This is a genomic window from Burkholderia singularis (assembly GCF_900176645.1).
Classification (GTDB): Bacteria; Pseudomonadota; Gammaproteobacteria; order Burkholderiales; family Burkholderiaceae; genus Burkholderia; species Burkholderia singularis.
In genome coordinates, this window is record NZ_FXAN01000054.1 from 1 (window position 1) to 56,622 (window position 56,622).

Annotated in this window: 50 protein-coding genes and 1 pseudogene; 26 read left to right on the forward strand and 25 right to left on the reverse strand. The window is 66.6% G+C overall.

Annotated elements, in window-relative coordinates; all coding sequences use genetic code 11:
* Window positions 1-257 precede the first annotated feature (257 nt).
* The 6 genes from BSIN_RS11575 (at window position 258) to BSIN_RS11600 (ending at window position 5,645) form a co-directional block, all read left to right on the forward strand.
* Window positions 258-923, forward strand: a complete 666-nt coding sequence (locus BSIN_RS11575; RefSeq protein ID WP_059520548.1) for a response regulator — start codon at window positions 258-260, stop codon at window positions 921-923.
* Between the two features lie 3 nt (window positions 924-926).
* Window positions 927-2,243: an ATP-binding protein gene (locus tag BSIN_RS11580; RefSeq protein WP_089340622.1), complete on the forward strand. Its 1,317-nt coding sequence runs from the start codon at window positions 927-929 to the stop codon at window positions 2,241-2,243.
* Between the two features lie 170 nt (window positions 2,244-2,413).
* Window positions 2,414-3,898, forward strand: a complete 1,485-nt coding sequence (locus BSIN_RS11585; RefSeq protein ID WP_059520546.1) for a DegQ family serine endoprotease — start codon at window positions 2,414-2,416, stop codon at window positions 3,896-3,898.
* Between the two features lie 82 nt (window positions 3,899-3,980).
* Window positions 3,981-4,403: a carboxypeptidase regulatory-like domain-containing protein gene (locus tag BSIN_RS11590; protein WP_059520545.1), complete on the forward strand. Its 423-nt coding sequence runs from the start codon at window positions 3,981-3,983 to the stop codon at window positions 4,401-4,403.
* A 117-nt stretch (window positions 4,404-4,520) separates the two neighbouring features.
* Entirely contained in the window at window positions 4,521-4,868 is a 348-nt protein-coding gene (locus tag BSIN_RS11595) for a hypothetical protein (protein ID WP_089340623.1), read from the forward strand.
* Window positions 4,869-4,892: 24 nt separating this feature from the next.
* A complete protein-coding gene (locus BSIN_RS11600) occupies window positions 4,893-5,645 on the forward strand; it encodes an SRPBCC family protein (protein WP_089340624.1) in 753 nt (250 codons plus the stop codon).
* Window positions 5,646-5,793: 148 nt separating this feature from the next.
* Here the strand turns inward: BSIN_RS11600 and BSIN_RS11605 are convergent, their stop codons facing one another.
* Entirely contained in the window at window positions 5,794-6,765 is a 972-nt protein-coding gene (locus BSIN_RS11605; RefSeq protein WP_089340625.1) for a helix-turn-helix domain-containing protein, read from the reverse strand.
* Window positions 6,766-6,943: 178 nt separating this feature from the next.
* Between BSIN_RS11605 and BSIN_RS11610 the strand changes: the two genes are divergently transcribed.
* Window positions 6,944-7,585 (forward strand): isochorismatase family protein, encoded by a 642-nt coding sequence (locus BSIN_RS11610; RefSeq protein WP_089340626.1) that lies wholly within the window; start codon window positions 6,944-6,946, stop codon window positions 7,583-7,585.
* Window positions 7,586-7,667: 82 nt separating this feature from the next.
* Here the strand turns inward: BSIN_RS11610 and BSIN_RS11615 are convergent, their stop codons facing one another.
* Complete coding sequence (locus BSIN_RS11615) at window positions 7,668-8,306, reverse strand: TetR family transcriptional regulator (RefSeq protein WP_059520540.1); 639 nt, start codon at window positions 8,304-8,306, stop codon at window positions 7,668-7,670.
* A gap of 416 nt (window positions 8,307-8,722) precedes the next feature.
* Between BSIN_RS11615 and BSIN_RS11620 the strand changes: the two genes are divergently transcribed.
* From BSIN_RS11620 to BSIN_RS11630, 3 genes are read left to right on the forward strand one after another with little or no spacing between them, the layout of a single operon-like run.
* On the forward strand, window positions 8,723-10,000 hold the full coding sequence (locus tag BSIN_RS11620; RefSeq protein WP_089340627.1) for an efflux RND transporter periplasmic adaptor subunit: 1,278 nt from the start codon (window positions 8,723-8,725) through the stop codon (window positions 9,998-10,000).
* 18 nt (window positions 10,001-10,018) lie between these two features.
* Entirely contained in the window at window positions 10,019-13,222 is a 3,204-nt protein-coding gene (bpeB, locus tag BSIN_RS11625) for an efflux RND transporter permease BpeB (protein WP_059520538.1), read from the forward strand.
* A gap of 3 nt (window positions 13,223-13,225) precedes the next feature.
* The gene (locus tag BSIN_RS11630; protein WP_089340628.1) at window positions 13,226-14,773 is read left to right on the forward strand and encodes an efflux transporter outer membrane subunit; all 1,548 of its coding nucleotides are present in this window, start codon (window positions 13,226-13,228) and stop codon (window positions 14,771-14,773) included.
* A gap of 348 nt (window positions 14,774-15,121) precedes the next feature.
* Here the strand turns inward: BSIN_RS11630 and BSIN_RS11635 are convergent, their stop codons facing one another.
* The gene (locus tag BSIN_RS11635; RefSeq protein WP_173678670.1) at window positions 15,122-16,495 is read right to left on the reverse strand and encodes a nucleobase:cation symporter-2 family protein; all 1,374 of its coding nucleotides are present in this window, start codon (window positions 16,493-16,495) and stop codon (window positions 15,122-15,124) included.
* 133 nt (window positions 16,496-16,628) lie between these two features.
* The gene (locus BSIN_RS26215) at window positions 16,629-16,862 is read right to left on the reverse strand and encodes a hypothetical protein (RefSeq protein WP_218192419.1); all 234 of its coding nucleotides are present in this window, start codon (window positions 16,860-16,862) and stop codon (window positions 16,629-16,631) included.
* Window positions 16,863-16,874: 12 nt separating this feature from the next.
* On the opposite strand from BSIN_RS26215, the gene BSIN_RS11640 reads away from it, so the two are divergent.
* The 3 genes from BSIN_RS11640 to fghA all read left to right on the forward strand — a co-directional run bounded on the left by BSIN_RS11640 (window position 16,875) and on the right by fghA (window position 20,538).
* On the forward strand, window positions 16,875-18,407 hold the full coding sequence (locus tag BSIN_RS11640; protein ID WP_089340654.1) for a xylulokinase: 1,533 nt from the start codon (window positions 16,875-16,877) through the stop codon (window positions 18,405-18,407).
* A 161-nt stretch (window positions 18,408-18,568) separates the two neighbouring features.
* Window positions 18,569-19,675: an S-(hydroxymethyl)glutathione dehydrogenase/class III alcohol dehydrogenase gene (locus BSIN_RS11645; protein WP_059520535.1), complete on the forward strand. Its 1,107-nt coding sequence runs from the start codon at window positions 18,569-18,571 to the stop codon at window positions 19,673-19,675.
* A 14-nt stretch (window positions 19,676-19,689) separates the two neighbouring features.
* Window positions 19,690-20,538, forward strand: a complete 849-nt coding sequence (gene fghA / locus BSIN_RS11650; RefSeq protein WP_089340630.1) for an S-formylglutathione hydrolase — start codon at window positions 19,690-19,692, stop codon at window positions 20,536-20,538.
* A gap of 22 nt (window positions 20,539-20,560) precedes the next feature.
* Here the strand turns inward: fghA and BSIN_RS11655 are convergent, their stop codons facing one another.
* The 4 genes from BSIN_RS11655 to BSIN_RS11670 are packed head-to-tail and all read right to left on the reverse strand — an operon-like array spanning window position 20,561 to window position 23,770.
* Window positions 20,561-21,352: a metal ABC transporter permease gene (locus BSIN_RS11655; protein WP_059520533.1), complete on the reverse strand. Its 792-nt coding sequence runs from the start codon at window positions 21,350-21,352 to the stop codon at window positions 20,561-20,563.
* Entirely contained in the window at window positions 21,345-22,211 is an 867-nt protein-coding gene (locus tag BSIN_RS11660) for an ABC transporter ATP-binding protein (RefSeq protein WP_089340631.1), read from the reverse strand. The genes BSIN_RS11655 and BSIN_RS11660 overlap by 8 nt, the downstream gene beginning before the upstream one ends.
* Before the next feature lie 16 nt (window positions 22,212-22,227).
* On the reverse strand, window positions 22,228-23,256 hold the full coding sequence (locus BSIN_RS11665; RefSeq protein WP_089340632.1) for a metal ABC transporter solute-binding protein: 1,029 nt from the start codon (window positions 23,254-23,256) through the stop codon (window positions 22,228-22,230).
* A 49-nt stretch (window positions 23,257-23,305) separates the two neighbouring features.
* Window positions 23,306-23,770, reverse strand: coding sequence for a Fur family transcriptional regulator (locus tag BSIN_RS11670; RefSeq protein WP_059520612.1), 465 nt, complete (start codon window positions 23,768-23,770; stop codon window positions 23,306-23,308).
* Between the two features lie 521 nt (window positions 23,771-24,291).
* Between BSIN_RS11670 and BSIN_RS11680 the strand changes: the two genes are divergently transcribed.
* From BSIN_RS11680 to BSIN_RS11715, 8 genes are all read left to right on the forward strand, one after another.
* A complete protein-coding gene (locus BSIN_RS11680) occupies window positions 24,292-25,068 on the forward strand; it encodes an L-iditol 2-dehydrogenase (RefSeq protein ID WP_069234924.1) in 777 nt (258 codons plus the stop codon).
* A gap of 149 nt (window positions 25,069-25,217) precedes the next feature.
* A complete protein-coding gene (locus tag BSIN_RS11685) occupies window positions 25,218-26,174 on the forward strand; it encodes a sugar kinase (protein ID WP_089340634.1) in 957 nt (318 codons plus the stop codon).
* Complete coding sequence (locus BSIN_RS11690; protein ID WP_089340635.1) at window positions 26,162-27,514, forward strand: D-tagatose-bisphosphate aldolase, class II, non-catalytic subunit; 1,353 nt, start codon at window positions 26,162-26,164, stop codon at window positions 27,512-27,514. Before BSIN_RS11685 ends, BSIN_RS11690 begins: the two co-directional genes overlap by 13 nt.
* A gap of 95 nt (window positions 27,515-27,609) precedes the next feature.
* Window positions 27,610-28,935, forward strand: coding sequence for an ABC transporter substrate-binding protein (locus BSIN_RS11695; protein WP_089340636.1), 1,326 nt, complete (start codon window positions 27,610-27,612; stop codon window positions 28,933-28,935).
* Between the two features lie 90 nt (window positions 28,936-29,025).
* The gene (locus BSIN_RS11700) at window positions 29,026-29,970 is read left to right on the forward strand and encodes a carbohydrate ABC transporter permease (protein WP_089340655.1); all 945 of its coding nucleotides are present in this window, start codon (window positions 29,026-29,028) and stop codon (window positions 29,968-29,970) included.
* On the forward strand, window positions 29,967-30,833 hold the full coding sequence (locus tag BSIN_RS11705) for a carbohydrate ABC transporter permease (RefSeq protein WP_089340637.1): 867 nt from the start codon (window positions 29,967-29,969) through the stop codon (window positions 30,831-30,833). Before BSIN_RS11700 ends, BSIN_RS11705 begins: the two co-directional genes overlap by 4 nt.
* An 11-nt stretch (window positions 30,834-30,844) precedes the next feature.
* A complete protein-coding gene (locus BSIN_RS11710; protein WP_369828172.1) occupies window positions 30,845-31,537 on the forward strand; it encodes an HAD family hydrolase in 693 nt (230 codons plus the stop codon).
* 78 nt (window positions 31,538-31,615) lie between these two features.
* Entirely contained in the window at window positions 31,616-32,725 is a 1,110-nt protein-coding gene (locus BSIN_RS11715) for an ABC transporter ATP-binding protein (RefSeq protein ID WP_089340639.1), read from the forward strand.
* A gap of 108 nt (window positions 32,726-32,833) precedes the next feature.
* Here BSIN_RS11715 and BSIN_RS11720 read toward each other — a convergent pair whose 3' ends face one another.
* From BSIN_RS11720 to kynB, 9 genes are all read right to left on the reverse strand, one after another.
* A complete protein-coding gene (locus BSIN_RS11720; RefSeq protein WP_369828173.1) occupies window positions 32,834-34,120 on the reverse strand; it encodes a lipase family protein in 1,287 nt (428 codons plus the stop codon).
* Between the two features lie 569 nt (window positions 34,121-34,689).
* Window positions 34,690-35,985 carry a haloacid dehalogenase-like hydrolase gene (locus BSIN_RS11725; protein WP_089340641.1) on the reverse strand — a complete coding sequence of 432 codons (1,296 nt, stop codon included), beginning with the start codon at window positions 35,983-35,985 and terminating at the stop codon, window positions 34,690-34,692.
* A gap of 330 nt (window positions 35,986-36,315) precedes the next feature.
* Entirely contained in the window at window positions 36,316-37,263 is a 948-nt protein-coding gene (locus BSIN_RS11730) for a sugar-binding transcriptional regulator (protein ID WP_089340642.1), read from the reverse strand.
* Window positions 37,264-37,334: 71 nt separating this feature from the next.
* Window positions 37,335-38,816: a xylulokinase gene (xylB, locus tag BSIN_RS11735; protein WP_089340643.1), complete on the reverse strand. Its 1,482-nt coding sequence runs from the start codon at window positions 38,814-38,816 to the stop codon at window positions 37,335-37,337.
* A 105-nt stretch (window positions 38,817-38,921) separates the two neighbouring features.
* Complete coding sequence (locus tag BSIN_RS11740; RefSeq protein WP_089340644.1) at window positions 38,922-40,397, reverse strand: mannitol dehydrogenase family protein; 1,476 nt, start codon at window positions 40,395-40,397, stop codon at window positions 38,922-38,924.
* A 220-nt stretch (window positions 40,398-40,617) separates the two neighbouring features.
* Window positions 40,618-40,866, reverse strand: a complete 249-nt coding sequence (locus tag BSIN_RS25335) for a hypothetical protein (protein WP_143757421.1) — start codon at window positions 40,864-40,866, stop codon at window positions 40,618-40,620.
* Window positions 40,867-41,116: 250 nt separating this feature from the next.
* The gene (kynA, locus tag BSIN_RS11750; RefSeq protein ID WP_089340646.1) at window positions 41,117-42,076 is read right to left on the reverse strand and encodes a tryptophan 2,3-dioxygenase; all 960 of its coding nucleotides are present in this window, start codon (window positions 42,074-42,076) and stop codon (window positions 41,117-41,119) included.
* 216 nt (window positions 42,077-42,292) lie between these two features.
* Window positions 42,293-43,543 carry a kynureninase gene (gene kynU / locus BSIN_RS11760; RefSeq protein WP_059520517.1) on the reverse strand — a complete coding sequence of 417 codons (1,251 nt, stop codon included), beginning with the start codon at window positions 43,541-43,543 and terminating at the stop codon, window positions 42,293-42,295.
* 41 nt (window positions 43,544-43,584) lie between these two features.
* Window positions 43,585-44,226 carry an arylformamidase gene (gene kynB / locus BSIN_RS11765; RefSeq protein WP_059520516.1) on the reverse strand — a complete coding sequence of 214 codons (642 nt, stop codon included), beginning with the start codon at window positions 44,224-44,226 and terminating at the stop codon, window positions 43,585-43,587.
* Between the two features lie 246 nt (window positions 44,227-44,472).
* On the opposite strand from kynB, the gene BSIN_RS11770 reads away from it, so the two are divergent.
* Window positions 44,473-44,973 (forward strand): Lrp/AsnC family transcriptional regulator, encoded by a 501-nt coding sequence (locus BSIN_RS11770; protein ID WP_089340647.1) that lies wholly within the window; start codon window positions 44,473-44,475, stop codon window positions 44,971-44,973.
* Here BSIN_RS11770 and BSIN_RS11775 read toward each other — a convergent pair.
* Window positions 44,960-45,460: a flavin reductase family protein gene (locus tag BSIN_RS11775; RefSeq protein ID WP_059520609.1), complete on the reverse strand. Its 501-nt coding sequence runs from the start codon at window positions 45,458-45,460 to the stop codon at window positions 44,960-44,962. The genes BSIN_RS11770 and BSIN_RS11775 overlap by 14 nt on opposite strands.
* A gap of 224 nt (window positions 45,461-45,684) precedes the next feature.
* Between BSIN_RS11775 and msrA the strand changes: the two genes are divergently transcribed.
* Entirely contained in the window at window positions 45,685-46,242 is a 558-nt protein-coding gene (gene msrA / locus BSIN_RS11780; RefSeq protein ID WP_089340648.1) for a peptide-methionine (S)-S-oxide reductase MsrA, read from the forward strand.
* A gap of 268 nt (window positions 46,243-46,510) precedes the next feature.
* On the opposite strand, the gene BSIN_RS11790 is transcribed toward msrA, so the two are convergent.
* From BSIN_RS11790 to pdxH, 3 genes are all read right to left on the reverse strand, one after another.
* Window positions 46,511-47,800, reverse strand: a complete 1,290-nt coding sequence (locus tag BSIN_RS11790) for a DUF72 domain-containing protein (protein ID WP_089340650.1) — start codon at window positions 47,798-47,800, stop codon at window positions 46,511-46,513.
* Window positions 47,801-47,823: 23 nt separating this feature from the next.
* Window positions 47,824-49,044: a class I SAM-dependent methyltransferase gene (locus BSIN_RS11795; protein ID WP_059520512.1), complete on the reverse strand. Its 1,221-nt coding sequence runs from the start codon at window positions 49,042-49,044 to the stop codon at window positions 47,824-47,826.
* 129 nt (window positions 49,045-49,173) lie between these two features.
* Window positions 49,174-49,818 (reverse strand): pyridoxamine 5'-phosphate oxidase, encoded by a 645-nt coding sequence (gene pdxH, locus BSIN_RS11800; protein WP_059520511.1) that lies wholly within the window; start codon window positions 49,816-49,818, stop codon window positions 49,174-49,176.
* Window positions 49,819-49,950: 132 nt separating this feature from the next.
* Here pdxH and tcdA point away from each other — a divergent pair, with 132 nt between their 5' ends.
* Entirely contained in the window at window positions 49,951-50,805 is an 855-nt protein-coding gene (gene tcdA / locus BSIN_RS11805; protein ID WP_059520510.1) for a tRNA cyclic N6-threonylcarbamoyladenosine(37) synthase TcdA, read from the forward strand.
* A gap of 99 nt (window positions 50,806-50,904) precedes the next feature.
* Here the strand turns inward: tcdA and trxA are convergent, their stop codons facing one another.
* A complete protein-coding gene (gene trxA / locus BSIN_RS11810; RefSeq protein WP_059520509.1) occupies window positions 50,905-51,753 on the reverse strand; it encodes a thioredoxin in 849 nt (282 codons plus the stop codon).
* A 51-nt stretch (window positions 51,754-51,804) separates the two neighbouring features.
* Complete coding sequence (locus BSIN_RS11815) at window positions 51,805-52,689, reverse strand: pirin family protein (protein ID WP_089340651.1); 885 nt, start codon at window positions 52,687-52,689, stop codon at window positions 51,805-51,807.
* A gap of 191 nt (window positions 52,690-52,880) precedes the next feature.
* Here BSIN_RS11815 and BSIN_RS11820 point away from each other — a divergent pair, with 191 nt between their 5' ends.
* Window positions 52,881-53,762, forward strand: coding sequence for an EamA family transporter (locus tag BSIN_RS11820; RefSeq protein WP_069235319.1), 882 nt, complete (start codon window positions 52,881-52,883; stop codon window positions 53,760-53,762).
* Window positions 53,763-53,934: 172 nt separating this feature from the next.
* Here the strand turns inward: BSIN_RS11820 and BSIN_RS11825 are convergent, their stop codons facing one another.
* Together BSIN_RS11825 and tsaE are read right to left on the reverse strand one after the other, a co-directional pair.
* Window positions 53,935-55,512: an N-acetylmuramoyl-L-alanine amidase gene (locus BSIN_RS11825; protein WP_173678671.1), complete on the reverse strand. Its 1,578-nt coding sequence runs from the start codon at window positions 55,510-55,512 to the stop codon at window positions 53,935-53,937.
* Complete coding sequence (tsaE, locus tag BSIN_RS11830) at window positions 55,494-56,048, reverse strand: tRNA (adenosine(37)-N6)-threonylcarbamoyltransferase complex ATPase subunit type 1 TsaE (RefSeq protein WP_089340653.1); 555 nt, start codon at window positions 56,046-56,048, stop codon at window positions 55,494-55,496. Before tsaE ends, BSIN_RS11825 begins: the two co-directional genes overlap by 19 nt.
* Window positions 56,049-56,064: 16 nt before the next feature.
* Between tsaE and BSIN_RS11835 the strand changes: the two are divergent.
* Window positions 56,065-56,622, forward strand: a pseudogene (locus BSIN_RS11835) (hypothetical protein); the annotation flags it as partial.

Consider the following 56,622-nt stretch of genomic DNA (forward strand, 5'->3'; position numbering starts at 1 on the left):
GGATGAGCGGGAAGGGGGGGGGAGGTGGCACACGCTGGCCGGAGCTGCGAGGTGACGGGCAGGTGGATTCATCGACGAATATCGGGATATCGGAACAGGAAAGGCGCAGCGAACAGCCGTGCGCTTGCGCGGCGGCGAAGGCGCCCATTGTAGAGAAAACGGCGCGTACCGCGCTGCATCGCGCCGTTGTCCGCGCGTGCACGGCGCGGCGCTACAATGTCCGCCATCGTGAACGCAGGCGACGGACGTTTTTCAGAATGCGGATATTGCTAGTCGAAGATGATCGGATGATCGCCGAAGGCGTGAGAAAGGCGCTGAAAGCGGATGGTTGCGCGGTCGACTGGGTGCAGGACGGCGAAGCCGCGCTGACCGCGCTCGCCACCGGCGAGGCGCACGACCTGCTGCTGCTCGATCTCGGCCTGCCCAAGCGCGACGGTATCGACGTGCTGCGCACGCTGCGCGCGCGCGGGCTCGCGCTCCCCGTGCTGATTCTTACCGCGCGCGACGCGGTGGCCGATCGGGTGAAGGGCCTCGACGCGGGCGCCGACGATTATCTCGTCAAGCCGTTCGACCTCGACGAGCTTGCCGCGCGGATGCGCGCGCTGATCCGCCGCCAGGCGGGGCGCAGCGAATCGCTGGTCCGCTACGGCGCGCTGACGCTCGATCCGGCGTCGCATCAGGTCACGCTCGACGGCGCGCCCGTGGCGCTGTCCGCGCGCGAATTCGCGCTGCTCGAGGCGCTGCTCGCGCGTCCCGGCGCGGTGTTGTCGAAGAGCCAGCTCGAGGAGAAGATGTATGGCTGGGGCGAGGAGATCGGCAGCAACACCGTCGAAGTGTATATCCACGCGCTGCGCAAGAAGCTCGGCTCGGACCTAATCCGTAATGTCCGCGGCCTGGGTTATATGGTCGTGAAGGAATCGTAGCGCGTGAAGTCGATTCGTCATCAACTGCTGATCTGGCTGCTCGCGATTGTCGTGGCCGGCGTCGGAATCGCCGGCTGGCTGATCTACCGGCAGGCGCTCGACGCGGCAAACGAAGTGATGGACAACCAGCTGCAACTGATCGCGGCCGCGTTGCCGTCCGAACCGTTCTCTCAGGTGCTGGGCTCGCACACGAACGGCGACGAGGGGATCGTGATCCAGATCTGGAACCGCAACGGCGTGCTGATGTATTTTTCGCATCCGCGCGCGCCGATCGCGCCGCGCGCGGAGCTGGGCTTCTCGACCGAGCGCACCGAGCGCGGCGCGTGGCGGGTGTATGGCGCGATCGTCGGCGACAACGTCGTGCAGCTCGCGCAGCCGCTGTCGGTGCGCAACCGGCTTGCCGCGAGCGTCGCGCTGCGCACGCTTTGGCCGCTCATCGTGCTGCTGCCGTTTCTCGGTGCGGCGGTGTGGATGATCATCGGGCGCGGTCTTGCGCCGTTGCAGCGCGTCACGCGTGCGGTGGAGGCGCGCCGGCCCGACGCGCTCGACGCGCTGCCCGACACGCCGTTGCCGCTCGAGGTGCGGCCGCTCGTGCGCGCGCTGAACGGACTGCTCGCGCGTCTGGCCGCCGCGCTCGACACGCAAAAGGCGTTCGTCGCGGACGCCGCGCACGAACTGCGCACGCCGCTTGCCGCCGTGCAGATCCAGGCGCAGCTCGTCGCGCGCGCGCAGGACGACGCATCGCGCCGCGAGGCGATCGCCGATCTGCAAAACGGCGTGACGCGCGCGACGCGTCTTGCCGAGCAATTGCTCGCGCTCGCCCGCGCGGAGCCGGGCGACGCAACCGTGCGCGAGCGCGTCGACTTGCGCGCGCTCGTCGAGGAATGCGTCGCCGCGCATGCGCCGCTCGCGCAGCGGCGCGATATCGATCTCGGCTTCGAGGCGCTCGAGGATGCGGCGGTGCTCGCCGATCCCGCCGCGCTGCGCGTGATGTTCAACAACCTGCTCGACAATGCGGTGAAGTACACGCCGCAAGGCGGGCGCATCGACGTGTCGCTCACGCGCGGCGACGGCGCGAGCGCGCTGGTGCAGATCGGCGATAGCGGCCCCGGCATTCCGGCCGCCGAACGCGAGCGCGTGTTCGACCGCTTCTATCGCGATTCGTCCGCGCGGGCGCGTACCGATGTGTCGGGCAGCGGCCTTGGTCTTGCGATCGTCAAGCGGATCGCCGCCCAGCAGCGTGCGAGCATCGCGATGGGCGAAGCGCCGGCGGGCGGCTTGCTCGTCAGCGTCAGGTTGCCGTGCGCGGCCGATGCGTGACGCTGCATGAACGATGGGCGGCCGGTATCTGACCGGCGCATAGGCCGTGCGCATGCTTGCCCCACCGGCTGCGCTCCTTGCATACGCGTTGCCCGTTCGCCTGCGAAGCCGGTTAAGACTGCTTTAAGACAGGCTCGTTACGCTTCGAACCATTAAACAAGGAGAACGATATGACTACCCGATTCCTTGCGCGTGGCGCAGTTGCCGTGGCCGTTGCCGCAGCGTTGTCGGCGGGGTACGTGGCGGGTACGCGTCATGCGGAGCCGCAGATCATCACGCCGGCGGTCGCCGCGCTGATGCCGGCCGAAGCCGCCGCCAAGACCGGCGTTCCCGATTTTTCCGGGCTGGTCGAGACCTACGGGCCCGCCGTCGTCAATATCAGCGCGAAGCATGTCGTGCAGCGTGCCGCGCAGCGTCGCGGGATGCCGCAGATTCCGCTCGATCCGAACGATCCGTTCTACCAGTTCTTCAGACATTTCTACGGACAGATTCCGGGCATGGGCGTGGGGCCACAGCCGCCCGATGATCAGCCGAGCACGAGCCTGGGCTCGGGCTTCATCGTCAGTTCCGACGGTTATATCCTGACCAACGCGCATGTGATCGACGGCGCGAACGTCGTGACGGTCAGACTGACCGACAAGCGCGAATACAAGGCGAAGGTGGTCGGCGCCGACAAGCAGTCGGACGTCGCGGTGCTGAAGATCGACGCGTCCGGCTTGCCGACCGTCAAGGTCGGCGATCCGGCGCAGAGCAAGGTTGGCCAGTGGGTCGTCGCAATCGGCTCGCCATACGGTTTCGACAATACGGTGACCTCGGGCATCATCAGCGCGAAATCGCGCGCGCTGCCTGACGAGAACTACACGCCGTTCATTCAGACCGACGTGCCGGTGAACCCCGGCAATTCAGGCGGCCCGCTGTTCAATCTGCAAGGCGAAGTGATCGGCATCAACTCGATGATCTACTCGCAGACGGGTGGCTTCCAGGGGCTGTCGTTCGCGATTCCGATCAACGAGGCGATCAAGGTGAAGGACGAACTCGTGAAGACGGGCCACGTGAGCCGCGGCCGGCTCGGCGTCGCGGTGCAGGGGCTCGATCAGACGCTCGCCAGCTCGTTCGGTCTGCCCAAGCCGGACGGCGCGCTCGTCAGCGCGGTCGATCCGAAGGGGCCCGCTGCGAAGGCGGGGTTGCAGCCCGGCGACGTGATCCTTGCGGTCAACGGCGTACCGGTACAGGATTCCACTACGCTGCCTTCGCAGATCGCGAGCATGAAGCCCGGCACGCAGGCCCAGTTGCAAATCTGGCGGGACAAGTCGAAAAAGACGGTATCGGTGACGCTCGCGTCGCTGGGCGAGAACCAGACGACGGTGAGCAGCGACGCGAGCGTCGAGCAGGGGCGTCTGGGCGTGTCGGTGCGGCCGCTCACGCCGCGCGAGCGCAATGGCACGTCGCTTACGCACGGCCTCGTCGTCCAGCAATCGACAGGGCCGGCCGCGGGCGCGGGCATTCAGCCGGGCGACGTGATTCTCGCGGTGAACGGCACGCCGGTGACGAGCGCCGAGCAATTGCGCGACGTGGTCAAGCGCGCGGGCAACAATCTTGCGTTGCTGATCCAGCGTGACGACGCCCAGATCTTCGTGCCGGTCGATCTGGGTTGAGCCGGTCGGGCAAGTTCATCCGGCTCGAGCGGGCCGCTGCGCCGGCCCGCCGTTTCCGGCTGACGAACTCAAGGAGCGAACCATGCGACAGCAAGCCATTTCGAGGTATCTGGCCGCGGCGGCGCTGACTTTCGGCATCGCGGGCGCGGCGTTTGCGCAGTCCGGCTTGCCGGATGTGCAGCGGCAAGGCAATGTCAGCTTCGTCTCGGGGGGCGTGGGGCAGGACGAATCGAGCGCATTCCAGCGCAACGAACGGCGCTGGCCGCTCGCACTGCGCTTTACCGGCGCGGGCGGCGAATTTCTTGCTGACGTTCGCGTGTCGGTGCGCGATGCGCGTGGCCGCGAGGTGCTGGCGGCGGACGCGCGCGGACCTTACATGCTTGTCAGACTCGCGCCGGGGCGTTATACGATCCGCGCCGCGTACAACGGCAACGAGCAGACGCGAACGGTCGCCGTGCCGGCGAAAGGGGGCGCGAAGGTCGCGTTCTCGTGGCGCATGCAGTAAATTTTGCACATTCGTCAGGCGGTTTGGCTGATAATGGGGCGTGAGCGGCATCTGTTGCCGTGGACCATTCCAATTTCCGGCCGGTGCGTATAGGCGTGGCGGCCTCGGAGGAAACCGATGTCCGACGCCGCAAGTCACTGCATTGAAACCGGGCCGAACCGCTTTCGCGCGCGCGCGATCCGCAGCCGGATCGCCGATGCCGAATCGAGCGCCGCCTCGACGCTGTACGAAGCACAGCCGTTCGGCCTTTTCCCCCAGCCGCGCCGTGATGCCGATGCATCGCGGCGCGCGCTTTGCCATCGCATCGCGCTTGGCGGGCAGCGCGCTCGGGCTTTCTGTTTTCATCCGTATGCCGCCGGCGGCATTGCCGAGGATGGCGAGCGAACGTCGCGGGCCATGCGTGCGCGTCGGCGCGATGCCGTCTTCGATATGGCACGTGCCGATCGTCTGCGCATGGCGCACTGATCGAACTCACCGGCGGAGGCGATCATGGAATTGCACGACGCATTGTGGATACCGCTCGCGCCGCTCGTCGTGCGCGATGCGCTGCACGATCCCGCGCTTGTGCGCGCGAGTCTCGAGTACTGCGAAGCATTTTCGCGCCTGTCGCGCGACGAGTTTTCGGTTGCGCTGTCGGTGCCTTTTGGGCTGCTGCGCGCCCGTTACGAGGTGCGCGCGCATGTCGTCGCGGGCGAGCACGGCGACGCACCCGGATCGGCCCGGCATACGCTGCACTTCAGGGCGCGCTCGGACGAGCTTGGCGCGCTGCGCGGCCAGATCGACGTGTCGTTGCCGCCTGCCGAGTGCGCGCCGCGCGAGGCTGGCAGCGCAGGCCGCGGGGGCGAGTGCGACGATTTGCCGGCCAAACCGGCAACGCGGGTCGAATATGCGATATGGGCGACGGCGTTCGGCCCGCTTGCCGAACTGCCGGTGAGGCAACTGCGCGATGCGCTTGCCGACTTGGCCGACGATTTCTTCACGGAGTTCGGCCAGATCGTGCTGGCCAAGCACGGGCTTGCGCCGAATCGCGCGCGTGCCGGTGCGCGCGCGCGTCAGCACGTGTTTTTGCGGCCCGCGAGCATGACGCTCGGCGCGAAGCGCTCGCCTGCGATGTCGGCCGACGGCGCGCTGACCGCGCGCGCCGCCGGCGCGCTCGGGCATCGCGAATCGAGTCCGCTGCCGCCGTGGGCGTGGGCGGCGATGATCGTCTTCGTCGCATTGTTGTTGTATGCGGTGCGCTGACGCGTTCGATCCGCTGCCGAGCGGCTGTTTGCGTCGCCTGCATTTTCTTTCCTGAATCGCTCAGGTGATGCGGCGGCCGCGCGTGCCGCGCCCCTTGCGCCCGTTTCATCGCGAGCAGCCTCTGCATGCGCCGCGACGATTTTTTTCCTCAAGCGCCGCGGAATTCGCGCCGGTAAGCCGATGGCGACGTGTCGAACGCCTCGGCGAAATGCTGCCGCAGCGATGCGCTTGAGCTGAATCCCGCCGTCTGCGCAATCGCGTCGATCGGCCGGTCGGTTGCCTCGAGCAACTGTTGCGCGCATGCGAGCCGCTGCGCGAGCAGCCAGGCGCTCACCGTCGTGCCCGTCGCGCGCCGGAAATGGCGCGTGAACGTGCGCCGGCTCATCAGTGCGCGCGCCGCGAGCGAATCGAGCGTATGCGGCAGCGCAAGATTCTCGCGGACCCAGTCGAACAGTTCGGAGAGCCTGCCGTCGCGCGGATTCGCGGCCACCGGCTGGTCGACGAACTGCGCCTGGCCGCCTTGCCGGTGCGGCGGAATGACGAGACGCCGCGCGATCCGGTTCGCGGCGCTCGCGCCATACCGCTTGCGCACCACGTGCAGGCAGCAGTCGAGGCCCGCTGCGGTGCCGGCCGACGTCATCACGTCGCCGTCGTCGATGTAGAGCACGTGGGCGTCGAGCGTCACGCGCGGATAGCGCCGCGCGAAATCGTCGGCCCAGGCCCAGTGCGTCGTCGCGGTTCGGCCGTCGAGCAAGCCCGTTGCCGCGAGCACGAACGCGCCGAGACACAGGCCGACGAGCTGCGCGCCATTCGCGTGCGCGGCGCGCAGCGCATCGACGAGCGCGGCGGGCGGCGTTTCCGTGCCGTCGTGCCAGCACGGCACGATGACGGTGTCGGCGCCTTCGAGCGCATCGAGTCCGTGCGGCGCGGTGATCGTGAAGCCGCTGGTGGTCGCCAGTTCGCCCGCGTCGGTCGCGCACACGCGCAATTCGAAACGCGGCTCGCCGGGGCGGGACTCGCCGAACACGATGCACGGCACTGAAAGATGAAACGGGCTGATGCCGTCGTAGGCGACGACAGCGACGACATGCGGCGGTTCGGAAGCGGCGGCGATGCGCATCGATCGGACTCCGGGAGGCGGACGATTGGCCCGATTCTAGCGAATATTGGCAATCGGGCCGCTATCGGGCAATGGCCTGTGCGCGAACAATCCGCGGTAGCGAGTCGCGCCGCAGCCGGGCCGCGCGATTCGGCCGTCAACTTGTCCGGCGTTCCCGTTCATTTGCCAGGAGCCTCCCATGTCCGCTTCTTTTCCCCGCCGCGCGCTGCTCGTCATCGATGTGCAGAATGAATACGTGACGGGCAATCTGCCGATTGAATATCCGGATGTCGATACGTCGCTCGCGAACATCGGGCGTGCGATCGACGCGGCGCACGACGCGGGGGTGCCGGTCGTGGTCGTCGAGCACGTCGCGCCGGCCGGCTCGCCGATTTTCGCGCGCGGCAGCGACGGCGTCGCGCTGCACCCGGTGGTCGCATCGCGTGCGTTCGCGTACCGGATCGAGAAGCAGAAGGCGAGCGCGTTCGTCGGCACCGATCTGGCCGCGTGGCTCGACGCCCATCGGATCGACACGCTTGCGATTGCCGGCTACATGACGCACAACTGCAATGCATCGACCGTTTATCAGGCGGCGCAGGCAGGGTATGCGCTCGAGTATCTGGCCGACGCGACAGGCGCGCTGTCATACGAGAACGCGGCGGGCGCGGCGAGTGCGCAAGAGATTCACCGCGCGTTCACGGTCGTGATGCAGTCGAATTTCGCGGCGGTGACATCGACGCGTGACTGGATCGATGCGCTTGCCAAGGGCGAGACGCTCGCGCGCGACAACATCTATGCGTCGAACCAGCGCGCGAGGGCGCGGCGCGCTGAACGCGGTTGAGCAACGCCGGGCAACGCCCGGCGCGCGCGGGGCGGTCGCGGACGGCTGCGCGCGGCCGAGCGGCGCACGGCGCACGCGCGCGTCAGGCCGGATCGCGCCGCATCGACGCGCTGGTGCGCAGCATGTCGAGGCACGCGTCGACGAGCTTCTCCGCATGACAGTTCGCATCGATCTCGTTGGGCAGCATCAGCATATCGCGCACGAAGCCGCTGACGAGCGTATGCAGCATCAGCGACGCGCGCCACGTATCGAGATCGGCCGGCATCTGGCCGTTCGCGACCGCCTGCGCGAGATCGGCTTCGAGGTTGTTCAGCGCGTCGAGCATGCCCGCGCGGTGGCGCTCGAGGAGCGGCCCCATGTCCGCCACGTACTCGCACTTCATGAACAGGATGCTGAACACGCGCTGCAGCTGCGGGTCGCGCGCGGCACCCAGCAGGCACCAGGTCAGGATCTCGCGGACCCTCCCAAGCGGATCGGCGAGCGTTTTGCCCGTGTCGGCCTTCAGTTCGTCCAGTGGCATCAGCACGCGGTCGAACATCGCGTCGAACAGTTCGCTCTTGCTCGCGAAATGCCAATAGATCGCGCCGCGCGTCACGCCCGCATGCCGGGCGATATCGGCAAGCGACGTATGCGACACGCCTTTTTCGAAGAAGACGTGCTCGGCGGCGTCGAGAATCCGGTCGCGGGTGGCGAGCGCCTCCTCTTTCGTGCGTCTGACCATTAGGGGCTCGTCGTGGGCAGGGGCGGGATCATGTGTAAGAAAAATGAAGGATATCGTGAACGCCGCGCCCGGAAGCAGGCCTCGCCGGCCGATGCGTCGTAAACGATGGTAATTTGTAAGAAATTGTGCGGTGCATAAAGTTATTTTACATACATTCGTGAATGTATATACAATGCTAGGCTACGACTGAATCGCTTATGAGGCAATCAGTTATTATCCGTTTCTGCTGATTTCCCTCCTCAGTGTCGCGCGCGGTTTGCGCGACGGCATCCCGGCACGGTGGTCGCGTGCCGCTGGCAAGTTTTGCATCCGCAGTCAAGCAATTCAGTTGTCCGATCCGCGGCGCACGGAGCAGGAAGCGTTTCGTGTTCCAGCGGGTTGGCGCTTATTTCTTTTGCTACAAACGAGGTCGCTCCATGCGCGTCGAACGGGTTCCATACCGCTTAATCACTGTTGCGACGGCCGCCGTTTTCCTGGCCGCGTGCGGAAAAAAAGAATCGGCTCCTGCGCCGCAAACGCCGGAAGTCGGAGTTGTGACGGTTCAGCCGCAGTCGGTGCCGGTCGTCACCGAGTTGCCGGGGCGCACGAATGCGTTCCTGGTCGCGCAGGTCCGCGCGCGCGTGGACGGGATCGTGTTGCGCCGGGAATTCGTGGAAGGCAGCGACGTGAAGGCGGGGCAGCGGCTGTACAAGATCGATCCCGCGCCGTATATCGCGACGCTGAACAGCGCGAAGGCGACGCTCGCGAAGGCGCAGGCGAATCTCGCGACGCAGAACGCATTGGTCGCGCGCTACAAGGTGCTGGTGGCGGCGAACGCGGTCAGCAAGCAAGACTACGACAACGCGGTGGCCGCGCAGGGTCAGGCGGCCGCGGACGTGGCCGCGGGCAAGGCCGCCGTGGATACGGCGCAGATCAACCTCGGGTACACGGACGTGGTGTCGCCGATTTCGGGGCGCGTCGGGATTTCGCAAGTGACGCCGGGCGCATACGTGCAGGCGAGCCAGGCGACGCTGATGTCGACGGTGCAGCAGCTGGACCCGGTATACGTCGATCTGACGCAATCGAGCCTGGACGGGCTGAAGCTGCGTCAGGACATCCAGAGCGGACGGCTGAAGAAGGACGGCCCGGGGGCGGCGAAGGTGACGTTGATACTGGAGGACGGCAAGCCGTATCCGGAGCAGGGCAAGCTGCAATTCACCGACGCGACGGTGGATCAGACAACGGGTTCGGTGACGATCCGGGCGATCTTCCCGAACAAGCAGCGCGTGCTGCTGCCTGGCATGTTCGTGCGGGCTCGGATCGAGGAAGGGGTCAACGAGAACGCGTTCCTTGTGCCGCAGATAGGCGTCACGCATGACGCGAAGGGGCAGGCGGTGGCGCTGGTGGTCGGCGGCGACGGAAAGGTTGCGCCGCGGGTGCTGACGACGTCGGGGATGCAAGGGCAGAACTGGGTAGTCGAGGGCGGCTTGTCGGCGGGCGACCGGGTGATCGTGCAGGGCACCGGGAAGGTGCAGCCCGGGATGACGGTGAAGGCGGTGCCGACACAGTTGCCGGCGGCCGGAGATGCGCCGGGTGCGGCGTCGCAGGCGCAGGCAGGGGCATCGCCGGGCGCGGCGCCGTCCGCTTCCGCTGCGCCGGGCGCGGCCTCGGGCGCTTCATCCGCAAGCGCCGCCGCGGCTTCGAGCGCGCGTTAACAGCAGGGGGCCTGTTTCATGGCAAAGTTTTTTATCGATCGCCCGATCTTTGCATGGGTGATCGCCATCATTCTGATGCTGGCCGGCGTCGCGGCGATCTTCACGCTGCCGATCGCGCAGTATCCGACCATCGCGCCGCCGTCGATTCAGATCAGCGCGAACTACCCCGGCGCTTCCGCGAAGACGGTGGAAGACACGGTGACGCAGGTGATCGAGCAGCAGATGAGCGGTCTCGACAACTTCCTGTATATGTCGTCGACGAGTGACGACTCGGGCACCGCGACGATCACGCTGACGTTCGCGCCGGGCACGAATCCGGATATCGCGCAGGTGCAGGTGCAGAACAAGCTGTCGCTTGCGACGCCGATTCTGCCGCAGGTGGTTCAGCAGCTCGGCTTGTCGGTGACGAAGTCGAGCAGCAGCTTCCTGCTCGTGCTCGCGTTCAACTCCGAAGACGGCAGCATGAACCGGTACGACCTGGCGAACTTCGTCGCGTCGCACGTGAAAGACCCGATCAGCCGGATCAACGGCGTCGGCACCGTCACGCTGTTCGGCTCGCAGTACGCGATGCGGATCTGGCTCGACCCGACCAAACTGACCAACTATGGGCTCACGCCGGTCGACGTGACGAGCGCGATCAGCTCGCAGAACGTGCAGGTCGCGGGCGGCCAACTCGGCGGCACGCCGGCCGAGCCGGGCACCGTGTTGCAGGCGACGATCACCGAGGCGACGCTGCTGCGCACGCCCGAGCAGTTCGGCAACGTGCTGCTGAAGGTCAATCAGGACGGTTCGCGCGTGTTGCTCAAGGACGTCGCGAAGATCAACCTTGGCGCGGAAAACTACAACTTCGACACGAAGTACAACGGGCAGCCGTCCGCCGCGATGGGTATCCAGCTCGCGACGAACGCGAACGCGCTCGCGACCGCGAAGGCGGTGCGCGCGAAGATCGACGAATTGGCGCCGTTCTTCCCGCATGGTCTCGTCGTCAAGTATCCGTATGACACGACGCCGTTCGTGCGGCTGTCGATCGAGGAAGTGGTGAAGACGCTGCTCGAGGGTATCGTCCTCGTGTTCCTCGTGATGTATCTGTTCCTGCAGAACCTGCGCGCGACGATCATTCCGACGATCGCGGTGCCGGTTGTGCTGCTCGGTACGTTCGCGATCATGTCGGCGGTCGGCTTCTCGATCAACACGCTGTCGATGTTCGGTCTCGTGCTCGCGATCGGCCTGCTCGTTGACGATGCGATCGTCGTCGTCGAGAACGTCGAGCGGGTGATGGCCGAGGAGGGCTTGCCGCCGAAGGAGGCGACGAAGAAGGCGATGGGGCAGATCACCGGCGCGCTCGTCGGCGTGGCGCTCGTGCTGTCGGCGGTGTTCGTGCCGGTTGCGTTCTCGGGCGGCTCGGTCGGCGCGATCTACCGGCAGTTCTCGCTGACGATCGTCTCGGCGATGGTGCTGTCGGTGCTCGTCGCGCTGATTCTGACGCCCGCGCTGTGCGCGACGATCCTCAAGCCGATTCCGCAGGGGCATCACGACGAGAAGAAGGGTTTCTTCGGCTGGTTCAACCGTACCTTCAACAAGAGCCGCGACAAATACCACGTCGGCGTGCACCACGTGATCAAGCGCTCGGGACGCTGGCTCATCATCTATCTGGCGGTGATCGTCGCGGTGGGCCTGCTGTTCGTGCGGCTGCCGAAGTCGTTCCTGCCGGACGAAGACCAGGGCCTGATGTTCGTGATCGTGCAGACGCCGTCGGGCTCGACGCAGGAGACGACCGCGAAGACGCTCGCGAACATCACCGACTATCTGCTCAACGACGAGAAGGACATCGTCGAATCGGCGTTCACGGTGAACGGCTTCAGCTTCGCGGGCCGCGGCCAGAACTCGGGTCTCGTGTTCGTCAGGCTGAAGGACTTCTCGAAGCGGCAGAGCGCGAACCAGAAGGTACAGGCGTTGATCGGCCGGATGTTCGGGCGCTACGCGGGCTATAAGGACGCGATGGTGATTCCGTTCAACCCGCCGTCGATTCCGGAGCTGGGCACGGCGGCCGGCTTCGACTTCGAGCTGACCGACAACGCGGGCCTCGGTCACGACGCGTTGATGGCCGCGCGCAACCAGTTGCTCGGGATGGCCGCGAAGGACCCGACGCTGATGGGTGTGCGTCCGAACGGCCTGAACGATACGCCGCAGTACAAGGTCGACATCGATCGCGAGAAGGCGAACGCGCTCGGCGTCACACCGGCGGCGATCGACCAGACGTTCTCGATCGCCTGGGCGTCGAGCTACGTGAACAACTTCCTCGATACCGACGGCCGGATCAAGAAGGTCTACGTGCAGGCGGATGCGCCGTTCCGGATGCAGCCGGAAGATCTGAACATCTGGTACGTGCGCAACGGTGCGGGCGGAATGGTGCCGTTCAGCTCGTTCGCGACCGGACACTGGACGTATGGCTCGCCGAAGCTCGAGCGTTACAACGGCGTCTCGGCGATGGAAATCCAGGGTCAGGCCGCGCCGGGCAAGTCGACCGGCCAGGCGATGGCGGCGATGGAAGCGCTCTCGAAGAAGCTGCCGACGGGCATCGGCTATTCGTGGACGGGACTGTCGTTCCAGGAAATCCAGTCGGGTTCGCAAGCGCCGATCCTGTACGCGATCTCGATTCTCGTCGTGTTCCTGTGTCTCGCGGCGCTGTATGAAAGCTGGTCGATTCCGTTCTCGGTGATCATGGTCGTGCCGCTCGGCGTGATCGGCGCGCTGCTTGCGGCGACGCTGCGCGGGCTGGAGAACGACGTGTTCTTCCAGGTGGGCTTGTTGACCACGGTGGGCTTGTCGGCGAAAAACGCGATTCTGATCGTCGAGTTCGCGCGCGAGCTGCAGATTACCGAGAAGATGGGGCCGATCGAGGCGGCGCTGGAATCGGCGCGGTTGCGGTTGCGTCCGATTCTGATGACGTCGCTTGCGTTCATTCTCGGCGTGCTGCCGCTTGCGATCAGTAATGGCGCGGGCTCGGCGAGCCAGCACGCGATCGGTACCGGCGTGATCGGCGGGATGATCACCGCGACGTTCCTCGCGATCTTCATGATCCCGATGTTCTTCGTGAAGGTGCGCGCGGTGTTCAGCGGCGAGAAGGAAGATGCCGACGACGCGCTGCGTCTCGCGCAGGAGCACGCGCATCGCACCGAAGCGCCGAAGCACGGCGATGACGACGCTGGCAGGAAGGAATAACTGATGAAGCCAATCTATGCTTTGACCGCGCTCGCGGTCGCGCTGGTCGCGGCGGGTTGCACGCTGGCGCCGCGCTATGAGCGCCCGGCCGCGCCGGTATCCGGCGCGTTCCCGACCGACGGCGTGTATGCGGCGCAGCCGGGTGCCGCGCCGGGCGCGCGCAGCGCGAACGGTCAATCAGCCGCCGAGATCGGCTGGCGCGAGTTCTTTGCCGATCCGCGGCTGCAGCGGCTGATCGAGATCGCGCTGAAAAACAATCGCGACCTCCGGGTGTCGGTGCTGAACGTCGAGGCGGCGCGCGCGCAGTATCAGATCACGCGCGCAGCGCTGTTCCCGGCGCTCGACGCGAGCGGCACGGGCGATCGCCAGCGGTTGCCGAACGCGCTGACGGCGGTGCCGGGCCGTAATATCACGACAACCTACAACGTCGGGCTGTCGGCGTCGTGGGAGCTGGATCTGTTCGGCCGGTTGCAGAGCCTGAAGGACCAGGCGCTCGCGCAGTATCTGGCGACCGCGCAGGCGCGCAAGGCGGCGGAGATTTCGCTCGTCTCGCAGGTGGCCGACCAGTATCTGACGCTGCTGTCGACCGATGATCTGCTGAGGGTGACGGAGAACACGCTGAAGACCGCGCAGTCGTCATATAACCTGACGAAGCTGCAATTCGATAACGGCACGGGCACGGAGCTGGCGCTGCGGCAGGCGCAGACGGTGGTCGAGACGGCTTTGGCGAACCAGCAGGCGCAGGCGCGCGCTCGCGCGCAGGCGTTGAACGCGCTGGTGCTGCTGATCGGCGAGCCGCTGCCGGAGGACCTGCCGGCAGGGCTGCCGTTGGACGCGCAGAACCTGCTGACGGACATTCCGGCGGGGCTGCCGTCCGATCTGCTGACGCGCCGTCCGGACATCATGGAAGCGGAGCAGCAGTTGCTGGCGGCGAATGCGAACATCGGCGCGGCGCGCGCCGCATTCTTCCCGCGGATTTCGCTGACGGGCGCCTTCGGGACGGCGAGCCCGACGCTCGGGGGGCTGTTCAAGGCGGGCACGGCGGCGTGGTCGTTCGCGCCGCAGATCACGATGCCGATCTTCGAAGGCGGGAAGAACATCGCGAATCTGAATTACGCGAACGTGCAAAAACGCATCGAGATCGCGAACTACGAGAAAGCGATTCAGTCGGCGTTCCGGGAGGTGTCGGACGGGTTGGCGGCGCGCGGCACGTATGACCAGCAGATTGCGGCGCTGGAGCGCAATGAGCACGCGCAGCAGCGGCGGTTCGATCTGTCGGATCTGCGTTATAAGAACGGCGTCGACAGCTATCTGTCGGTGCTGACGGCGCAGACGGATCTGTACTCGGCGCAGCAATCGCTGATCACCGCGCGCCTTGCGCGGTGGACGAGCCTGGTGGATCTGTACCGCGCGCTGGGCGGCGGATGGATCGAGCGGGCGGGCGAGACGCCGCGTCCGGCCGATGCGCCGGTCGATTACGGCAACGCGGCTGCGCCTGCGGCGGCGTCCGCCGCGCAGGCCGCATCGGCTGCCGCCGTGACGCCAAGCTGAGCATTCGCGACGGCCGCGTGGCAGGCGAACGGAAATTCATTCGCCGTCCCATGGCCCGGACGGCCGCCGCGCCGCGCCGAGGCGAGCGCAACGGCGGTTGACCGCTGCATCGCAGGTTGGCCGTGCGGATGAAATATCTCGCATGACGCTGTACCGCACCCCGAAAGCCGGAGGTTTCTTTCCGGCCTTCGGGGTGTTTTCGTTGACGGGCGCGCCGCGTGCCGTCAAACGCTGCATGCATCGGATGGGCGGGCCGGCATGCGGCGCGCATGGAAGGGCGGCGCGCGCCCCGGCCGGCTCGTGCGTTCATCGCGAGCGCCGAGCCCCGGCGCGCGCGGCACGCCGCCGTCAATGAAGATCGGCCGGCCGCCGGTCGAAATCGCGGCCTGCCTGCCGGATCGCTTGATGCGCGTCGCGTTCGCCGCTCATGCCGTTGAACACGATGTTGAGCACGACGGCCGATACCGACGCGAGCAGAATCCCGCTATGCAGAATCGGGGCGAGCGCGGCCGGCAGCTTCGAAAAGAAATGCGGCGACACGACGGGAACGAGCCCCAGCCCGACGCTTACCGCAACGATGAACAGATTGTGCTGGCGGTGTACGAAATCGACCTTCGACAGCACCTTCATGCCGTTCGCCGCGACCATTCCGAACATCACGATTCCCGCGCCGCCGAGCACGAAAGGCGGCACGGACGCGACTACCTGCGCCATCTTCGGAAACAGTCCGAGCAGCACGAGGATCACGCCGCCCGTCGCGCAGACGAAGCGGCTCTTCACGCCCGTCACGCCGATCAGGCCGACATTCTGCGAGAACGACGTATGCGGGAACGAATTGAAGATGCCGCCGATCAGCGTGCCGAGGCCGTCCACGCGTAAGCCGCGCACGAGCGTGTCGCGATCGACCGGCCGCTCGACCATGTCCCCCACCGCGAGAAACATTCCCGTCGATTCGATGAACGTGACGAACATCACGATGACCATCGTGGCGATCGACAGCGGATCGAAATGCGGCCACCCGAAATGGAACGGCGCGACGAAGCCGACCCACGGCGCGGTGGCGATGCCGTCGGTGTTCACGCGGCCGGTCGCGAACGCGATCGCGAAGCCCGCGACGATGCCGAGCAGCACCGAAATATTCGCGACGAAGCCGCGGCCGAACCGGTTGATCGCGAGAATCAGCGCGAGCACGACGAACGACAGCCCGAGATAGAGCGGATCGCCGTAGTTCGGATTGCCGACGCCGCCCGCCGCCCAGTTGATGCCGACTTCCATCAGTGACAGCCCGATCACCGCGATCACGGTGCCGACGACGACGGGCGGAAAGAATCGCAGCAGCCGGCCGATGGCCGGCGCGAGCACGATGCCGATCGCACCGGCCGCGATCGTCGCGCCGAATACGTCCAGAATGCCGAGGCCGGGATTCGTGCCGATCGCGATCATCGGGCCGACGGCCGCGAACGTGCAGCCCATGATGACCGGCAGCCGGATGCCGAAGATCGCGACGCCCAACGTCTGAATCAGCGTGGCGATGCCGCACGCGAACAGATCCGCGCTGATCAGGAACGCAAGCTGATCCTTCGGCAGTTTGAGCGCGCCGCCGACGATCAACGGCACTGCGACGGCGCCTGCATACATCACGAGAACGTGTTGCAGGCCGAGCGTCAGCAGCCTGCCGGCAGGCAACACTTCATCGCACGGATGGACCGTGTTCGATTGCATCTGTCTCACTCCATGATTTTGTCGGGGTAGTGGCTCAACGTTATGCGCGTCGGCGAATCGCAACAAGATCGCCCGGTTTTATTCCGGGCTTTGCTGCGCCGATATGTGCTCGGAGACGGAAAAGACGATGCGTTCATGCTCGGGGCCGGATAATGAAGCGGTGTGGGCGGTGCGCCATGCTTTTATCGCAGTTCAAAAATGACGGGTCGATGCCGTCAAATATCGCCAGATTTATTTTCGGTATCGAAGAGTCGACATGGTGTTCGCGCGAACGGCCGCCGTGCGTGTTCAGCCGGCCGTTCGCGCGGGCGCTGGGACCGGGCGGCGGCGGGCCGGTTATCATCGGCACCGGCTTATGCATATCCATTGCGATTACGTCATGCGATTTCTCGGCATTGATCTGGGGACAGGCTCGTTGAAGCTCGCGATCGTCGACGGCGGCGGCCAGGTGCGCGCGACGGCGTGCGCCGCGTACCCGGTCGCGACGCCGCAGCCGGGCTGCGCGGAAATCGACGTGCGCGTTTGGTGGCGCGCGCTCGTCGACGCCGCGCAGCGCTTGCCCGACGGTGAACGCGCGCGCATCGGCGCGATCGGCTTGTCAGGACAGATGCACGGTGTGGTGCTGGCCGATGCGGCTGGAGACGCGCTGCGCCCGGCGATGCTGTGGCCGGATACGCGTGCATCGGCGCTCGTTGCGGGTTGGCCGGGCGTCGGCGGGCCGGCGGCGGTCGACACGATCGGGCAGTGCAGCGGCGCGGCTGGGCAGGCCGCGTCCGGATCGAATGCGGGCGAGCCGCAGCCCGCGCACCGGCCGCGCGCGCCCAATCCCGTCTCGCCGGGCATGGCAGGGCCGCTGCTCGCATGGCTGGCGTTGCACGAGCCGGATCTGCTGCATGCCGCGCGCTGGGCGTGGCAGCCGAAGGACTGGCTGCGCGCCGCGCTGGGCGGCGAGAGCGCGAGCGATCCGTCCGATGCGTGCGCGACCGCGCTCGCAAGCCCGGACGGCGATTGGGACGACGCGCTGATCGACGCGCTCGGCCTGCCGCGTGCGCTGTTCGCGCCGCTGCGTGCATCGCATGCGGTCTGCGGCGCGTTGTCGGCCGATGCCGCGGGCGCGCTCGGGATGCCGGCCGGCATCCCGCTTGCCACGGGCGCGGGCGATACGCCGTGCGCGGCGCTCGGCAGCGGCCTCGTGCACGACGGCGACGCGCTGCTTACCACCGGCACGGGCGGCCAGATCGTCGTGCTGAGCGAGCGGGCGGGCGCTCCGCGCGCCGGGCTGCACCGTTACCGGACGGCGCTCGGCGTGCGCTATTACACGATGGCTGCGATGCAGAACGTCGGCATCGCGCTCGATGCGGCGCGCGGCTGGCTCGTCTATCCTGACTGGCGCTCGGCCTACGACGACGCGTTTTCCATGCCGGCGTCGCCGCAGCTCAGTTTCCTGCCGTATTTGACGGGGGAGCGTTCACCGTGGATGAACCCCGCGGCGCGCGGCGGCTGGCTCGGCCTCACGCTGGGCGACGCACGGAGCGCGCTGATGCGCGCCGCGTTCGAGGGCGTTGCGTTCGCGTTGCGCGCGGGGCTTGATGCGATCCGTGCGCACGGCTTGCCGGTGCGTGCGTTGCGGCTCGCGGGCGGCGGCTCGATCGAGCAGCGCTGGCGTCAATTGCTGGCCGACGCGCTCGACGTCGAATTGCTCGCCGTCGATTGCCCGCATGCCGCCGCGCGTGGCGCGGCGCTGCTCGCGGGCGTCGCGGCGGGGCATTGGCGGGCGGCCGAGCTTGCCGCGCTCGCGCCGGCGGCGTCGTGCGTGGCCACGCCGAGCGGGGATGCGGCGCTTGCCGCGCGCCACGCGCGCTTCGTCGAGCTGTACAGGCGCACCGAAGCGTGGTTCGGTACAAACGATTAAAATTTTACGTTTTGCTTGCCGGCGCCAGCGATGTCGTATTTGAGCAAGCGGGCGGCTCGTGCGTACACGCGCGCTGCCCGCCGCTTTGCGATCATCTTGTTTGCCTATGTTCCCATTGCCGCGCCGCATGCGGCGCGGCCCGCTACCGACAGGAGTCCCCGATGAAAACGAAGGCCGCAGTTGCATGGAAGGCGGGCGAGCCGCTGACGATCGAGGAAGTCGATCTCGAAGGCCCGCGTGCGGGCGAAGTGCTGATCGAGGTGAAGGCCACGGGTATCTGCCATACGGACTATTACACGCTGTCCGGCGCGGACCCGGAAGGCATCTTTCCGGCGATTCTCGGCCATGAGGGCGCGGGCGTCGTGGTCGATGTCGGGCCTGGCGTCGGCACGCTGAAGCGGGGCGATCACGTGATTCCGCTTTATACGCCCGAGTGCCGCGAATGCAAATTCTGCCTGTCGCGCAAGACGAACCTGTGCCAGAAGATCCGCGCGACGCAGGGCAAGGGGCTGATGCCCGATGCAACGTCGCGCTTCTCGATCGGCGGCAAGCCGATCTTCCATTACATGGGCACGTCGACGTTCTCCAACTATATCGTCGTGCCGGAGATCGCCGTCGCGAAGATCCGCGAGGACGCGCCGTTCGACAAGGTTTGCTATATCGGCTGCGGCGTGACGACGGGCGTGGGCGCGGTGGTCTACTCGGCGAAGGTCGAGGCGGGCGCGAACGTCGCGGTGTTCGGTTTGGGCGGCATCGGGCTGAACGTGATCCAGGGCGCGAAGATGGTGGGCGCCGACAAGATCATTGGCGTCGACATCAATCCGGCGCGCGTCGAGCTTGCGAAGAAGTTCGGGATGACGCACTTCGTCAATCCGAAGGACGTGCCGAACGTCGTCGACCATATCGTGCAGCTGACCGACGGCGGCGCGGATTATTCGTTCGAATGCATCGGCAACGTGACGACGATGCGCCAGGCACTCGAATGCACGCACAAGGGCTGGGGGCAGTCGTTCATCATCGGCGTCGCGGCGGCGGGCGAGGAGATCGGCACGCGGCCGTTCCAGCTCGTGACGGGGCGCGAATGGAAGGGTTCGGCGTTCGGCGGCGCGCGCGGGCGCACCGACGTGCCGAAGATCGTCGACTGGTACATGGAAGGCAAGATCAACATCGACGACTTGATCACGCATACGCTGCCGCTCGAGCAGATCAACGACGGCTTCGCGCTGATGAAGCGCGGCGAGTCGATCCGCTCGGTCGTATTGTATTGAGCGCAGGTGACGCGATGCTCGAACTGGTTTCGTCGCATGCTTGCCACGGCGGCGAGCAGCGCTTTTACCGGCACGCTTCGAACGCGATCGGGCTGCCGATGAAATTTTCGGTGTATCTGCCGCCGCAGGCGGCGCATGGCCGCGTGCCGGCGCTGTTCTATCTCGCGGGGCTGACCTGCACCGACGAGACGTTCGCGATCAAGGCCGGCGCGCAGCGCTTTGCCGCGCGCGCGGGGCTCGCGCTCGTCGCGCCCGATACCAGCCCGCGCGGCGCGGGCGTGCCGGGCGAGACCGACGCGTGGGATTTCGGCGTCGGCGCGGGCTTTTACGTCGACGCGACCGAAGCGCCGTGGTCGACGCATTACCGGATGGAGTCATATGTCGCCGACGAGCTGCGCGCGACCGTGACGGCCGAGTTGCCGATCGACGGCGCGCGGCTCGGCATCTTCGGGCATTCGATGGGCGGCCACGGCGCGCTCGCGCTCGCGTTGCGCCATCCGGACGTGTACCGGTCGGTATCGGCGTTCGCGCCGATCGCCGCGCCGACGCGCTGCCCGTGGGGCGAAAAGGCGTTTTCCGGTTATTTGGGCGCCGATCGCGAAGCGTGGAAACGGTATGACGCGAGCGAACTGGTCGCACGCGCCGATGCGCGCAAGTTTGCCGATGCCATCCTGATCGACCAGGGGCTCGCCGATCAATTCCTCGCGACGCAGCTCAATCCGGATGTGTTCGAGGCCGCGTGCCGCGCGGCAGGTCAGCCGCTCACGCTGCGCCGGCATGCGGGCTACGATCACGGCTATTACTTTATCTCGACGTTCATCGCCGATCACATCGCGCATCATGCGCGCGCGCTGACGCGCTGACGCGCTGACGCGCCATGCCCCGTTACGCGGCGCGCCGCTGTCCAACGAGGCTCAGCCCATAGGTTGCCGCCGATAGTGCGGTGATCCAGAAGCTCGTTGGCCAATCGGTGTAATACGCGAGCGCGATGCCGAGCCATGCCTGGCCGAGCGCAAGCCCGGCCGCGAGCCAGAGCCCCGTCGACAGGCGCGTGGCGAGATGCTGCGCGGCCGCCGCGGGACCGACGAGCAGCGTGAACACGAGCAGCACGCCGACGATCTGCGTGCACGCGGCGACGGCGAGTGCGCAAATCGACAGGAACAGCACCGACACGAGCCGCAGCGATACGCCCTTCGCTTCCGCGAGTTCCGGCTGAAGCGACGCAAACAGCAGCGGCCGCGCGATCGCGGCGAGCGCCGCAAGGCTCACCGCGCCGATGCCCGCGAGCACGGCGAGCGTCTCGCGGCTCACGCCGAGCACGTTGCCGAACAGCAGCGCAGTCACTTGCGTCGCGTAGCTCGTATAGAAATGCAGAAACAGCAGACCGCAGCCGAGCGCGACCGACAGCGTCACGCCGATCGCGACGTCACGCCCGGCCAGCCGCTCGCCGAGCGCGCCCATCCCGATGCCCGCCGCCAGCGTGAAGCCCACCATTCCCCAGATCGGCGACACGCCGATCAGCGCCGCGCCCGTCGCGCCGGTGAACCCGACGTGCGACAGCGCATGTCCCGCGAACGTCTGGCCGCGCAGCACCAGAAAATAGCCGACGATTCCCGCGAGCACCGCGACGATGCCCGCTGCCGCGAACGCGTTGACCATGAAGTCGTATTCAAGCATCGTGGGTATGTCCGCTGCCGTGTGAGTGCGCATGGCCATGTCGATGACCGTGGCCGTGGTGATGATCGTCTTCGTGCCCGTGATCGTGCTTTTCCACCTCGATGTCGCCCGACATCACGAAGATGCGGCCGTTGGCGCGCATGACGTCGATTGGCGCGCCGTACAGCCGCGACAGCACTGGCTTGGTGATCACCTCGTCGACGGTGCCGAGCGCGGCGACGCCGTTGCCGAGATACAGCACGCGATCGAGCGCGTTGAGCAGCGGATTGAGTTCGTGCGCGCAGAACAGCACGGTGATCCCAAGCTCGCGCTGCACGCGCCGAACCAGCTCGACGACGCCGCGCTGATGGTTTGGATCGAGGCTGATCAGCGGCTCGTCGAGCAGCAGCAGCTTCGGTGCGCCGAGCAGGCATTGCGCGAGCAGCAGACGCTGGCGCTCGCCGCCCGACAGCTCGAACAGCGGCCGTTTCGCGAGTGCCGTCGCGCCGACCAGTTCGAGCGCGCGCTCGACATCGGCACGGATCGCGGCGCTCATGCGCGGCAGCCCCCAGCGATGGCCGCGCGCGGCCATCGCGACGAAGTCGTAGCCGCGCACGTGCCGGCCGGCGAGCGCACTGCGCACCTGCGGCATGTAGCCGATTGCCGGATTGCCGCGCGCGACCACGTCGCCCGCGACGCGGATCGTACCGTGCTCGGCCGCCACGAGGCCGAGCACGGCGCGCATCAAGGTCGTCTTGCCCGCGCCGTTCGGGCCGAGCACGCCGACGAATTCGCCCGCCTCGATGGCGAAGCTCACGTCGTGCAGGATCGTGCGGCCGCCGAGCGCAAGCGTGACGTGATCGAGTTCGAGTGCAAGCATCGAATCGCGTGCCACGTTACGGTTGCGGTTGGCCGAGCGCCGACGCCAGCGCGTCGAGCTGCGACAGCATCCATTGCTGGAAGGTCTTGCCGGCCGGTTGCGTCTCGGTGACGCTGACGACCGGCACGTGCGCGTCGTTCGCGATCTTCAGCATCCGCTTGGTCATCGGTTCGACGGCCTGGCTGTTGTAGAACAGCACGCGCACCTGGTGCTTCTTCAGATCGTTCTCGAACGCGGCGATATCGGCCGGGCTTGCCTCGGTATTGTTCATCGCCGCGAGTTGCAGGCGCGGGTTGCGCATGTCGAGCCCGATCGCGTCGGCCATATAGCCGAATACGGGCTCGGTCGCGGTGACGGGAATGCCCCGGTAGCGCGCGCGCAACGCGGCCACTTTCGCGCCGAGCGGCTGCATCGACGCGACGAACTTCGCGAGATTCGCATCGTAATCGGCCTTGTGCGCAGGGTCGGCCGAGCCGAACGCTGATGCAAGTGCGCGGGCGGCGGCGGGCATCGTCGGCGGATCGTACCAGAGGTGCGGGTTGTCGCCCGCCTTTTTGCCGACCAGTTCGGCGACGACGATGGTGGCCTGCTTGTCACGCTTGGACGCGGCCAGCAGCTTCGGCATCCAGGGATCGTAGTCGGCGCCGTTGTAGATCACGACTTTCGCCTGTTGCAGCTCGCGGGCGATTTTCGGGCTCGCTTCGAACAGGTGCGGATCCTGGTCGGGATTGCTGAGGATGCTCGATACCTGCACATGCGCGCCGCCGATTTGCCGCGCGACGTCGCCGTAAAAATTCTCCGCGGCGACCACCTTGAGCGGCGCGCCTTGCGCAAACGCGGCGCCGGCGGCAAGCAGCGCGGCGATGCCGGCGGCGAGCGCCCGTGCACGCCGCGCGATGGTGGATGCGCGCGCGGCGCGGCGCGCATGCGCGGCGGACGTGACGTCGCACGCGGCGCATGCGCCGGTCAAACGGCGCGCCAACGGAACAGACGCCAACGGAACAGACGCGCGCAATGGCGCGCGCGTCGGGGCGGCGAGGAACATACGGTCGATCCTTTTCGGTTTGACGGGACGAAAGCCTGGCGCGGCGGGCTCAGCCGTGCCGCGCGTGTTTGCTTTTGCACTGGCCACACAGGCCGCTCAGCTCGACGACTTGCCGATGCACTTCGAAGCCGTGCGCGGGGGCGCTCGCGGACAATTGCTTGGCGAGTTCGCCGCCGGGAATTTCCACCGTCTCGCCGCACGCTTCGCAGATCAGGAACTGACCTTCGTGCGGCTTGCCGATCTCGCAGCACGCGACGAACGCGTTCTTCGATTCGATCCGATGGATAAAGCCATGTTCGACGAGGAAATCGAGCGCGCGGTAGACGGTGGTCGGCGGCACGCGGCCGCGCTGCGGCTCCAGCTCGGCGAGCAGATCGTAGGCACCGATCGGGCGCAGCGCGGCAAGCACATGCTCGTAGACTTGGCGGCGCAGCGGGGTCCACGCGAGACCGTGCTCGGCGGCAAACGCATCGGCACGGGACAGGCGGGCGGCGAGAGGGTGGGTTGAGGCCATCGTGTGAACCGGTCGGTCGGATAGGGCGAACACGATGGCGATGATATAACGTATCGGCCGGCCTTGCATCCCGGTGGTTGCCCATTGCCTGCGGTTTTTTCGTTTCCGGCGGGCGGTTTTCGGCAGCCATGCGGGCTGCCCGGCAAGAAGGCCGGATATGCGGGTGCCCGTATCGCCGGCTGTTGCATTGCGTTTGTCGTTCCGTCGATGCGTTGTTCTGCCAACCGCGATGGCGATGTGCTTTCCGGATTTTCGCTGCGTTTATTTCGCTGCGTTTACTTTCCGGCCTTTTAGCCAATTTTCGCGCTTCGTTTCCCCCCGGTTCCTATTTCGCGCTGCGCGCGGTGTACGCCTCGGCCGCGCGCTCGCAATGTGGCGGCGCAGCATCAAAAGGCGGTTTTTCCGCCTTGACAGCATGGGGTTCGTGGCCGATCATTCGTTCGAAATTAGAGCAAATGACCAATAAATGAACGTTCGCTCAGTGCCGGCGGCGCGATGAATAACGAATCGGAGACAGATCTGTGAGATTGCAGAACAAGGTCGCGATCCTGACGGGCGCGGCGAGCGGCATCGGCGAGGCAGTCGCGCAACGCTATCTGGACGAGGGCGCGCGCTGCGTGCTCGTCGATCTGAAACCGGCCGACGGCGCGCTTGCCACGCTGGTCGCCGCGCATCCGGATCGCGCGCTGGCCATTACGGCAGACGTCACGCGCCGCGACGACATCGCGCGCATCGTCACGACCGCCGTCGAGCGGTTCGGCGGCATCGACATTCTGTTCAACAACGCAGCGCTGTTCGACATGCGCCCGCTTCTCGACGAATCGTGGGACGTGTTCGATCGCTTGTTCGCCGTCAACGTGAAGGGCATGTTTTTCCTGATGCAGGCGGTCGCGCAACGGATGGTCGAGCAGGGGCGCGGCGGCAAGATCATCAATATGTCGTCGCAGGCGGGCCGGCGCGGCGAGGCGCTCGTTTCGCATTACTGCGCGACGAAGGCCGCCGTGCTGAGCTACACGCAATCGGCCGCGCTCGCGCTCGCGAAGCACCGGATCAACGTGAACGGCATTGCGCCGGGCGTCGTCGATACGCCGATGTGGGAACAGGTCGACGCGCTTTTCGCGCGCTACGAGGGCCGCCCGCCGGGTGAGAAAAAGCGCCTCGTAGGCGAAGCGGTGCCGCTTGGCAGGATGGGCGTGCCGGCCGATCTGACCGGGGCCGCGCTCTTTCTTGCGTCAGCCGACGCGGATTACATCACCGCCCAGACGCTCAATGTCGACGGCGGCAATTGGATGAGCTGACATGAGCAGATTCGCGCGCACCCCGCGGCGGCTTGCATGCGCGGGGCGCTGGAGCAGGATCGATATGAGACAAGCCCCGGTGCGCGGTGCCGCGTTGCGCAGGCCGCGCGGCCGATCCTCGCGCCGGGCGGCTTGCTCGGGAGGGCGTGATGGCTGAGATTGTGGTGGCGGGCGAATTGCTCGCGGAATTCGTCGCCGCCGCGCGCGGCCAGGGCTTCGATGCGCCGGGCGAGTTCGTCGGCCCGTTTCCGAGCGGCGCGCCGGCGATCTTTGCCGATCAGGCGGCGCGCATGGGGGCGTCGGTGACGTATGCGGGCTGCGTCGGGTGCGATGCGTTCGGCGATGCGATCATCGCGCGCCTGGCAAGCGATGGCGTCGACGTTGCGCGAATCCGCCGCGTCGCGCGTCCCACCGGGGTCGCGTTTGTCGCTTATCGCACGAGCGGGGAGCGCCAATTCGTCTACAGCATCGACGGCAGCGCGGTGGCGCTTATCGAGCCTGCGGATCTCGATACGTCGATGTTCGCCGGCTGCCGCTATTTTCATGTGATGGGCTCGTCGCTTACGAGCGAACGCGCGATCGCCACGGTGCAGCGCGGCGTGAGCGAGGCGGCGCGCGCGGGCGCGAGGATTTCGTTCGATCCGAACGTGCGCGCCGAGATGCTCGCGTTCAAACCGATGCGCGCGGCGCTGCTCGAGATGCTCGGCGTATGTCATCTGTTCTTGCCGAGCGAGGCCGATCTGCCGTTTTTCTGCGGTGCGCAGCCGAGCGAACGCTCGATTGCGGGGTTGCTTGCGACGCATCCGCTGCTCGAGACAGTGGTGCTCAAGCGCGGCGCGGCGGGCAGCGTCGCGTTCGACCGCACGGGCAGCTTTGCCGTGCCGGCGTTCAGGACGGTCGAGGCCGATCCGACGGGTGCCGGCGATTGCTTCGGCGGCACGTTGGTCGCGAGCCTGGTCGCCGGCATGCCGATTCAGGCCGCGCTCGCGCGCGCGAACGCGGCAGGCGCGCTTGCCGTCGCGCGGATCGGTCCGATGGAAGGTAACAGTACGCCGGATGAGATCGAACGTGTCCTTGGCGAGCGAGGTGCCGCATGCGTGGCGTGAGCACACTCATCGAGCCGCCGCGCATGCACGGCGCCACGCGGATGCTGCGCGAAATTTTCGAGGCGAACCGCACGGGACGGCGCTGCGGTATTTATTCGGTGTGCAGCGCGCACCGCATCGTGCTCGAAGCGGCGTTCGAAGCCGCGCGTGACGACGAATCCCCGCTTCTCATCGAGGCGACCTGCAATCAGGTCAATCATCGCGGCGGCTATACCGGCATGACGCCCGCCGAGTTCCGGCGCGACGTGGACGCGCTCGCGCGTGACAGCGGGTTTCCGGCCGATGCGTTGATTCTCGGCGGCGATCATCTCGGGCCGATTCCATGGCGTCATCTGAGCGCGCGCGACGCAATGCGCGAAGCGGGCGAGATGGTGGCCGCGTATGTCGAAGCGGGCTTCTCGAAGATTCATCTCGATGCGAGCGCGGCCTGTGCGGACGACGCGGCCGCGCTGTCCGATGCGACGATCGCCGAGCGGGCCGCGCAATTGTGTGCGATAGCGGAACGGGCGGCGCGTGCGAGCGGCGTCTCGCCCGTCTACGTGATCGGTACCGAGGTGCCGACGCCGGGCGGCGAGGTGAGTGATGCGGCAAAGCGCGGCGCGCTCGCGCAAATCGAAGTGACCCGCGCGGCCAGCGTGCACGCGACACTCGACGCGCATCGCGAAGCGTTCGCGCGATACGGCCTGCACGATGCGTGGTCGCGCGTGATCGCGCTCGTCGCGCAGCCCGGCGTCGATTTCGACGATCGGCGCGTACTCGACTACGATCCACCGCGCGCGGCCGAACTGGGCGCGAGCATCCTGCGCGAGCCGCGGCTCGTGTTCGAAGCGCATTCGACCGACTACCAGACGCAAGCAGCGCTTGCCGCGCTCGTGCGCGATCACTTCGCGATCCTGAAGGTTGGGCCGGCGCTGACGTTCGCGTTGCGCGAGGCGTTGTTCGCGTTGACGTATATCGAGGACGCGCTGTTCGACGACGCATCGCAGCGTTCGCAATTGCGCGACGTGATCGATGCGGCGATGCGCGAGCGCCCCGAATACTGGGCACCTTACTATCGCGGCGACGCGCTCGCGCAGCGGCTCGCGCGCCAGTTCAGCTACAGCGACCGGATTCGCTATTACTGGCTGCAGCCGGCGGTTGCGGCGGCGCTTGAACGTTTGTTCGACAATCTCGCGCGCTGCGCGCCGCCCGAAACGCTTGTCGCGCAGTGGCTGCCCGACGTGTATGCCGCGTGCCGGCGAGGTGAACTTGCGCGCGAGCCCGCCGCTTGGGTGCGCTACCGGATCCGCGAAGTGATCTCGCGCTACGCACGCGCATGCGCGATGCAGCAAAGCGGTTGAAAACGGGCCGCGCCATGCGCGGCGGCACGAAGCCCGCACGCCGTCGATACGGCATGCAGTCGACACGAAATCAAAACGCAATCAGGAGACATGCCATGCAACGAAAGACCTTCACCGCCGCCGCGCGTCTTGTCGCGAGTGTCGCGCTTACGGCGTCGGGATTGGCCGCACATGCGGCGGCGCTGACCATCGCGACGCTGAACAACCCGGACATGATCGAGCTGAAGAAATTGTCGTCGGCGTTCGAGAAAGCGAATCCGGACATCCGCCTGAACTGGGTGATTCTCGAGGAAAACGTGCTGCGCCAGCGTGCGACCACCGATATCACGACGGGCAGCGGCCAGTTCGACGTGATGGCGATCGGCACCTACGAGGCGCCGCAATGGGGCAAGCGCGGCTGGCTCGCGCCGATGACGGGACTGCCCGCCGATTACGATCTGGAAGACGTGATCAAGACCGCGCGCGACAGCCTGTCCTACAACGGTCAGCTCTATGCGCTGCCGTTCTATGTCGAAAGTTCGATGACGTTCTACCGCAAGGATCTGTTCGCCGCGAAGGGTTTGAAGATGCCGGCTCAGCCGACTTACGACCAGATCGCCGAGTTTGCCGACAAGCTGACCGACCGCGCGAGCGGCGTGTACGGCATCTGTCTGCGCGGCAAGGCGGGCTGGGGCGAGAACATGGCGTATGTGTCGACCGTCGTCAATACGTTCGGCGGCCGCTGGTTCGACGAAAACTGGAATGCACAGCTCACGTCGCCGGAGTGGAAAAAGGCGATCGGTTTCTACACGAACCTGCTGAAGAAGGACGGCCCTCCGGGCGCGAGTTCGAACGGTTTCAACGAGAATCTGACGCTCACCGCATCGGGCAAATGTGCGATGTGGATCGACGCGACGGTCGCGGCGGGAATGCTGTACAACAAGCAGCAGTCGCAAGTTGCCGACAAGATCGGTTTTGCCGCCGCGCCGGTCGCCGTCACGCCGAAGGGTTCGCATTGGTTGTGGGCATGGGCGCTCGCGATTCCGAAGACGTCGAAGCAGCAGGACGCGGCCAGGAAGTTCGTGGCGTGGGCCACGTCGAAGCAGTACGTCGAGATGGTCGGCAAGGACGAAGGCTGGGCGTCGGTGCCGCCCGGCACACGCTTGTCGACCTATCAGCGTGCCGAGTACAAGAAGGCCGCGCCGTTCTCCGACTTCGTGCTGAACGCGATCCAGAGCGCCGATCCGAACGATCCGTCGCTGAAGAAGGTGCCGTACAGCGGTGTGCAATACGTCGGGATTCCTGAATTCCAATCGTTCGGCACGGTGGTCGGGCAGGCGATCGCGGGTGCGGTGGCCGGGCAGATGACGATCGACCAGGCGCTTGCCGCCGGGCAGGCCGCGGCCGATCGCGCGGTGCGTCAGGCCGGCTACAAAAAGTAAAGCGCCGTGCGCGCGGCGACGCGCGCACGGCTTGGCGGTAACGCGGGCGCAAGCGGCAGTGCGCACGCATTGAACGAGGTGATTCCGATCATGCGTCACTTACGCGTTTCTCTGTCCAGTTCGGCGCCGCTTGCCGATGCGCCGCTCGCCGCCGCCGAGCGTGCGCGCCGCAAGCCCGTGCGTTGGCTCGCGGCACCGTCCGTCGCCGTGCTGTTGCTGTGGATGGCCATTCCGCTTGCGATGACGATCTGGTTTTCGCTCACGCGCTACAACCTGCTGAATCCGGACGTGAAGGGCTTCGCCGGGCTCGACAACTACCGGTTCCTCGCGACCGATCCGTCGTTCCTGCCGGCGATCTGGCACACGCTCGCGTTGATCGGCTCGGTGCTCGTCATTACCGTGGTGGGCGGCGTGCTGATGGCGGTGCTGTTCGATCGCAAGTTCTATGGGCAGGGCGTCGCGCGCGTGCTCGCGATCGCGCCGTTCTTCGTGATGCCGACAGTGTCGGCGCTGATTTGGAAGAACATGATCCTGCACCCGGTGTATGGGCTCGTCGCACGCGCGATGCGTGCGTTCGGAATGCAGCCTATCGACTGGTTCGCGCAGTATCCGATGACGTCGATTGTGATGATCGTTGCGTGGCAATGGTTGCCATTCGCATTCCTGATTTTGTTCACCGCGATCCAATCGCTCGATCAGGAGCAGAAAGAGGCGGCGCGCATCGACGGCGCCGGGCCGTTTGCGATGTTTTTCTATATCACGCTGCCACACCTGAAGCGTGCGATCGCGGTGGTCGTGATGATGGAGACGATTTTTCTGCTGTCGATCTTCGCTGAAATCTATACGACGACGGGCGGCGGTCCGGGCGATGCGACGACCAACCTGTCGTATCTGATCTACGCGCTCGGCCTGCAGCAATTCGACGTCGGGCTTGCGTCGGCGGGCGGCATTCTTGCCGTCGTGCTCGCGAACGTCGTGTCGTTCTTCCTCGTGAGAATGCTCGCGCGCAATCTGAAAGGGGAGTACGAAGCATGAGTGACTTGTCCTTACCGGTTTCGCGCGGCGCGTCAGGCGATCGGCCCGGCCTGCTGCGCACGGCGGCGCGCGCGCTGCCTGGCGTGCTTGCTTGGCTTGTCGCGCTCGCGTTGTTCTTTCCGATTTTCTGGATGGCGATCACGGCGTTTAAGACGGAACAGCAGGCATATTCGTCGACGCTTCTGTTCATGCCGACGCTCGACAGCTTTCGCGAGGTGTTCGCGCGCAGCAATTACTTCGCATTCGCTTGGAACTCGGTGCTGATTTCGGCAGGCGTCACCGTGATCTGCCTGCTGCTGGCCGTGCCCGCCGCCTACGCAATGGCGTTTTTCCCGGGCAAACGCACGCAGAAGGTACTGCTGTGGATGCTGTCGACGAAGATGATGCCGTCCGTCGGCGTGCTCGTGCCGATCTATCTGATGTGGAAGAACGCGGGGCTGCTCGATACCGTCGCCGGGCTCGTGATCGTCTATACGTTGATCAATCTGCCGATTGCCGTGTGGATGACGTACACGTATTTCAACGAGATTCCGCGCGACATTCTCGAAGCCGGTCGTATCGACGGCGCGTCGACGTGGCAGGAGATCGTTTATCTGCTGATGCCGATGGCGCTGCCGGGGCTTGCGTCGAGCGCGCTCCTGCTGGTGATCCTGTCGTGGAACGAGGCGTTCTGGAGCATTAATCTGTCGAGTTCGAACGCCGCGCCGCTCACGGTGTTCATCGCGTCGTACTCGAGCCCCGAGGGGTTGTTCTGGGCGAAGCTGTCCGCCGCGTCGTTGCTCGCGGTCGCGCCGATCCTGGTGGTCGGCTGGCTGTCGCAAAAGCAGCTCGTGCGCGGCTTGACGTTCGGAGCGGTCAAATGACGGCGGCGGCGATGCACGCGCGCGATGCGCGCGCGCTCATCTGCGACTGCGACGGTGTGCTGATCGATAGCGAGGCGATTGCGGCCGATGTGCTGGTGCGCGAACTCGAGGCGCGCTGGCCTGGGGTGGCGGTTCGGCCGATCGTGATGCCGCTGCTGGGCTTGCGTATCGAGCGCGTGCTCGAGGGCGCGTGCGAGCGCGCGGGGCGTGTGCTCGGCCCCGGCGACGTCGAGGCGATTCGCGCGAGTGTCGAGGAGAAGGCCGGGCAGGCGAGCGCGGTCGCCGGTGTCGACGCGGCGCTCGCACAGCTCGATTTGCCGATCGCGTGCGCGAGCAATAGCCGCCGGCATTATGTGGATGCGGCGTTGAGCCGCACCGGCCTCAAGCGTTTTTTTGGCGACTGGCTGTTTTGCGCGGACAGCGTCGCCCGGCCGAAGCCCGCGCCCGATGTGTATCTTGCCGCCGCGCAAGCGCTCGATGTCGCGCCGCGGCAGTGTCTCGTCGTCGAGGACAGCACGACGGGCGTGACGGCTGCGTTGGCCGCGGGCATGACGGTGCTCGGCTTTATCGGCGGCGGCCATGCATCGGCCGCGCAGGTCGACGCGCTGCGCGTAATCGGCGCCAGACGTGTGTTCGACGACATGCGCATGCTGCCGGCGCTCGTCGCCCAGTGGCTTGCAACCGGCACGGTGCAGCCGGATTGAACGAATGCGTCGCGCGGGCGTGGCGGTGACGATAAGCCGCGCGGCCGCCACGCTGAACGAAGACAACGGAGACGAATCATGGCAAGCGTGATCCTGCGCAATATCGGCAAGCGCTATGACAACAACGAAGTGCTGAAGGATGTGAATCTCGACATCGCGAATGGCGAGTTCGTCGTGTTCGTCGGGCCGAGCGGCTGCGGCAAATCCACGCTGATGCGGATGATCGCGGGGCTCGAGGAGATTTCGGGCGGTGACCTGTTGATCGACGGCGTGCGCGTCAACGGCGTGCCGAGCGCGAAGCGCGGTATCGCGATGGTGTTCCAGTCGTATGCGCTTTATCCGCACATGACCCTCTACGACAACATGGCGTTCGGCCTGAAGCTGAGCGGCGCGAAGAAGCAGGAAATCGACGATGCGGTCAAGCAGGCGGCGAAGATCCTGCACATCGATCATTTGCTCGACAGGAAACCTAAGCAGTTATCGGGAGGGCAGCGGCAGCGGGTTGCGATCGGCCGCGCGATCACGCGCAAGCCGAAAGTGTTCCTGTTCGACGAGCCGCTGTCGAATCTCGATGCGGCGCTGCGCGTGAAGATGCGGCTCGAATTCGCCCGGCTGCACGACGAGCTGAAGACGACGATGATCTACGTGACGCACGATCAGGTCGAGGCGATGACGCTGGCCGACAAGATCGTCGTGCTGTCGGCGGGCAGCGTGCAGCAGGTCGGTACTCCGAACGAGCTGTATCACGCGCCGGCGAATCAGTTCGTCGCGGGTTTCATCGGCTCGCCGAAGATGAATTTTCTCGCCGGCGTCGTGCAGGCGGTGTCTGCCGACGGCGCGCTGGTGCGCTTTGCGACGGGCGAGACGCAGCATGTGGCGATCGAACCGGCGGCGCTGCGCGTCGACGATCCGGTGACAGTTGGCATCCGGCCCGAGCACCTGAGCGTCGGCGTGGCCAATGGCGGCGTGACGGCGCGCACGATGACGGTCGAATCGCTTGGCGACGCGGCGTTTCTGTATGCAGAATCGAGCACCGCGCCGGACGGGTTGATCGCGCGGATTGCGCCGCTGCAAACGTATCGCACGGGCGAGATGCTGCGCGTGACGGCCGAGCCCGAGCATTGCCATCTGTTCGATCGGGACGGGCGCGCGTTCAAGCGCAAGCCGAACCGCGCGCTTGCCGCGTGACACGTCGCGCCGCTGCTGTTTTCCATCCGGCCGATGCCGCTGAGCAGCCGATCCCGGCCCCGGGCCGCCTCCCGTTTCCGGGTGCGGCGGCCACCCAGTGCGCGTTCGTCAGTGGACCGTTTCGGCAGCCAGCGAGTTGCCCGGCTTGATCTGCGCGCAGTTGCTTGGCGCGGGCTTGCCGGCGAACCGGTCGAACAACCAAGGCACCATTGCGCTAGCCCATGCGACAGCAGTCGCGGCGTGCTCCAACGGATATTCGGTGTACACGACAGGCGTTCCGCTTGCGCAGAATTGCCGTGCAAGCGTGCGCACGTCGCCCGCGATCATCACGCCGTCGCCGGATTGGCTGCTGAACGTGCCGTTGAACACGCCGGCTGTGCCCTGGCTGATGAACATCGGGATGGTCGGCGAACCGACTAGCCCCGCGTTCACTTTGTTGACTGCGCTCACATAAGGCTCGATTCGATTGATGTCGCCTGCGTATTCCGGTTTCAGTAGCGTTTTCCAGTGCAGGCCCATCAGGCTCGGCAGGATCTGAATCAGTGACTGGTTCTGGACCTGCGCGAAGACTGCCTTGCCGTAGTCGCTCAAATAGGGCGTGAAATCGATGCCGTAGGCTCGGCCGACACCGACGATCGCGGCCGGCGCCACGCCACCCCAGACGATGCTGCCGTCGACGTAATACAGGTTATGGGCCGGATCGACCAGCACCCCGCCCTCGGCGGCGCCGACGAGGCGCTGGTTGACGTCCGGGGCGTAGGTGGGCGCGAGCTGCGCTGCCCAGTTGGTCGCGATCGCGCCGCCCGAATAGCCGATCAGCGCGATCTTGCTGGCAGCGGTGAAGCCCGTCGACGGAGTGTTGAGCGCGGCGCGCACGGAGTCGAGCGTCGTCATCCCGTATTCGGGACCGGCCGCGAAGTCGGCGGTCTGGCCTTCGGTGTCCGGCACGATGATGCTGTAGCCCGCGAGCAGCAGCGTCGAGAGCGGAATCGATTCGCCGCTGTAAAGCAGGCCGCCGAGCGTGCGGTCGCCGGCGATCACGCGCGACGGTTCGTCGAGCGGATTGAGCGAGTCGTATGCCGATTGGTACGAGATCGCGTGACCGTTATTGTTGCTGTAGGGGTTGACGATGACCGACGTCACGTTGACGACGGCTTCCTTGCGCGCGTTGTGGGTCCGGTACAGCAGTTGTTGCGCGAGCACCGCGGTCGGAATGCCCGCTATGTGGTAGTTCACGGTTCGGGTCTTCAGTACGGTGCCGGGCGCGATGGCCGACAGCGGCGTGCTGCCGGAGTACGTATAGAACGGATCGTCGGCGCCGCCCGCCGTGGGGGCGGTCGCGGCGATTGCCGTCGCGGTCGCGATCGACGCGAGAACGGCGGCGAATGCATGCAGGCTCGATTTCACTCGATGTCTCCTCCTAATGGGATCGGCGCCATTGCATTTTCGATTGCCGAGTCTCCGGCGCCCGCGAGACCCGCTGTACATTCGACGCGTTCAGGGCGATCAGTGCATTGCCTAAATGATTCGATTTGCTAATGAATTGACGGGCCTGGGCGTTGATTCGGTCGTTGTCTTGGGGAATTTGTTGCGCGGCATTTTCTTGGGTATTTCTAAATGACGCGGCAGCCGGAATGCTGGTTTGCATTGAAGCACGGCGAACTGGGCTTGACCACCGTTTGAAGGAAAATGCCTAATTTGGACGCGCATGCCCCATGTCGCTTATCCAGATTGGCTGCCTTAAGCCGGGTACGGCGTGGGCGGGATGGCGGTTATCTTAAAATTCGCGATGCTGAATGAATCGGGCCATTCGGGGCTCAGGGACGAACTTTGAAGGCGGTGGAGGGCGGCGCATGACGGCAATCAATGCCGGCGAACGGCGATGGCCGCCGCCCGGCCCGCCGGCATTCCAAAGCGCGGCTGCAATCCGTTGCACGGCCGCCCGTGCATGAGCCGATCGCATGCTATGCCAGCAGTTTCGGCTCGCTTTTGCCGTATTTGATGGAGCGTTCATCGGCGATCATCAGCCCGGTATTCTCGTTGCGCCCTTGCAGCACGAGCCGCGCATCCTTCGCGCCGAGTTGCGCGGCCGCCTTTTGGCTGTCGAGCCCGATCTCGCCGTTCTTCATCCGGTTGACGATCACGCCGAGTGCCGTGTCGTCGAAATCGCGCAGCATCCATGCATCGCCGTCGCTGTCGCCGAACACGAGCAACGGCCCATAGCCCTTCTTCGATTGCAACTCGCGCCGAATGCCGAGCGTTTTGCCTGGCCCGTAGTTGAAATGCCAGTTAGGCGCGTACTGATTCACGTATTTGCCGTTCTCCGTCACGATCCGCATGCCGATCACATGGTCGTCGGGCACGCCGTAGCCGAATGCCGGATGGCCGGCGAATACGCGCACGATATCGTCGAGCGACGCGGTGCTCACATATACGTCGATGCCGTTCGAGCGCAGCGTATCCATCAGCGCGCGAATTTCCTCGTGAATCCGGATCCCATGAAAATGGGTTGCCGCGACCACGCCCGCCCGGCTCGGCCGCTCGCGCGAACTTTCGTAGGTGAGCTTGCGCAGCGCGTCGCCGAGGTTCGCGACGTTGCTGTCGTAGGCCATGGCTTGAAGTTCGTCGCGCGTCATGCCGGCGTACCAGTACATGATCCACTTGTAGCCGATTTCGACCGGATAGGTGTCGCAGATCGCGTCGTACATGAAATACAGCTTCGCTCGGAAGTCCTTGAACGGCTCGCTGCGCCGAATCTCGTCGAGCGGCATGTCGCCGTTCAGGCCGCGGTAGTTTGCGTACAGCCAGCGGTAGTCGTCTTCGACATCGGCGGCGATATCCTCCATGCGCACCGGCTTGCCGTCGATCGTGGTGTAGCCGAGCTTCGCGTCGAACGGGCCGTTCGGCACCCCCTGGCGCAGGATCGCCGCGAACTGCTCGGGCTTGAGCCGGTAATGCAGCCCGTCGATCTGATGCATCATCAACGCTTCCTCGCAGTCGTTCATGATGCACGTGTTGTCCCAGTCGAAGACCGCGTAGGGCCGGTGTTCGGCGCGGTACGCCGGGCTGCGCGAGCCGTGCGCGGCGAGCACCGCCGAGAGCCGCGCGGCGTTGCGCGGCGACCAGCGGCCGGGCGCGAGCGACAGCGGTTCGGCACCGCCGCCGGCGTTTGCCGCGCGCGCGGGCGTCCATGCGCCGGCCGCGATCGCGGCCGATGCGCCGGCGAGTGACCGGACGAAATGCCGGCGTGCTGTTTTCATCGTTTGTCCTCCTAAGGAATGCGAACGTGATGGGGCGGGGCCGGCTGGCCGCAAGCGGTTGAAGCGACCGGGAAAACTTGGCGGTGCAGCGGCGACGGCCGATGGGCTCGGCCGGAATCGGCGGCCGTCGTCCAGCTTCGCTCCGCATAAAACCGGCGGACAGTTCAAATCCGACATCCGGTTGTCGGAATGCGACGCGCCGCGTGGGCGTGCCGACGGCACAACCGGTTTGCTAGCGACGCGTGAAATGGGCGCTCGCTTGACGTGTCGGGCACGCCACCCGCCGGCGTGGTTGCGCCTGCGGTTTCTACGCTGCGGGCGTCTCGGCCCTTAGCCGTCCAACGCCGCCCGCGCGCAGCTCTCGTCCGTCACCAGCCCCGACAGCCAGCCGCCGCGCAACGCCGCGAGCACCGCCATGCGCTTGCGCGGCCCGCCCGCGAACGCGATCGTCGGCCGCGCGGGCGGCGCGTCGAGCGCGACGCTCGTCACGCGCGGGCTCGTCGATGCCTCGATGCGGCGGCCCTGCGCGTTGATCGGCAGCCCGAGCATCTCGGCCACCGCGCCGCGCGCGAGCATGTCGTTCAACTCGTCGGCGGTAATGAAGCCGTCCTCGAACAACGGGCAGTACGCGCCGATGTTGCCGATGCCGATGAACGCGACGTCTGCTTCAGCCGACAATTGCTCGACGATCCGGTACAGCCGGTGATTGCACCACTGGGCGCGCTCGGCGGCGCTATCGGCGATGAGCGGCGCGGGCAGCAGGAAATGCTTGCCGCCGGTTTTCTCGGAGATGTGTTGGGCGACGTCATAGCGGTTCGACGAACCGTCCTGCGCGATCGCGCCGACCATCGACACGAGGCGATGCTGCGGCCGATCGATCTGCGCGATCTGCGCGACCGCGGCCTTCAGCGTGCGGCCGCTGCTGAGCGCGATCACCATCGGCTTCTCCTCGCTCAGATAGCGCTCGATCACTTGCGCGCCCGCGACGGCGAGCTTGCGGTCGATCGCATCGGGCATGTCGCCGTCGATCGGCACGACCTCGCACATCTCGAGGCCGTAACGCTTCGACAACTGCGCGGCGAGTTCGAGGCAGTCGGCGATCCGATGGTCGACGCGCACGCGGATCAGGTTCTTCTCGACCGCGAGCGCGACGAGCCGTTGCGCGACCGGCCGCGATACCTGCAGCTTCTCGGCGATTTCGTTTTGCGTGTCGCCCGCGACGTAATAAAGCCAAGCGGCGCGCGTCGCGAGATCGAGTTTTTCGGTGGATTTGGACACGGTGAGGGATCGTCTCAGGTCGGGCGACGCGGCGAGCGCCGGATTAAAGACCGCACTTTACCGTACCGCGCTCATGCAAGGCGTGCGCGCGTCGGCGTGAAAAGCGGGCGCACGTGGCGGTACAGCGAGCGAAACGTGTCGAGCCGCTCGCGCAGTGCCGCATGGCGGGCGGCGTCGGGCGTGAACTCGTCGGCGAGCGGCGGTTTCGCGAGCGCGTCGGCCGGCGCGCCGCCGAGCGCGAGCCAGCCGAGCCGCGCCGCGCCGAGCGCCGCGCCCGTCTCGCCGCCGCCGTGCCGGCGCGTGCGCACGTTGAGCGCATCGGCGAGCAGCTGTGCCCAGTACGCGCTGCGCGCGCCGCCGCCGATCAGCGATAGCGCATCGGTTGCGGCGCCGGCCGCGCGCAGCGCGTCGTAGCCGTCGGCGAGCGCGAGCGTCACGCCTTCGAGCACGGCGTAGCCGGCGAGCGCGCGGTCGGTGCCGTGCGTCATGCCGAGGAACACGCCTTGCGCGTATGGATCGTTGTGCGGCGTGCGCTCGCCGGACAGGTAGGGCAGGAAGTACGGTGCGTCGGCGCACGCGGCGGGCGCGAGCGCGGCGATCTCGGCAACGAGCGTGGGCTCGTCGGTCGACGTCAGCTTGCAGAACCAGCGCAGGCAGCTCGCCGCCGACAGCACGACGCTCATCTGCTGCCAGCGCTGCGGAATCGCGTGGCAGAACGTGTGGACGGCCGATGCGGGATTTGGCCGGAAGCGGTCGCCGACGATGCTCAGCACCCCCGAGGTGCCCAGCGACAGGAAGCCGTCGCCCGGCTGCGTCGCGCCGATGCCGAGCGCGCTCGTCGCATTGTCGCCGCCGCCGCCCGCGACGACGACCGCCTCGGACAGCCCAAGCGTGCGCGCGACGTCGGCGCGCAGCGTGCCGGACGGCGCATTGCCTTCGACGAGGCGCGGCATCTGCGCGCGCATCATCCCGCCGGCGGCGAGCAGCGCGTCGGACCAATCGCGTTTGGCGACGTCCAGCCATAGCGTGCCCGCCGCATCCGATGGATCGGACACCTTCGCGCCCGTGAGCCTGAGCCGCAGATAGTCCTTCGGCATCAGCACGCACGCGATCTCGCGAAACACGTGCGGCTCGTGGCGAGCGACCCACAGCAACTTCGGCGCGGTGAAGCCGGGCATCGACAGATTGCCGGCGATCGCATGCAGATCGGGCGCGAGCGCTTCGAATTCCGCGCTTTCGTCGGCGCAGCGCATGTCGTTCCACAGGATCGCGGCACGCAGCACGCGATCGTCGCGATCGAGCAGCACCGCGCCGTGCATCTGCCCGGACAGCCCGATGGCGCGCACCTGCGCGAACGCCTGGCGATGTTGCGCGCGCAACGCGGCGAGCGCGGCGAGCGTGCCGGCCCACCAGTCTTGCGGATGCTGCTCGGCCCAGCGCGGATGCGCGCGCTCGACGGAAAACGGCGTGCCGGCCGTGCCGACGACGGTGCCGTCGTCCGAAAGCAGCAGCACTTTGACTTCGGATGTGCCGAGATCGATGCCGAGATACATGGGCGATGAGCGGGGCAAACCGCTAGACGAAAGAGAGCCGCTACTTTAGCTGCGCGTTTGCCGGCGTGCCAATGCAGGGTTGACCCGGATGCGGCGCGCCGCCGCTTACCGGCTCGCCAGCCACGCGTCGACGCGCTCGAGCCCGGCGCGCAGCGCACGCTCGAGTGCGCTCACGCCGGCGAGCGAGCCCCAGAGCTGACGGTCGGCCGCGAGCGCCGCGACCGGATCGGCCGCGTCCGCGATCGCGCGTGCGGCCCGCTCGTCCATCACGCCGTCCTGATAGGCAAAGGGCAGCGCGCGTTGCGCCCAGCGCTGCAGGAAGCGCAGGAAGAGCGCCGGCAGCACCGCCGTCGATACCGGCTCGGCGCCGCGCGCGATCGATTCGGCGAGCGTCGGCGCGATGAAACCGGGGATTTTCGAGAAGCCGTCGGCCGCGACACGCTGGTTAGTATCGAGGATGTGCGCATTGCCGAAGCGCTCGAGCACGACGTCGCGGTAGCGGGCGAGATCGAGCGGGCTGGGCGTCAGGCACGGGATCACGTCGTCCGTCACGTATGCGCGCGCGAAGCGGCGGATCGCTTCGTCCCGCGTGCCTTCGTGGATATACGCATAGCCTGCGAGCGTGCCAGCCCACGCAATGCAGCTGTGCGTGGCGTTCAGGATCCGGATTTTCGCTTCCTCGTAAGGATGAACGTCGGCGACAAGCTCGGCGCCCGCGCGTTCCCATGCGGGCCGGCCGGCGGCGAAGCGCTCCTCGATCACCCATTGGATGAACGATTCGCCCATCACCGGGCACGCGTCGTCGGCGCCGGTTGCCGCGCGCACGCGCTCGCGCACGTCGGCGGTCGGGCGCGGCGTGATCCGGTCGACCATCGCGCACGGGCACGTGACGTTCGCATTGAACCACGCGAGCAAGTCGGCGGGCGGCTCAGGCGCGCCGATTGTGCCGGCGGGCGTTGTCCGGGGCGTCGCGGCGGCGTCGCGGCGTTCGTCAACGGAGCTTGGGTGGCCGCGCCGAGCGAGGAATTCGCGCATGCCGGCGCGAAAGCGCGTGCCGTTGCTGCGCAGGTTGTCGCAGCTTTGCAGCGTGATGGGGCCCGCGCCGCGCGCCGCGCGCTCGGCGAGCAGCGCGGCGAGCGTGCCGTAGATCGTCTTGCGTGCGCCTTGCAAATCGGCGGCGAGATCGGGATGCGCGACGTCGAGGCGATCGAGTTCGTCGAGGTAGTAGCCGCCTTCCGTCACCGTGAACGACACGATTTTGCACGCGTGATCGGCGCCGGCATCGATGAGCGCCGCGTGATCGGCCGACCATGGCAGCACGCGAGTGATCGAGCGGATCGTCTCGTAAGCGCGTTCGCCCTGGGGCGTGACGGTTTCGAGCGTGTAGACGCCATGTTGCGCGGCGAGCGCGTCACGCGTTTCGCGCAGATCGTCGCGGATGTCGCCGACGACGAGCGACCAGCGCTCGTGCGCCGGCGACATTTCGTTGACGCGATGTAGATACCATGCTTGATGCGCGCGATGAAACGATCCGATGCCGATATGCAAGATCGTTGGCGCGGCGCTGGCCGGACTACTCATTACGTGTCTCCTGTCGATCGGAGTTGGCGCTTTAGCGCCTACTCCGATCCCATGCCGTGATTGGCCGAAGTTAGCGCTTCAGCGCTTACTTCGCGCCTCACGGCGGTCGATCGTAGCTAAAGGAATCAGCGCGTAATCCGATCCGATATAAGGCTGACGGCCGACTCACGCCTGCCGGGCCATGTTTTAGATCATTTGATCATCTAGTGAGCGAATGATCTTATTCGGAGCAGGGAAAGTCAAGGCAGGCGCCGACGATTTCGATGCTGCGCTGCGTCGTTCGTCGCCGCTCGGACGGAAGGGGATGGGCGTGTCGGCGCAACAGCCAGCCGCGCGGCACGTGTTCGCGTTGGATTGTCGGCGTGCGTGTGAACGCGCCGGCGCCGCGCACCGGGTGGAAGGTCCGGTTGCGTGCCGATCGCGCACCGGACGAAATGTGCCGCCGTGCGCGCGCGATGCGCTTGTCCACGCGCGCGGCCGTCGATATTGCGATTGTGTGACACGCCGCGGTGGACGAGGGGCGGGTGTGGAGCCGGTGAATTTTGCGTCGCAACGGCGCCGGTGCGATAGACGCCGCCGACGACGCGCCGATTCCGGCCGCTTCCCGCGAAGCGCGGCGCGCGGCATGTCCGCGCGCTTATAAACGCGCGACGCCGGCCGACATCGACGCTCTCGCGCGGTGCCCGCGCGGTCGGAGCAACCGGCCGCGCACGGCAAAGCTACAGTGCGGTACGCACTCGCCAAAGCTCGGGAAACAGTACGACGTCGAGCATCTTGCGCAGGTACGGTGCGCCGTTCGTGCCGCCCGTGCCGGTTTTCAGGCCGATGATCCGTTCGACCGTGGTTACGTGGCGGAACCGCCATTGACGGAATGCGTCCTCGAGATCGACGAGTTCCTCGGCCAGTTCGTACAGTTCCCAGTGCGCGTGCGGCGCGCGATAGATTTCGAGCCACGCTGCCTCGACTGTTGGATCGGTGCGCGTCGGCTGCGTCCAGTCCGCGTCGAGCCGCTCCGGCGCGATCGCAAAGCCGCGGCGCGCGAGCAGGAATATCGCCTCGTCGTACAGCGACGGCGCGCGCAGCGACGCTTCCAGGTGCGTATGGATTTCCGCGCGATGGGCGTGCGGACGCAGCATCTGCGCGTTCTTGTTGCCGAGTATGAACTCCAGTTCACGGTACTGGTGCGACTGGAAGCCTGACGATGCGCCGAGATACGGCCGCATCGCCGAGTATTCGGACGGCGTCATCGTCGCGAGTACGTTCCATGCCTGCACGAGTTGCTCGAGTACGCGCGACACGCGCGCGAGCATCTTGAACGCAGGCGGCAGCGCATTGCCGACGATCGATGCGCGCGCCGCGCGCAGCTCGAACAGCGCGAGCTTCATCCATAGCTCGCTCGTTTGATGCTGGATGATGAACAGCATCTCGTTGTGTTCGGGCGAGCGCGGGTGCTGCGCATTCAGCAGCGTCGACAGCGATAGATAGTCGCCGTAGCTCATCGATTGCGAGAAGTCGAGCTGCGCGTGGTGCCAGCCGGCGGCCGTGCCGTCGCCGGTCGCGTCCGGCGCGTGCGTCGCTTGAGGCGCTTGAGGCGCGCTGGAGCCGGCAAACGGGCAGCGCGGATTGCCGTCGCCGCTGTCCGGCGGCGGGGGATGATCTGAATTCACGAAGGTCTCCATGTTGGGATGAGCCGTGCCCGCGCGCGTCGAAGTGCGGCGCGGGCACGGCGAGCGCCGAATGCCGAACGCCGAATGCCGAATGCCGAATGCCGAATGCCGAATGCCGAATGCCGAATGCCGAATGCCGAATGCCGAATGCCGAATGCCGAATGCCGAACGCCGAACGCCGAACGCCGAACGCCGAACGCCGAACGCAAGCGTGGCCGCGCGAGCCGCTCAGGTCACCGACGAGCGCGTCGCGAACTCGCTGGCGCGCCAAGCCCCGGTGTCGAGGATGTCGGCGAGCGCGTCGACTGCGTCCCATACATCGACGAAGCGCGTATAGAGCGGCGTGAATCCGAAGCGCAGAATGCGCGGCTCGCGATAGTCGCCGATCACGCCGCGCGCGATCAGCGCCTGCATCACCTCATAGCCGTGCGGATGCTCGATGCTCACCTGCGAGCCGCGCTGATGATGCGCGCGCGGCGTCGCGAGTTTCAGCGCATGTCCCGCGCAGCGCGACTCGACGAGCGCGATGAATGCGTCAGTCAACGCGAGCGACTTGCGGCGGATGGCCTGAAGGTCGGTTTGCGCGAACACGTCGAGCCCGCATTCGATCATCGACATCGACACGATCGGCTGCGTGCCGCACAGAAAGCGCGCGATGCCGGGGTCGGGGTCGAAGCCGGGCTGCATCGCGAACGGCGTGCGATGGCCCCACCAGCCGGTCAGCGGTTGGTCGAAGCTGCTCTGGTGACGCGCCGGCACCCAAACGAACGCGGGCGCGCCGGGGCCGCCGTTCAGATACTTGTACGTGCAGCCAACCGCGCCGTCCGCGTGCGCGCCGTTCAGATCCACTGGCACCGCGCCCGCCGAATGCGCGAGATCCCACAGCATCAGCGCGCCGGCTTGCCGGACCGCTTGCGTGACGGCCGGCAGGTCATGCATGTAGCCGGTGCGATAGTTCACGTGCGTGAGCATCGCGACGGCGGTTTCGTCGTCGAGTGCGTCGGGCAGTTGCGCGGGATCGTCGATCAGACGCAGCGTATGGCCCTGGCCGAGCTGAGCGATGAGTCCCTGCGCGATATATAGATCGGTCGGAAAGTTCGCGCGCTCCGATACGATCACGCGCTTGCGCGGCGCATGCTGTGCTTGATGCCCCAGCATCGCGGACAACAGCTTGAACAGGTTGATCGAAATCGTATCGGTGATTGCGACTTCGCCAGGCGCCGCACCGATCAGCGGCGCGAGCTTGTCGCCGAGCCGGCGCGGCAGCGCGAACCAGCCGGCCGTGTTCCAGCTGCGGATCAGGCCCGCGCCCCATTCGGCGCCGATCACCTGCTGCGCGCGCGCGGCAGCCGCGCGAGGCTGCGCGCCGAGCGAGTTGCCGTCGAGATAGATCACGCCGTCGGGCAATGCGAATGCGCCGCGCAGCGGGGCGAGCGGATCGTCGCGGTCGAGAGCGAGCGCTTCTTCACGTGTCTTCATAAGGTCGGTCAGCTTGACGAGAAAAGAGAAGGGCGGGCGCGTCAGCGCGCGCCGGGCAGCGCGCGCAACACCGCGCGCACGGGGCTCGCGTCGAGCCCGTCGAGCTTGAGCGGCAATGCGATCAGTTCGTAGTCGCCTGCCGCGACGGCATCGAGCACGAGTCCTTCGAGAATCGCCATCCGGTGCGCGCGAACGCGGCAGTGCGCGTCCATCGTCTTCGACTCCTGCGGATCGAGCGACGGCGTGTCGATGCCGATGAGGCGCACGCCCCGTTCGGCGAGCAGATCGATGGTCGCCGGCGCGACCGCGCAGAACGCGCTATCCCACGCATGCAGCGGCGCCTGCCGGTATGTGCGCAGCAATACGCGCGGCGGCGGGGCGTCGGCGAGCGCCGCGGCGACATCGCCGGGCATGACCGCGGGATGCGCGCCGATGCAATCGATCACGCGGCAATGGCCGAGATACGCGTCGAGCGGCACTGCGCCGATCGACGCGCCGTGCGCGTCGTAGTGCAGCGGCGCATCCGCGTGCGCGCCCGTGTGCGGCGATAGCGTGAGCCGCGCGACATTGACGGGCGATCCCGCTTCGATGCGCCAGACCCGCTCGACGCGAACAGGCGTATCGCCCGGCCAAACGGGGGTAGCGGGGTGGATTGATGGAGAGATGTCCCAGAGGTCGGCCATGTGAGATCGAAGCGAGTCGAATGCTGAAATCAGACGAATAAGTCGATTCGCCCTGCGCTCATCGCGTTTGCTGCTGAATCAGCGGGGGATTTCGCTGGGCGGGCGGCGGCGTGCGCGGGGGTGCGCGGCGGCCGGGCATGTACCGAGATGATAGGCAAACGCCGGCCGCAGATGGTTGCGAAATAAGCATGGACAATCCACCAATTTGGCAGATAATTCGAAATAGATTCAAAACGGAGACCAAAAGTGCATGCGATCACGCTGGACGCTACAGATTGCCGTATTCTCGCCGTCCTGCAGCAAGAAGGCCGGATCAGCAACCTCGATCTTGCGGAACGTATTTCCCTGTCGCCGTCGGCTTGTCTGCGGCGGATGCGGCTTCTCGAAGAGCAGGGGGTGATCGAACGCTATCGCGCGTGCTTGAGCCGCGAGAAGCTCGGGTTCGAGCTGGAGGCGTTCGTACAGGTGTCGATGCGCAATGACGAGGCGCAATGGCACGAGCGCTTCGCGCAAGCGCTGCGCGAATGGCCGGAGGTAGTGGGCGCGTTCGTCGTGACGGGCGAGTCACATTATCTGTTGCGCGTACTTGCGCATAATCTCAAGCACTATTCAGATTTCGTGCTCAATCAGCTCTACAAGGCGCCCGGCGTGATGGACATTCGCTCGAACATCGTGCTGCAAATGCTGAAGGACGAGGCGGGGCCGCCCGTCGCACTTGCGCGCACCGGACCGATCAAAGCTGTGTGAGGCGATGGAAGCCGCCGCCGTGGAACACGAGCGGCGCGCCGTCGCCTTGGAAGCCGCACCGCTCGACCTCACCGACGAAGATCACGTGATCGCCCTCGTCGTAGCGGCTGCGGTTGTGGCACTCGAACCACGCGAGCGCGCCGTCGAGCACCGGCATGCCCGTGTCGCCCGCCGCGTGCGACACGCCTTCGAAGCGATCGCCCTTGACGGTCGCAAAGCGCATGCACAAATCGAGCTGCGACGCGGCCAGCACGTTCACGACATAGTGGCTGTTCGCGCGGAACACGGACGCCGACGCCGCTTTGTGCGCGAGGCTCCACAGCACGAGCGGCGGATCGAGCGACACCGAGTTGAACGAACTCGCGGTAATGCCAATCAACTGGCCGGACGGCGCACGGGTGGTGACGACGGTGACGCCTGTCGCGAACTGGCCGAGCGCCTGGCGGAACGCGGCGGAATCGAAATTCGGCGGGCTGGCCTGTTTCATCGCGCGATAGCCTTGGACGACGCGCGGCACCGGGCGACTGTGGCGGCGCGTGCCGGATGGCGGGTAGAGAAAAGAAAGGTCATGAGGGAATCGGTCAGAGTGTGACGATTTTAGCGGAATCGCGCTGTGCTGCGACGGGCATGACGTTTGACTGAGCGGCCTGCGCCGCATTAGGCGCGCTAAATACCGCATGCGAAATGGGTAATGAACGAAAGGATACCGGTATGAATCAGGCAATGCACGAAGTCGCCACACTGGGCGGCGGATGTTTTTGGTGTACCGAGGCGGTGTTTCTCGATGTCGACGGCGTGGTGGCGGTCGAATCGGGCTATGCGGGCGGCCATACGCGCAATCCCGGCTATCGCGATGTGTGCGACGGCGAGACGGGTCATGCCGAGGTCGTCAATGTCACGTTCGATCCGGCCCGGATCGGCTATCGCGAGGTTCTCGAAATCTTCTTCGCGACGCACGATCCGACGCAACTCGACCGGCAGGGCAACGACGTCGGCACGCAATACCGGTCGGTGATCTTCACGCACTCGGACGCACAGCGCGAAACCGCGCTCGACGTGATCCGCGCGCTTGAGCGCGACCCGCTGTACGACGCGCCGATCGTCACGCGTGTCGAGCCGCTCGACGGCAATTACTGGCCGGCTGAGGCGTATCACCAGAATTACTACGCGCGCAATCCGGCGCAGGGCTATTGCGCGGTCGTAATCGGGCCGAAGCTCGCGAAGTTCCGGCAGAAGTTCGCGCATCGGCTGAAGTCGCGCGGTGCGTGATGCGGGGCGCGGCCGGCTTGCGGTTGGCGGGCTCGGTTGCGGCGGCGGGTGGGCACGCGCCGGCCGTCCCATCGGGACGGCTATCGAGCGACGCGGGTTGCGCGGGATTCGGCCCGAGCGTCGGCCCGGCGGGCATCGCGTGTGCGCGGAATCGATCGCATGAGCCGCTCGGCTGCATGTTCATTGCATCTGGCGCCGCCGCATTGAGCACGATGCGCGCTACGCAGGTTTGTTACCGCTTGCGCCGTTCAGACGCGCCGCGCTCGCGCTACGCCGCCTCGCCCTGCGAGCGCGCGTAGGCAGCCGCAATCTCCTTCGCGAGCGCGATGCACGACAGCGGCGCCGATCCTTCCGCCTTGTTGTTGATCGTGATGATCACCGGCTGCCCGGCGAGCGCATAACGCGCGGCGAGTTCAGCGAGGGCCGAGCGCGTGTGCGGATCTTCGTCGACGAGCCGGTCGAACGGCTCGTATTTTGCCTTTGCCTGTTCGTACTTGAAGCCGCCGTGCAGGCTCCAGCGAACGAGGAGCGGCCCGGACGGCTCGCCGTCGAGCAACGCAAGCGCTGCCGATTGACGCAGCGGGTCGGGCATCCTGGCATGCAGCCCGACGCAGTAGCGCACGCCAGCGGCCGACAGCGCACGGATAAAGCGGGGCGTGAGCAGGCTGGCGTCGCGGATCTCGACCGCGTAGCGCGGGCCGCCGGCGTTGCCTGAGCCCCCGGGTAGCGGCGGCAGCGCGGCGAGGAACGCGGCAAGCCGCTCGATCAGCGCGGCCGGATCGGCAAGCAGGGTATCCGGCATCGGCGAAAACTGGAACACGAGCGCGCCCACCTTGTGGCCGAGCCCTTCCAGACAGGGCCGGACGAATTCGTCGGTGGCGATCTGCGCGTTCAGGAACGTGGGATTCGGGCCGGCCGGCTCGCCGCGCGCACCGCGCACGAGCGCATCGGTGACCGACGCGGGCGCTTTCACGACGAAGCGGAAATCGTCCGGCACCTGCCGCGCGTAGCGCAGGTAATCGGCGACACTGAGCGGCGCGTAGAACGAGCGGTCGAGGCTGACGCTCTTGAGCAGCGGGTGCGCCGCGTAGGCTTCGAGTCCTTCGCGCGACAGCTTCGATTGCGCGTAGTCGTCGCCGTAGACGATGTCTTTCCAGCCGGGGAAATACCACGACGACGTGCCGAGCCGCACGAGCGGCGGCAGCGCTTGTGCGGCGGCCGCGACATCGTCGGAAATCTCGGCGGGCGCGACGCCGCGCCGGCCATGCCGGTGAGCGCGCTTCTTCGGTGGGGCGTCGGGCGGCGGCGGGGCGTCGAAGCCCGGCAGCGTGGGCGTGGCATGATCATCGGCCGCGTAGGCGCCGTGCGCGGCCGCAGCGCTGGATGGGCTCGACGTATCGGACGAGCCTCCGGCATTCGAACTGTCGCTCGCCTTACGCGGCGGCTTGCTGCCGGCAGCGGGCGGCAACGCGTTTCCGAACAAATCGAACTGATCGCGTTGCGCGTCGTTTTCCTGTCGCGGCTCTCGCGGCGCGCGCCGCGTGCTGTCGTCACCCATCCGTCATGGCAAAAAGACGCTGCTCAGCGCGGCAGCGCGTGTTCGTACATATAGCGGCGCGACCACGGCAGCGTTTTCGCGCTGCGCCCGGCCCGGCGGCACACGATCTGGAAGATCGACACGTCGTCGTGCTCGAACGCATACGCACAGCCGGCCAGATAGACGCGCCAGATCCGGAATTTTTCGTCGTCGACGAGCTTTCTCGCTTCGTCGGCTTTCGCCTCGAAGTTCTCTGTCCAGATTTCGAGCGTGCGCGCATAGTGCCGGCGCAGGCTTTCGACGTCAACCGCCTCGAGCCCGCCGCGCTGTGCGGCGTCGAGCGCGAGGCTGATGTGCGGCAGTTCGCCGTCCGGAAACACGTAGCGGTCGATGAATTCGCCGCCGCCGAGCGCGGTTTCGCCGCTATCGGCGTCGGTCGACGTGATGCCGTGGTTCATCGCGATGCCGTCCTCGACGAGCAGCTCGCGCACGCGCGAAAAGTAGAGCGGCAGGTTCTTTCGGCCGACGTGCTCGAACATCCCGACGCTCGTGATTCGATCGAACTGGCCATCGATATCGCGGTAGTCTTGCAGCCGGATTTCGATCCGGTCGCCGAGGCCGGCGGCTTTCACGCGCTCGGTCGCGAGATCGAACTGGTTCTGCGACAGCGTGACGCCGACGCAGCGCGCGCCGAACTTGCTTGCCGCGCGCAGCACGAGCGCGCCCCAGCCACAGCCGATATCGAGCAGACGCTGACCGGGCTGAAGCTGGATTTTCGTCAGGATGTGGTCGATCTTCTTGATTTGCGCGGTGCCCAGATCCTCGTCGCCGTTCTCGAAGTACGCGCACGAGTAGACCATGTTCTCGTCGAGCCACAGCTTGTAGAAATCGTTCGATACGTCGTAGTGATACTGGATCGCCTTCTGGTCCGACTGCTTCGAGTGGCTGAAGTAGCGCTTCATGCGCGCGAGCTTGCTTGCGTTCGTCACGGTGCTGCGCGCGAGCGAATAGCCGATGTTGATGATGTCGGCGAGCTTGCCCTCGATGTCGATCTTGCCCTTCACGTAGGCTTCGCCGAGATTGTCGAGGCTCGGGTCGAGCAGCAGCGGCAACGCCGACGCGTGATTGACCTTGAGCGTTACCCGCGGCGCCGAGAATGTGCCGAAATCGAGCTGCTGGCCGTTCCAGAGAACGAGGCGCGCCGGCAAGTTCGCCTTCGCCCTGACGTCTTCCGCCCATTGTGCCAGTTTCTTTTCCCAGAACATTTGGATTCTCCGTTGTTCGTTGAAACGAAATACAGACAGCCAAATTTTCGACCGGACGGCCCCCGCCGCCCTGCAAAGCGCGCCGCGCCGCAGGCCGTGCGTGATGCGGCGCGAAGAGCGCGGCTGAACTTACGGCGACAGGCGGGAAATCGTCCAGCCGCTCGCCGACGCGGCATCGCGCGTATATAACAGACGGTCGTGAAGCCGCGACGGACGGCCTTGCCAGAATTCGATCGACGACGGCACGACCCGGTAGCCGCCCCAGTGCGGCGGGCGCGGCGGCTCGTCGCCGAAGCGCGCGCGGATTTCGCGCTCGCGCGCCTCGAGCACGTCGCGGCTCGCGATCACCGCGCTCTGCTCGGACGCCCACGCGCCGATGCGCGAGCCGAGCGGCCGCGACGCGAAGTAACGGTCGCTTTCCTCCGCGCTGGTCTTTTCGATGCGGCCTTCGACGCGGACTTGCCGTTCGAGCTCGATCCAATAGAAAAGCAGCGCCGCATTCGGGTTCTGCGCGATTTCGCGGCCCTTACGGCTTTCGTAATTGGTGAAGAAAACGAAGCCGCGCTCGTCGACGCCCTTGATCAGCACGATACGTGCCGACGGCCGCCCCGACGCGTCGACGGTCGCGAGCGTCATCGTGTTCGGCTCGGGCAGCTGGGCGTTGAGGGCGTCGTTGAACCAGGCGTCGAACTGGGCGAAGGGATTCGGGTTGACGTCGGCTTCGCCAAGCGACGCGCGGGAGTAATTGATGCGGAGATCGGCTAGGGTCGTCATCGGTGTGCGAACGCTCAATCGGGGCCAGTATAGCGAAGGTGGAAAAATTCTGCGCGGCGTCGGATACGCGCGTGTTTGCCGCGCGGCGATCAGGCAAAATAGCGGACTTGTCGCCTTTTCCGTCTTTTCCTTATGCCTCGTACCGACGCCATCGCGACGTCCGATGATCTTACTCTGCGCGCGCCGCAACAGCTTGACGTGGATCGTGCGCGGCGCTTCGGCGGGCTCGCTCGGCTCTATGGCGCAAGCGCGCTCGCCGCGTTCGAACGCTCGCGCGTTGCCGTGATCGGCATCGGCGGCGTTGGCTCATGGGCGGCCGAGGCGCTCGCGCGCAGCGCGATCGGGGAATTGACCCTCATCGATCTCGATAATGTCGCCGAAAGCAATACGAACCGGCAGATTCACGCGCTCGACGGCAATTACGGCAAGCCGAAAGTCGATGCGATGGCCGAGCGCATCGCGCTGATCGATCCGGCGTGCAAGGTCGTCAAGATCGAGGACTTCGTCGAGCCCGACACGCTCGATGCGATGCTGGGCGCCGGCTTCGATTTCGTGATCGACGCGATCGACAGCGTGCGCACCAAGGTCGCGCTGATCGCGTGGTGCGTCGCGCACGCGCAGCCGCTCGTTACGGTGGGCGGCGCGGGCGGCCAGCTCGATCCGACCCGCATACGCATCGACGATCTCGCGCAGACCATTCAGGACCCGCTGCTGTCGAAGGTGCGCGCGCAACTGCGCAAGCAGCATGGTTTTCCGCGCGGGCCGAAAGCGAAATTCAAGGTGAGCGCCGTTTATTCGGACGAGCCGTTGATTTATCCGCAAGCGGCTGCGTGCGGCGCAGGCGATTTAGCCGCGCCGGCGGGCGCGATGGGGGCAGCGGGGCTCAATTGCGCGGGATTCGGCTCCAGTGTATGCGTGACGGCGAGTTTCGGCTTCGCAGCGGCCGCGCATGCGCTGCGCGCGCTTGCGGCGAACGCGCAAGGGTAACGCGCACGTACGCGCGGCCGATGCGTATGTGTGCCGCTTGCCGTTATCCGCGGTGGTCTGCCGTTGCCGATCGCGTCGCCGCGATCGGCCCGCGCGATTTCAATGGAGTGCCGTGCTCAGCTTGCGCCGCCATGTGGACACGAGCGCAGGCTGGTCGGCCGCCAGCTCGAACACCGAAATCATCGTTTTACGGCCGACGTCGTCGCCGAACGTGCGATCGCGCTTGACGATCTCGAGAAGCTGTTCGAGCGCGCCTTCGTAGGCGCGCCGGGCAATCAGGCTTTGCGCGAGATCGAAGCGCGCTTCGAGATCGTCCGGATGGCTGGCGATCCGTGCTTCGAGCGCGTCGGTGGGCGGCAGATCGGCGGTGGCGTCGAGCGCGTCGAAGCGCGTCTTGATCGCCTGATAGCGCGGGTCCGCTCCATTTTTGGTTTGCTGCGACAGCCGGTCGGCTTCGGCGCGCGCGTCGTCGATCCGGTTCTGCGCGAGCAGCAGCTCGACGAGATCGAGCCGCGCTTCGTCGTAGCCGGGGTTCAGCGCGAGCGCGTGTTCGAGATGCGAGCGCGCGTCGTCGGGCCGGCCTTCGGCGAACGCGGCCTGCGCGGCGCGGCGCTCGGCCTCCTCGGGCGCGGGCAAGAGTCGATCGATGAACGCGCGCAACTGCCCTTCGGGCAGCACGCCGACGAATTGGTCGACGGGCTGGCCGTCCGCGAACGCGATCACGTGCGGAATGCTGCGCGTTTGAAAGTGCGATGCAAGTTCGGGATTCTCGTCGACGTTGACCTTGACGAGCTTCCAGCGCCCTTCGTAGTCGCGCTCGAGCTTCTCGAGCAGCGGGCCGAGCGTCTTGCACGGGCCGCACCAGGGCGCCCAGAAATCGACCAGCACGGGTGCGGCAAGCGATGCGTCGATGACGTCTTGTTCGAAAGTGGCGAGCGTGGTGTTCATGACGTCCTCATTTACGTTGATATCCGCATAGTGCGGATGCGCAGCGGTTTTTCAATGCGCGCGGCGCTCCGGCAGCGCGATCCACTCGGTTTCACCGGGGACGCTGCCCATCTGCTGAGCCGCCCACGCGCTTTTTGCCTGTTCGATCGCGTCGCGGGAACTCGCGACGAAATTCCAGTCGAGAAAACGCTCGCCGTCGAGTTTGTCGCCGCCGAGCACCATCACGCGCGCGCCTTGCGCGCTCGCGAGCGTGACGCGTGCGCCCGGCGTGAGGACTGCCATGTGCGCGGCGGGCAGCGGCTGGCCGTCGATGGCCAAGTCGCCCTCGGCCAGATAGACGGCGCGTTCGTCGTGCTCGGCGTCGAGTGCGAATGCGCCGCCGGGCTCGAATTCAGCCGCGGCGTACAGCGTGCGCGAATATGTCGTGACGGGCGAGCGCAGGCCGAACGCATCGCCCGCGATCACCGTGAGCACGACGCCGTCGCGCGTGAGCTTCGGCAGGGTCGCGGCGGGGTGGTGCTCGAACGACGGCTCGATCGTCTCGTATTCGCGCGGCAGCGCCACCCACGTCTGGATGCAATGGACGGTCTGGCCGCTCGCGCGCTCCGCGTCCGGCGTGCGCTCGGAATGGACGATGCCGCGGCCCGCCGTCATCCAGTTGACGTCGCCCGGCACGATTTTTTGCACCGAGCCGACGCTGTCGCGATGCATGATCGCGCCGTCGAACAGATAGGTGACGGTTGCGAGGCCGATATGCGGATGGGGGCGCACGTCCTGACCTTCGCCGGGCGCGAACGTGATCGGCCCGAGGTGATCGAAGAACACGAACGGTCCGACGAAGCGCGGCGACAGCGCGGGCAGCGTGCGGCGCACGGACACACCGCCGCCGAGGTCGCGAACGTGCGGCTTCAGAATGGTCTGGATCGAATCGGTCATGTCAGCGTCCGGATGAAGGCGATGGGGCTCCCATTGTAGTGGCTGTTGCGGCGGCGCGATGCCTGCCGCCATCGCAGTTTGCCGCGCGCGCCGGCAGCGCCGTGCGCGGAATCTCGCTACACTAATTGGCTTCGCGCCGAAGCCGGCGGCGATACCAATCCAATACGCATCCAGGAGAACGCGTCATGCCGATGTCACCGAAGGATCTATTGCTCGCGCTGCTGGTGATTGTCGCGTGGGGCGTGAACTTCGTCGTGATCAAGGTCGGCCTGCATGGCGTGCCGCCGATGCTGCTCGGCGCATTGCGCTTCGTATTCGCCGCGGTGCCTGCCGTATTCCTCGTGCGCCGCCCGCGGATTGCATGGCATCTGCTGGCGCTTTACGGCTCGACGATTCTGCTCGGACAGTTCGTGTTTCTGTTTTTCGGGATGTCGGTCGGCATGCCGGCCGGGATCGCGTCGCTCGTCCTCCAGGCGCAGGCGTTTTTCACGCTCGGCTTCGCGTCACTGTTTCTGGGCGAGCGCGTGCGCGCGCAAAATCTCGCCGGCCTGGCGATCGCCGCCGCCGGTCTGGTCGTGATCGCCGCGCAAGGCGGCCAGGGGATGACGCTCGCGGGTTTCCTGCTGACGATCGCCGCGTCGGCGTGCTGGGCGCTTGGCAACATCGTGATGAAGAAGATGGGCAAGGTCGATCTCGTGCCGCTCGTCGTCTGGGCGAGCCTGTTGCCGCCCGTGCCGTTTGCCGTACTGTCGTATCTGTTCGAGGGGCCGCAGCGGATGGCGGCGGCGATGACGTCGCTGTCGGGGCTGTCGATCTTCGCGATCGCCTATCTCGCGTTCGTCGCGACGCTGTTCGGCTACGGTATCTGGAGCCGGCTGCTGTCGCGCTATCCGGCCGGGCAGGTCGCGCCGTTCTCACTGCTGGTGCCGATCGTCGGCCTTGCGTCGTCGTCGCTGCTGCTTGGCGAGCACCTGTCGCGCGCGCAGCTCGTCGGCGCGGCGTTGGTGATGGCGGGGCTGGCGGTGAACGTGTTCGGAGCCCGGCTCGTGCGGCGTCCGGTGGGCGCGTCGTGACCGCCGGCGCGGGGCGATCGGCTGCGGGCGTCCGCTGTGTCCTGCCGGGTGCCGGGCCGCGCGCGGCAGGCCGGGGTGAATACGCCGGCACTGCCGCAAGCCATCCGAGATCGCTCCGAACGACGAGCCGTGCCGCGCCGGATCGCACCACGGCGCGCCGCTCGAACGTGTGTCAGGCCATCCGGTTCTTCGCGAGCGGCGGATTCGCTGCGAAATAGCGCTTGATTCCACGGAAGATCGCGTCGGCCATCTGGTCGCGGTACGCGTCGTCGTTGAGCCGGCGCTCCTCGTCCGGATTGCTGATGAACGCGGTTTCGACGAGGATCGACGGAATGTCGGGTGCTTTCAGCACCGCGAACCCGGCTTGCTCGACCGAGCCCTTGTGCAGCTTGTTGATGTTGCCGACTTCCTTCAGCACGTAGTTGCCGTAGCGCAGCGAATCGCGGATCTGCGCGGTCGTCGACATATCGAACAGCGCGCGGCTTACCGATACGTCCTGTGTCTTGATATTGATGCCGCCGATCAGGTCCGACGAATTCTCCTTGTTCGCGAGCCAGCGCGCAGCGGCGCTCGACGCGCCATGATCGGACAGCGCGAAAACCGACGAGCCGCGCGCCGACGGCGTGGTGAACGCATCCGCGTGGATCGACACGAACAGGTCCGCGCCGACGCGGCGAGCCTTTTGCACGCGCACGTTCAGCGGAACGAAGAAATCGGCGTCGCGGGTCATCATCGCGCGCATGTTCGGCGCGCCGTCGATCTTCGCACGCAGCTTCTTGGCGATATCGAGTGCGATGTGCTTCTCGTAGGTGCCGCCGCCGCCGATCGCGCCCGGGTCCTCGCCGCCGTGACCCGGATCGATCGCGACGGTCAGCAGGCGCACGGTTGCGCCGCGGCCCGATTTGGGCGCGGTGAATGCGTAGGTGTCGTCGTCATCGTCGTTCTTGCGGGCGATGACGGGCGGCGCCGACGGCTTGGGCGCGGGCCGCGCCGCCGTGGCGGGCGGCGTGGTTTGCGCGGCGCCCGGATTGGCCGGCGCGCTCGGCGCCGGGCGCGCGGGATGCGCGGGCGACGGCGGGGTGTTGTTCTGCGCGAAGCGTTGGAAGAAGGCGTCGCTGTTGTCGGTGCCGCCCGCGACCGGCGGCGCCGCCGACGGGCCGTTGAGCGTGGCGCTCGGCGGCTGCGCTTCCTGCGCGCGCAGCGTGTCGTTGAGCTGCTGCTCCTTGCGTTCGGTCTGCATGATCAGATCGGCGAGCGGATCGGGCGCGACGGCCGGATACAGATCGAACACGAGCCGGTAGCGATAAGTGCCGACGGGCGGCAGCGTAAACACCTGAGGTTTCACCGAGCCTTTCAGGTCGAACACCATCCGCACGACATGCGGCTGGTACTGGCCGACCCGCACCGACTGGATCTGCGGATCGTTCGGCGTGATCTTCGATACCAGATCGCGCAGCGCCTGATCGAGTTCGAGGCCGTTCAGGTCGACGACGAGCCGGTCCGGGCCTTGCAGCAACTGCTGCGCGTTCTGCAGCGGCTGATCGGATTCGATCGTCACGCGCGTGTAGTCGCGTGCGGGCCAGACGCGCACGCCGAGCACCGACGTCGCATGCGCGATGCGCGGCATCGCGAGCCCGAGCACGAGCGTCGACGCGCCCGCGCGCAGAATTTGCCTGCGCCGCCAGTTGTGGTTCGCGGTGGCCGCCGATTCGATCGAGCGGAACGGTTTGATCAACATCTTTCGAGACATGCGTTTCCTGATGCGCTGTACGCGCGAGCGACGAGGACACGGCCCGCGCCGTCCACGTCAAGCGAGAACACGAGATCCGGCACGCCGAGCAGCGCGCCAGCCCGCTGCGGCCATTCGACGATGCAGATCGCGCCGGAATTGAAGTACTCGCGAAAACCCGCGTCGGCCCATTCGGCCGGATCGCTAAATCGGTACAGATCGAAGTGATACACCTCGAGTTCCCCGGCAGCGTGCGCGAGCGCATAGGGTTCGACGAGCGTGTAGGTCGGGCTTTTCACGCGGCCTGTGTAGCCCAGCGCACGCAGCATCGCGCGCACGAGCGTCGTCTTGCCCGCGCCGAGATCGCCGTCGAGCTGGATTTGCAGGCCGTCGAACGTGTGCTCGGCGCAGCGTTGCGCATAGGTCGCGTCGAGCGCGCGGGCGACACGTTCGCCGAACGCGATCGTTGCCGCTTCGTCGGCGAGCGCGAACGTGCGCTCGTTGAGCGCAGCGGGCAGGGCGGTCGTGACGGACACGTGGCTGGACGTTTCGGGCATCTCGTAAAATAGAGCGATGGACCGAATTCCGGAACTCGCAGTCGCAGATACGCACCCGCCGCATGACGGGCGCACGGCGCCGTCTCGCCTTGACGATGCCGGGCTCGCCGAGCTTGCGTCGCGCATCAAGGCGTGGGGGCGCGAATTGGGTTTCGGGGCGATCGGCATCAGCAATACCGATCTCTCGGATGCCGAAGCGGGGCTCGCCGCCTGGCTGGAAGCCGGATGCCACGGCGAGATGGATTATATGGCCAAACATGGGATGAAACGCGCCCGGCCGGCTGAACTTGTGGCCGGTACGCGACGCGTGATCTCCGCGCGGCTCGCCTATTTGCCCGCCGCGACGGTGGACGGCGCCGATTGGCCGGCGGCGCAGCGGGCGAGCGGGCAGGATGGCGCGCCCGCGCCGGATGGGGCGAGCGGTGCGGGCGCGGCGCGGCGGGCCGATTCGCCGGCCAGTGGCGTGCCTGTCTCAGACTCGGCGCTCGTGCGCGCGCGAAATCGGCCGGCCAGCGGCGCAGCGCTTGCCGCACGGGCGTCCGATGGCCGCGACGGCAGCGGGGGGCTCAACGGC

Coding starts and splice junctions, on each gene's coding strand:
- BSIN_RS11690 (WP_089340635.1), top strand. CDS start 26,162: ATGCGTGGCGTGAGCACACTCATCGAGCCGCCGCGCATGCACGGCGCC.
- BSIN_RS11575 (WP_059520548.1), top strand. CDS start 258: ATGCGGATATTGCTAGTCGAAGATGATCGGATGATCGCCGAAGGCGTG.
- kynU (WP_059520517.1), bottom strand. CDS start 43,543: ATGAAGACACGTGAAGAAGCGCTCGCTCTCGACCGCGACGATCCGCTC.
- BSIN_RS11825 (WP_173678671.1), bottom strand. CDS start 55,512: ATGTCTCGAAAGATGTTGATCAAACCGTTCCGCTCGATCGAATCGGCG.
- kynB (WP_059520516.1), bottom strand. CDS start 44,226: ATGGCCGACCTCTGGGACATCTCTCCATCAATCCACCCCGCTACCCCC.
- BSIN_RS11620 (WP_089340627.1), top strand. CDS start 8,723: ATGCGCGTCGAACGGGTTCCATACCGCTTAATCACTGTTGCGACGGCC.
- BSIN_RS11585 (WP_059520546.1), top strand. CDS start 2,414: ATGACTACCCGATTCCTTGCGCGTGGCGCAGTTGCCGTGGCCGTTGCC.
- BSIN_RS11790 (WP_089340650.1), bottom strand. CDS start 47,800: ATGGGTGACGACAGCACGCGGCGCGCGCCGCGAGAGCCGCGACAGGAA.
- BSIN_RS11655 (WP_059520533.1), bottom strand. CDS start 21,352: ATGCTTGAATACGACTTCATGGTCAACGCGTTCGCGGCAGCGGGCATC.
- BSIN_RS11605 (WP_089340625.1), bottom strand. CDS start 6,765: ATGCGCATCGCCGCCGCTTCCGAACCGCCGCATGTCGTCGCTGTCGTC.
- BSIN_RS11705 (WP_089340637.1), top strand. CDS start 29,967: ATGAGTGACTTGTCCTTACCGGTTTCGCGCGGCGCGTCAGGCGATCGG.
- BSIN_RS11670 (WP_059520612.1), bottom strand. CDS start 23,770: ATGGCCTCAACCCACCCTCTCGCCGCCCGCCTGTCCCGTGCCGATGCG.
- BSIN_RS11740 (WP_089340644.1), bottom strand. CDS start 40,397: ATGAGTAGTCCGGCCAGCGCCGCGCCAACGATCTTGCATATCGGCATC.
- kynA (WP_089340646.1), bottom strand. CDS start 42,076: ATGGAGACCTTCGTGAATTCAGATCATCCCCCGCCGCCGGACAGCGGC.
- BSIN_RS11600 (WP_089340624.1), top strand. CDS start 4,893: ATGGAATTGCACGACGCATTGTGGATACCGCTCGCGCCGCTCGTCGTG.
- BSIN_RS11630 (WP_089340628.1), top strand. CDS start 13,226: ATGAAGCCAATCTATGCTTTGACCGCGCTCGCGGTCGCGCTGGTCGCG.
- fghA (WP_089340630.1), top strand. CDS start 19,690: ATGCTCGAACTGGTTTCGTCGCATGCTTGCCACGGCGGCGAGCAGCGC.
- BSIN_RS11590 (WP_059520545.1), top strand. CDS start 3,981: ATGCGACAGCAAGCCATTTCGAGGTATCTGGCCGCGGCGGCGCTGACT.
- BSIN_RS11645 (WP_059520535.1), top strand. CDS start 18,569: ATGAAAACGAAGGCCGCAGTTGCATGGAAGGCGGGCGAGCCGCTGACG.
- BSIN_RS11815 (WP_089340651.1), bottom strand. CDS start 52,689: ATGACCGATTCGATCCAGACCATTCTGAAGCCGCACGTTCGCGACCTC.
- BSIN_RS11710 (WP_369828172.1), top strand. CDS start 30,845: ATGCACGCGCGCGATGCGCGCGCGCTCATCTGCGACTGCGACGGTGTG.
- bpeB (WP_059520538.1), top strand. CDS start 10,019: ATGGCAAAGTTTTTTATCGATCGCCCGATCTTTGCATGGGTGATCGCC.
- BSIN_RS11795 (WP_059520512.1), bottom strand. CDS start 49,044: ATGTTCTGGGAAAAGAAACTGGCACAATGGGCGGAAGACGTCAGGGCG.
- BSIN_RS11725 (WP_089340641.1), bottom strand. CDS start 35,985: ATGAAAACAGCACGCCGGCATTTCGTCCGGTCACTCGCCGGCGCATCG.
- trxA (WP_059520509.1), bottom strand. CDS start 51,753: ATGAACACCACGCTCGCCACTTTCGAACAAGACGTCATCGACGCATCG.
- BSIN_RS11595 (WP_089340623.1), top strand. CDS start 4,521: ATGTCCGACGCCGCAAGTCACTGCATTGAAACCGGGCCGAACCGCTTT.
- BSIN_RS11640 (WP_089340654.1), top strand. CDS start 16,875: ATGCGATTTCTCGGCATTGATCTGGGGACAGGCTCGTTGAAGCTCGCG.
- BSIN_RS11820 (WP_069235319.1), top strand. CDS start 52,881: ATGTCACCGAAGGATCTATTGCTCGCGCTGCTGGTGATTGTCGCGTGG.
- BSIN_RS11615 (WP_059520540.1), bottom strand. CDS start 8,306: ATGGTCAGACGCACGAAAGAGGAGGCGCTCGCCACCCGCGACCGGATT.
- xylB (WP_089340643.1), bottom strand. CDS start 38,816: ATGTATCTCGGCATCGATCTCGGCACATCCGAAGTCAAAGTGCTGCTG.
- BSIN_RS26215 (WP_218192419.1), bottom strand. CDS start 16,862: ATGGATATGCATAAGCCGGTGCCGATGATAACCGGCCCGCCGCCGCCC.
- BSIN_RS11775 (WP_059520609.1), bottom strand. CDS start 45,460: ATGAAACAGGCCAGCCCGCCGAATTTCGATTCCGCCGCGTTCCGCCAG.
- BSIN_RS11685 (WP_089340634.1), top strand. CDS start 25,218: ATGGCTGAGATTGTGGTGGCGGGCGAATTGCTCGCGGAATTCGTCGCC.
- tsaE (WP_089340653.1), bottom strand. CDS start 56,048: ATGCCCGAAACGTCCAGCCACGTGTCCGTCACGACCGCCCTGCCCGCT.
- BSIN_RS11660 (WP_089340631.1), bottom strand. CDS start 22,211: ATGCTTGCACTCGAACTCGATCACGTCACGCTTGCGCTCGGCGGCCGC.
- BSIN_RS11635 (WP_173678670.1), bottom strand. CDS start 16,495: ATGCAATCGAACACGGTCCATCCGTGCGATGAAGTGTTGCCTGCCGGC.
- BSIN_RS11610 (WP_089340626.1), top strand. CDS start 6,944: ATGTCCGCTTCTTTTCCCCGCCGCGCGCTGCTCGTCATCGATGTGCAG.
- BSIN_RS11665 (WP_089340632.1), bottom strand. CDS start 23,256: ATGTTCCTCGCCGCCCCGACGCGCGCGCCATTGCGCGCGTCTGTTCCG.
- tcdA (WP_059520510.1), top strand. CDS start 49,951: ATGCCTCGTACCGACGCCATCGCGACGTCCGATGATCTTACTCTGCGC.
- pdxH (WP_059520511.1), bottom strand. CDS start 49,818: ATGACGACCCTAGCCGATCTCCGCATCAATTACTCCCGCGCGTCGCTT.
- BSIN_RS11715 (WP_089340639.1), top strand. CDS start 31,616: ATGGCAAGCGTGATCCTGCGCAATATCGGCAAGCGCTATGACAACAAC.
- BSIN_RS11695 (WP_089340636.1), top strand. CDS start 27,610: ATGCAACGAAAGACCTTCACCGCCGCCGCGCGTCTTGTCGCGAGTGTC.
- msrA (WP_089340648.1), top strand. CDS start 45,685: ATGAATCAGGCAATGCACGAAGTCGCCACACTGGGCGGCGGATGTTTT.
- BSIN_RS11700 (WP_089340655.1), top strand. CDS start 29,026: ATGCGTCACTTACGCGTTTCTCTGTCCAGTTCGGCGCCGCTTGCCGAT.